Raw genomic sequence first — 57671 nt, forward strand, 5'->3', positions numbered from 1 at the left:
AATCTGATTGGAGTGGACGACTGTGATTAGCGCCCTGAATTGCGACACCGATACGGCCGTAGAACTGCACCGAATCCTCACCGCATCCATTATCCGTAGCTTTTCACTCACAGAATCTGCAGCGGCCGTGTTGGCGGATCAGATAACCATTGAGATGCGCCGTGAGGCTGGCGGCGGGCCAATCTATATACCGGCCCCACTGAGAGAAGTTCGAAATGCCCAGATCCGGGCGGACTTTAGAGGCAACAACCACGACGAACTGGCGGCAGAACACGGCATCTCTCGACGACAGGTTGAGCGGATCATTTCGAATAACTGCGACACTTCGCATCTAAAAATGTCGGAAAGCATCCGGCAAAATCTGGCACCAGACATCCAGATTAGGTAGGACACAATGACGACGCCAACAGCTTCAGAAATGCTCGCAAAATATCTGGCAGCAGAAGCTGCTGTGCTTCAAGGCCGTGAGATTCAGTTTGAAGGCCGAAGGGTTTCAAAGTCCGATTTGCCCGACATCATCAAGGGCCGCAAAGAATGGGAGCAGCGCGTTATCGCTGAGCGCCGGCGCGCATCCGGTGCGCCCACTATTGGTGGCCTTGGTTTCTCGGTAGCGAGGCTGGATCGATGAGTAAAAACACACCTACCGCTGCAAACAGAGTAGTTAGCCGGATTACTCCTTTGGCCGACCGAATAGCGAGCCAGCTAGCCCCCGTCGCTGACAGAATCATTCACCGCATAAGCCCGGTTCCAGATGGTCTCGTTATGTGGCTGAACCCCGAGGCAGGTCTAAGGCGACAAAAGGCCCGTCAAATACACAACCTTCAGTCGTCCTACGAAGCAGCCAAACCAGACCGCACCCGCAAGTTTCGCCGCGATACCGGTGGCCCAAACGTGCAGACACAACAGGGCGCCGTGGCCATCCGAAACCAAGCCCGGCACCTGGAACAAAACCACGACATTGCCCGAGGCATACTGCGCACCCTGACCACCAACATTGTTGGCCCCAAAGGCATCGGCATTGAGCCTCAGCCTCGCACCAAAGATGGCAAAATCCACAAAGACTACGCAGCAGCCCTGCTAGAAGCATGGCGAGACTGGCAAACCAAGCCAGACGTTACCGGCCAGTACCACTGGGCCCGCATCCAGCGCATGCTTGTAAAGACCTGGTTGCGCGACGGTGAATCCTTCGCTCAACTGCTGACCGGCCCGGTACCGTTACTGGATCACGGCACCCGAATTCCGTTTTCTCTGGAAATCTTCGAGCCCGACATGGTGCCGTTTTCCCTGAACGATACCCGCCTGGGCGTTCGCCAGGGCATCGAGCTGAACGCCTGGGGGAAGCCTCGTGCGTACTGGGTGCACAAACAGCATCCGACAGACGGCATCGTCATGATGTCCAGCAACAACGTAAAGCGGATTGCAGCTGAGAAGATCCTGCACATCACATCAACCGATCGTATCGGGCAGATTCGTGGCGTGTCCGAATTCGCCAGCGTCATCACCCGGCTGGAAGACATCAAGGATTACGAAGAATCCGAGCGGGTCGCGGCCAAGATTTCGGCCATGCTCACTGCTTACGTTAAGCGCGGCAATCCGGAGATGCTGGATCCGGATACCTTACCCAGAGACTCAGAGGGCAACATCTCTCCACGAGAAATCAGCATGCAGCCCGGCACGATCGTTGACACCTTGGAAGTGGGTGAAGAGATTGGATTGATTGATTCCAAGCGCCCGAACCCGAATCTGATCACCTTCCGCCAAGGCCAACTGAAAGCGCTGGCTGCTGGTGTAGGTGCGTCATACAGCACCATTGCGCGCGACTATAACGGAACATTCAGCGCACAGCGTCAAGAGCTCATCGAGCAATGGGGCAACTACGCAACCCTGACCGACGAGTTCGTAGGCAATATCGTTCAGCCCGTGTGGGAAGCTTTCGTTCGTGCGGCAGACTTATCCGGTGTCGTACCCATGCCCAAAGGCCTGAAAGAAGGCACAGCCGACGACGCACTATTCATTGGCCAGTCCATGCCTTGGATCGATCCACTGAAAGAAGCCAATGCCTGGAGCGTTCTGGTTCGCGCTGGCTTTGCCTCTGAAAGTGAAGTCATGCGTAAGCGAGGTGTTAACCCGATCGATGTACTCGACCAGGTTCAGAAGTTTCGAGAAGAAAGCGTTGAGAGAGGCTTGGTGTTCGACTCAAACGCAGCCTGGAAGCTGGCGGTGGATAAGGAGCTGAATGAAAACGATGACGAACCCAACTCCTAGCCAAAAACTGATGACCTAAAATTCGCGACATTTCATATCTAAAAATGTCGCGACACCTCTGAGAAGCTGACAGCATCCAAAAACCAAGGGATGCTGTCATGCCTTCCAAGCACAACCCCTTTTCGATCAAGGCCCTCGCTAACGCTTCTGTCGAGATTTTTATCTATGGCGACATTGGCGATAGCTGGGACGATGAAAGCACCGAGGCCGCCACGTTTGTTAAAGAGTTGGCTGCCCTAAAAACTGACGCAATCACCCTGCGCATTAACTCCCCCGGCGGGTCCGTTACTGACGGCTTGGCCATTTACAACGCGCTCAAGCGTCATCCTGCCACTGTCACCACCGAGATCGACGGCCTAGCCGCCAGTATTTCCAGTCTAATCGCCATGGCCGGAGATACCGTGAACATGGCCAGCAACGCCCTGTTTATGGTTCACGCCCCTTGGGGCGGTGCTTACGGGAACTCTACCGATCTGCGAGACATGGCTGATGTCATGGACAAGTTCGCCAGTGCTATGGCCGCAGGCTATGCAGACGGCACCGGCAAAGACGCGACCGAGTTTATGGCCATGATGGCTGACGGCAAAGACCACTGGTTTACCGCCGCCGAAGCAGAAGCTGCGGGCTACGTGAACCAGGTAACCGAAGCCCTGCCAATCGCAGCCAGCATCGAAAAGACGTTCGACCTCACCCGCTTCCCAAAATTCGCAAAGCAAACCCCAACAGCGGTAACCGCCGCACTCGAAACTGAGGAACCAGCTATGCCTGATCCCGTAAAGAAGCCGGCGGTTGACCCGCAGGCCAAGGCCCCCACTGAGGCCGAAATCCGCGCCAAGCTGCAGGAGGAAGAAGTTACCCGCCGCGAAGGCATCAACGCCAAGTTTGCCATGTTCAAAGGGCGTGAAGATCTGGCCGAATTGAAAGCAGCTTGCCTCGATGACTTCAAAGTCACAGTTGACCAGGCTGGCGAAAAGATTCTAGCCAAGCTAGCGGAAGGTTCTGAACCAGTACAGGGCCGCATCACCGTGGTTGAAGACGAGCGCGACGTTAAGCGTGCTGCTGCTGTTGAGGCCATCATGGCTCGCGCCGGTGTTGTTGGCGTCAAAGCAGACCGTAACAACCCGTACCGTGGTCACAAGCTTCTGGATATCGCCAAGGACTCCTTGGAAGCCTCAGGCTCAAACACTCGTGGCCTTGACCAGATGAAAATCGTGGCCAACGCATTCACTCAGGGCACTAGCGACTTCCCGGTAATCCTGGAAGAGGCAATGCACAAGACGCTGCAGGCCGCTTACGCCTCTGCATCTGACACCTGGTCTCGCTTCTGCGCCACCGGTTCCGTGAGCGACTTCCGTGCGCACAGCCGTTACCGCCTGGGAAGCTTGGGCAACCTTGACCGCCTGAATGAGCACGGCGAATACAAGCAAAAAGCCATTCCCGATGCCGAGAAAGCCAGCATCCAGGCTGACACAGTGGGCAACATCATTTCACTAACCCGTAAGGCGATTGTGAATGATGACCTTGGCGCCTTTATTGGCCTGTCCAACATGCTTGGCCGCGCGGCTGCACGCACTATCGAAGCTGCGGTATACGCTCTGCTGGCTGAGAACAGTGGCAAAGGCCCGACCATGGATGACGGCAAGAGCCTGTTCCATGCAGACCACAAGAACATCGGCGCCGCCGGCGCTCTTTCTGTCGCAACGCTTGAAGCCATGCGTGTATTGATGGCTGGCCAAAAAGACATTGGTGGCAATGACTTCCTCGACCTTCGTCCTGCAAACCTGCTAGTGCCGATGGGCCTTGGCGGTAATGCCCGCGTTATCAATAGCGCTGAGTACGACCCCGACACCAGCGGCAAGATGCAGCGCCCGAACATGGTTCGCGGCCTGTTCTCCGATGTGATCGATACCCCACGCCTGAGCGGTACCGGCTTCTACACCTTTGCTTCTCCCGCGGAAGCACCGGTTATCGAAGTTGCATTCCTCGACGGCAACCAAGAGCCCTACCTCGAAATGCAAGAAGGTTTCGACGTAGATGGCACCAAGTACAAAGTGCGCCATGACTTCGGTGTGGCCGCGCTGGACTACCGCGGTGCTGCTTACAACGCTGGCGCATAAGGAGAACTGACATGGCTACAAATTTCGTTCAGCCGGGTCAAGTTCTGACCCTTACCGCCCCCGCTGGCGGTGTCACTTCCGGTTCAGGCCATCTGATCGGAGCAATGTTCGTGGTTGCCCTGCATAGCGCTGCTGTTGGCGAGTCCTTTGAGGGCCAGCTGACCGGCGTGTGGAGCCTGCCGAAAACGTCAGCACAGGCGTGGACAGAAGGCGTCGCGATTTACTGGGACGGTAGTAAGGCAACCACTGCCGATGCTTCTGGCTCAAACGCACTGATCGGCCATGCTGCAGCCGCTGCGGCCAACCCTTCAGCCACAGGCCTGGTTCGCCTCAGCGCGTAATCAGTGGCCTTTTCCAGCGCCTTGTTTCGGCAGGGCGCTGCATAAAGGTTATTGAGGGCGAAGCAATGCTGAACTGGACACAGTATCCAAATTTCAGGCCAGAAGAATTCCGGTGCAAGCACACGGGCAAGCTGAATATGGATGCTCGCTATATGGAACGCCTGCAGGCCCTGCGAACTGACTACGGCAAGCCAATGGTGATATCCAGCGGTTATCGCCATGAGACACACCCGATTGAGGCCGCGAAAGAAGACGGCCCAGGGGCACACACTACAGGCCGCGCCAGTGATGTAGCGATCATGGGTGGAGACGCTTTGAAGTTAATGGCCCTGGCGGTTAAGCGCGGCTTTACCGGAGTAGGCGTTAGCCAGAAAGGAAGCAAGCGCTTCCTTCACCTGGACGACCTCCCTCACGAAAATAGACGCCCACGCCCCTGGTTGTGGAGCTACTAAAAACTCGCAGTACCGTAAGGATGACCTCACGAATGCACAGCGATGATATGACTGAAGATCGACGCGGCTGGCACATAGATAAGGGCGTGGGGGTGGCACACATCATCACCACAGGGATGCTTATCGTAACCGCGCTTTGGTACCTCGCCGGTCAAGATCGCCGAATCGCTGTTCTCGAACTTGGTGTTAACCATCTACAGCAGAGCAGAGTTAACGACCAAGTCCGCTCTGAAAAGAAATTCGATGAATTGAAAACAGATCTTCGCCTGATAAATGGGAAGCTGGACAGGCTGATAGAGGGTCGCCGCGATGATTGACCTAGCCCGAGAGACTGCAGAAATCTGCATTGATATGTTTGGTGAGCCGATTACCTTCGCTGGCCAGCCAGCCTGCGGAATTGTAGCAACAGAGTTGGTGGAACTTGGCGGATACGATGCGGTTGTTGAGTCGCGCCTCACGGTATCCGTGCTGGTGGAAGAGGTACCTGCAATCGAGAAGGGCCAGCCCGTTATCGCAAGGGGCAACGTCCACAAGGTCGATCAGCTGATGGCCGGAAACGACAACCCGGATTTGATGGTGAAGGTGGTGTTGAGATGAGCCTGACTATCGATAAGAGTCAGTTTCAGCAGGCCAGAAAGTTTATTCAGGCCACAGTCCGCGCTGCAGAGAAAGCACAGTTCAGAGCTGTTAACCGGGTGGCCAGTAAGTTTCGAACATCTGCGAGTAAAACCATCAGGGATCAAGTACGGCTCCCGGCTGCCTATGTAAATGACAATCTAAAAGTCTCTCAGAAAGCCACCCAAAACAACCCCGTGGCCATTATCTCTGGCCGGAAGCGCCCCACTCGGCTCGCCCGCTACGGAGCCAAGCAGCTTGCTCGATCAGCGAAAGCCGCAACGGGTGACCAGCTCCGGGGCATCTCCACAGGCAAGAAGCAGGCAGGGGTTTCCGTAGCGGTTAGCCGTAAAGGCAGCCGAAAGAAAATGAGAAAAGCTTTTCTGCTGCCACTTCGAAATGCCGGAGTAATGGGTGTTTTCGTGCGCACGGGTTCCGGCCAAAAGGATATTGAGCATTTGTATGGCCCATCTGTTGATCAGGTGTTTCGTGGCCTGCGCGAAAAATTAAAGCCTGACATCAGCAAGGAGTTGGTTAAGGAATATCGGGCTCAGCTTAATTACGCAATCCAGAAAGAGGCCAAATAATGCCAGCCCGTGGAACCGAACTGGTTGACCAAATAAGGACAGCACTGGAAAAAGTCACCGCTGCCAACGGCTACCACACAGATGCAGGCCTACGAGTAACACGCGGTCGACCGGAAAACCTGCAAGTCGAAAAGGCTCAGCTCCCGGTTATCACTGTGAGTACATCATCCAGCACTCCCGGCGCAGCAAAGCCGAGCACTGTTATTAAAAGCAGAGAGGTGCTGGTTACCGGGCTGGTCGATGCCGATGAAAGGGATTACGAGCCAGAGCTGGATCAGCTGGATGAAGACATAACGATGGCTTTAGCACAGATGCTGGGCATTGATGCACTACCAAACACAACAAACGTTTCAATTTCCGGCGGAGATTATATCCACCCGGAATCTGGATCAAACACCGCTGGTGTCACGCACACCATAACAATCAGCTACCCGCTGACCAAAACTGAGGGGTAATACCATGTCCTTACAATCAACCACGCGCGGTTACAAAGGCCGCGGTCGTTTCATCCTCAAGCCGATTGGCGGGGGCCGTCCATTTGAGCTGGGCAACGTAACCAGCTTTACCGAGTCCATCGATGTCGATCGCCAGTCACGCCAAGACTTCACCACCGCCGCCGGCGGGGAGCTCGACGTAGACGAAAACGTTTCATCGTTCACCTTCGAAGCTACCTGTAACGATATTACCCCGCGCAACATCGCCGCAGGCTTCCTGGCAAACATCGAAAAGATTGGCGCCCAGTCTGTAACAGATGAGCTTATCGAATCGTGGTCTGGCACTCGCGTGGGTTGCCGGTACCTGCCAGACCCAGATCAGGCACTAACTGTAAGCGTTGCGGCTGACACGGTTTGGACTGCAACCACAGCCGTTGCGGCTGGCGCTGTTTTGGTCGACACCACAGATGCTTACCTCGCCACTACTGGCGGTGATACTGGCGCAACCGAACCCTCCTGGCCCACAGCCAACGGCACCGTTACCGACGGCACTGTGGTTTGGCAGCATATCGGCCTTGCCGCCTTGTCTGCCGGTGACGACTACGACCGCACCGCCCACGGCATCCGCATTAAAGATGCGCCGGTAAACATTGCCTATCCGGATGATGAATCCATGGTACCCCTGAAGGTTACCTACGAGCGTAATCCTCAGTATCTGATCCAGGCACTTGCAGCGTCTCAGCAGCTGTTCGAGATGCGATGGGAGGGCCTGAACTCCGTTGATGGTGGCAACCCACTGGGGTCCACCTACTTCCGTGTGAAGCTCTCGCCCACGTCTGGCTTCCAGCGCCATGGCGGTGACGACTTCGCAGAACTTACGATTTCCGGAACCGTGCTGGCGGATGAAACCCGCACCGGTGCTGGCCTGAGTAAGTTTAACGAAATGGCGATGATCTAAGCGGGGAGGCAATGAAAACACATGGCCGGAGGAAATGACGAACGCGTCAACCTGCTGATTTCTGCAGCCGTTGATGGGCTCAAGAACGTTGAAGGGCTAATCAGCGACCTGCAAAAGCTGGAAAAATCCGGTCGTGTGGAGTTGCCAGACAACTCTGCCGGCTTACGCGAAGGGCTAGGCAAAACCTCTGAGGAAATGCAGGGGCTTGCCGCCCGCTTAACCGAGCTGCGCGATCAACAAAGCTTGGTAACCCAGTTCGCTGCTTTGAAACGTGAAACCAAAGAGCTGGCCGAGCAGCAGAAAGCCACCAAAACCCGAGCGACAGAGCTTGGCAAAGCTCTCTCCCAAACTGAGAAACCCACTCGCGCGCAGGCTCAGGAATTCGAGCGGGCCAAGAAAGCTGCCGAAGGTGTCGACCAAGCGTGGATATCGAATAACCAGCAACTAAACGATCTGCGCGGGTCATTGGATGGCGCGGGCATAAGTACGAAAGATCTTGCCGGCGAACAAGTCCGCATCAACAAGGAAATTTCCGGTGTAAATAAGCAAGCGTCCGCAATGGCGGATGAGCTGCAGAAAGTTAAAGGATCTGCCAGCGAGGTTGGAAAAGGCACAGGAAAGGCCGCTGACAGCGTTGAAGATCTTGGTGATGAGGCGGATAAATCCGCCGGTTTATTAAGCAAGCTCGGCGGTCGGTTAAAAACGGTTGGCAAGGGTGCACCCGGCCTGCTGGCCGCCACCTCTGCCGGACTGAGCAAAGTTAAAAACGGGCTATTCGGCACAGACAAAGCTGCCCAGGGATTAGGCGTGAGCCTGAAAAGTGTTGCCCGGAATCTGGTGGCAATGGCTGCGGCATACCTTTCGGTTAAAGGCTTAACTGGATTCTTCACAGGGGCAGTAAAAAGCGCCGCCAGTTTTGAAGAGCAGATGGCCAAGGTCCAGGCCGTCACCCAAGCCAGCGCTCAGGATATGGAGCGCCTGGAAGAAGCCGCTGCCGAAATGGGCCGGGTTACCAGCTTCACTGCCGTTCAAGCAGGTGAGGCCCTAGAAACCCTGAGCCGCGCTGGCCTGAACGCTACCGAAGCTCTGAAGGCTCTGCCGGAAGTTCTAGCTCTAGCGCGCGGTAACAGCATAGACCTAGGGCAAGCAGCCGGACTAATCACCCAATCAATTCAAGGCATGGGCGGAAGCTTCGAGGAATCCGCCAAGTACGCTGACGTACTGACCCGCGCAGCCCAGCGAGCGAACACCGACGTAACCGGTCTAGGCCGGGCACTGAGCTATGCTGCCCCCACCGCCCGCGCCCTAGGGCTTGATGTAGAAAAAACAGCCGCCCTGGTGGGCAAGCTGGCCGACGCTGGCATTGACGCCAGCCGAGCGGGCACGGCTTTGAACAGCATATTCTCGCAGTTTCAGAACCCAGCATCGAAGTTCCGCAAAGAGCTGGACGCCATAGGCATCACTACTGACGACTTTGGCAAAGCACTAAAGCAGTTAGAGGAAAGTGGGGGCAAGGGCCAGAAAGCAATAACCGCCATTGGCCAGGAAGCCGGCCCTGCCCTGCGCGCACTGCTGGCACAGGGCACCGGTAGCCTACGAGAGCTGGAGGCCGAACTGCGAAACAGTGCAGGTGCTGCCCAAGAAGCCGCTGACACCATGGACGACACACTGCCTGGCGCCATGGAGCGACTGAGCAGCGCATGGGACACCCTAAAGCGAACCATTGGGGAGAATGTGCTGGAGCCGGCCAAAGAGGCCATAGACGATCTGGCAGAATCGATAGGCAAGCTGATATCTGACGGCAAGATAAAGCAGATCGGAGTGGCCTTCAGCGAAGCGTTCAAGGATATGGTCGCCGCCACCCGCGACTTTCTGGAAAATTTCAACGTCGACGAGGCTCTGGAAAGAACCAGCAGTGCACTATCTGGCCTGGGCACAATAGCCAGGAATACCGGCAATGCTCTGACTATCGTAATCCAGTCCGTGAACGCGGTGTGGCAGGGCGTCAACTTCATTGTCGGCGGCATCATGGCCACCATGACCAAGGGCGTAGCCGTGCTGGGTTTGGCCGTGAACTTGGTGGTGCAGGGACTAAATAAAATAGGCGTCATTTCCGACGAGACTGCCCGCAAGTTTGATACCCACGCCGGCGCTATAAACGCCATGGCCGACGCAATGGCAAACCATAGCGTGGACAGCCTGAAACGTGCCGGCCAGGCCATCGTGGACACCGGCCAGGCAATGGGCGCCCTGACCACCGCCACCAACAAATCGACCGAGGCTGCAAAAAAGAACGCCGTCGCTGTAAAGCAAATGACGGCAGAACAAAATTTCTGGGCATGGGCTGCGAAGAACACGGCCATCGAAACCGAAAATGTCACCGATAAAGTAGAAGATCAGACTGATCGGTTGGCGGAGCTGCGAGAGAACTACCGCCGGTTACGCGATTCAGGCACTGCAACCGCCCAAGAGCTGGGCAGTGCCCTACGCGAACTGAGCGAAGAGCAGCGCAAGGCAGCGGACACCGCCCTGACGCTGAGCCAGGCTCATGAGCGCCTGGGAACTACCAGCCAGACCGAGCTAATAAAGTCCGCCAACCTAGCCAAAGAAGCCTTTGAAACAATCCGAAAGAGCGGAACAGCCAGCGCTTTTGACGTAGCGAGTGCCTATAAGGCTTATGCAGAGGCCGCTATAAAATCCGGCGATGACGCGACGATTGCAGCGGCCCAAGTAGCAGGAGCTATGGCTGGTGTGACTGGCCAAACTGAGAGTGCTACCAAAGCGGTAAAAGAGCTTGGCGCAGAAGCAGCCACTACTAAACAGAAAATGGATGAGCTAAAGGCCAGCGGAGTAGAAGCTGGGGATGCGCTGGAGGGTGCAGGAAAGCGTGGCGCAACTATGGGCGATATATTCGGCGCCGTCATAAGCTCAGCCCGCACAGCAGTAGCCGATCTTTCAGTGGCCGCCCGTCAACTGTTCAACCAGAAAACTGGCTTGGCAGATATGGACTTTGAGGCCAAGAGCGCCGCCGAATCATTGCGCGAAGTTGAAGCCGAACTTGGTGCCGTAAACAATCGACTGATTCTGACTGCATCGGGCGACTGGTTGAACCGCTGGATCCGCGAAACCAAAGTGGCTGGCCTGGAAGTGCAAAAAGCATTCTACGCCCAGGCAGTGGCCATGGAGGACTTGCAAAGCAAGGTAGAGTCCGGCACCTACTCGATGGAGGAACTAAACAATATAAGCGAGAGCGCCGCCAACAAGTTCAACTTGCTGGACGGCCAGCGGCTCGCTGGCCTTGCCGGCGCTATAGACAACGCACGCAATAAGCTGGACAGCCTGAACGCCAGCGCTGAATCCACCCTTAATTCGCTACAGCAAAGGCTGGCGGACATAAGCGGCGATACAGAGGAAGCCCAGCGCCTGCAGTATGAGGCCGAAAGGAAGCGGCTAGTTGAGCAGCAAAAACAGGCAGAGCAAGGGGGAGCCAACAGCGCGGCTGCTGACTACGGAAAAGCTTTGGAGCAACTCGATAAAATCTACGCTATCGAGCAAAAAAACCGCACCGAAGCCGAAAATGCCCGTGAGAGAGAAGCAGCAGATCGGCAGGCTCGCCAAGAGCAAGCCGAGCGCGAGCGGCAACAGGCCGAACGCCAGCGCAACACCACCACAAACCAGCAGCAGAGCCTACCCAGCCGGTCTAGCCAAACCATTATTCTGCAGACTCCCACCGGCGGCCAGACTGAAATCCAAACCGAAGACCCAGATGGCCTGTTGAGCATTCTCGAACAAGCCGGACTCAGGAGCGCCCGATGAGCCTGGATATCAGCATTACCGACGGCACCACCATTATCACCCTGCCGCCCGATCTGGACTGGCGGGATGAATTCGGCTGGACGCCCGTTGAACACAGCACTGACTACAGCATGACTGGGGCCCTGGTAGTGCAGGAAGGCGAGCGCCAAGACGGCAGGCCCATCACTTTATTCGGTGGCCGTAGTGTGTGGATTCCACGGGCAACCATCGAAGCACTGTATGCCATGGCCAGCGTGCCGGATCAGCGAATGACGTTGGCGCTCTGGGGTCGATCTTTCACAGTAATGTTCCGCCGACCAGCCATCGAGGCCGAGCCCATCCGTCGCATGGCGAACCCCGGTGCAGAGCACAGATACGCCGTCACCATCAATTTAATGGAGATTAACCCGTGACCATAACCAGCAACCAGGTAGTCCTGGCAGAATCCGAAGTGATGGCCGACACCGACGACGGCGGCGGACGCATGAGTGGCCGCCTGGTCGTGAGCGGCGAAATCAACAACACCTTTCCCGACATTTCCCGGGTAGACCGGGTTTATGGGCGCGTGAACCTGCGAAAGCTTTACCTATACGTGAACGCCGCGAACCAGGACACCCTGCTGGGGGCGCACACGATCCTGAGCCAGCGCCCGAAGGACCCGAACGTCCACGCCCTGCTATTCACCACCGGCAGCCACACCGACCGGCGCACCGAAGCCCAGGACCGTATCGAAAGCTATGTGGTGGCGAGCAACGAGGCTCCATTCTGGCTATGGGGGCGGCAGCTGAAAGGCCAGCGCGCCATTCAGGCTTTGGCGTTTCCGCGCAACCAGCGGGACCCGGAGCCGGGCCAAATCTTTGTACTGAACAGCGGCGGCGTGAGCGAATACGTGCGCGTGACCGGCGTGGAAACCGAGGTCCAGAATTTCGTAAAAGATCGCGGGACCAGTTACCACAGCTACCAGCTGAAAACCTACATTCTGGAACTGGCGCAACCCTTGGCCAACGAGATCACCGGCGGCGACCCCGACCCCACGGGCAACACGAACAAAGACACCAAAGTCTTGGCCACCCAGGTCGCGGACGCGGCCAAATACCTGGGCGCCTCACCCCTGGCAGAGCCTGCCGGCGTAGGTGACCGAATCATCCGAGTACAAAGCGCCTATGCCCCACTGGTGCCCAGCGCGCAGTCCGAGAACGCCATCACCGACCAGCAAGCCGGCGCGCAAGCGGCCATCATCAGCGCAACCAGTAGCAACACCATCACCATCAGCGACGTTAGAAACGTGAGCACTACAGCCCAAGGCGCTGGCGTTTACTACACCGGCTGCGCCATCGTGCCCGGCACCCTGCAGATTACCGGGCAGAACGGCACCTATACCGACCAGGGCGGCCTGCTAAAACACCAGGGCGGCAGCAACTACCTGGACGAAGAATTAAGCGAAGTCGATTATATAAATGGCGAAATTCGCGCGGTCTATTCAGGCGGGAGCACCACCCGTTCAACAAATATCACCTTCCAGCCCGGCGCCGCCGTGAACCAGCAAACCAAGCAGGCCAGCCTGGAAGTGAACCAGCAGACCCGTTCACTGACCTGGGTTTACCAAACCGAACCCAAGGCCGCCCCGGGCACCCTAACCGTGGAGTTCCGCGCACAAGGCAGCTGGTATTTGCTGCGAGACGCCGGAGGTGGTGCACTGGCTGGAGACGGAACAGGGACCATTGACTACGCCACCGGCACCACCTCTTTTACGCTGGCGGCCCTGCCCGACGCAGGCACCGAAATCATTGTTGCCTGGGGCGAAAAACAGGGCACCGTGATCGAGGCGGGCGCCGCCATTCCAGACACCCCAACCATTTCTTTTGAAGTCGGCGAAACCGTATAAGGGCAGAACCATGGGCAACGTAGCACCAATGTATAATTTTCACCGCTCCGAATTGAAACGCAACCTGGCCCCCGGCAGCGTGGTCGTGAAATGGAACACCGGCGGGCAACAGTACACCCTGACCGACGACAGCGCCGGCGGATTAACTGGCGCTGGCAGCGGGACCGTCAGCTATGCGAAGGGCCTGATCTACATAAACCCGACCCCCGCACCCGCGCCCGTGGATGGTGACTACGCCATCGAGTTTCAGGACTGGCAGGGCACCACTAAAGTGAACGACACCCTGACCCTAAACGGCGGCGGACAAACAGCCTATGAGCCGGTTACCGCCATGCGGGAGGGATCGGTTGAAATAGAAATGACCGTCCAGCGCATAACCCAGCAGTGGGAGCCATGGCACGAGAAGGGCCAGGCCCAGCGAAACCAGTACACCACCGAAACCATCACCCTGACCGACGACGGAAACGGCAACCTGTACCGAAGCAAGGGCGGCGCGCTCCTGGGAACCGTGAACTACACCACCGGCGCCATCAGCTTCGACGCGCGGCAGAGCTACAGTTTCAAGCGGTACAACGAGAAAAAGCGCACCAGTCTGGCGTCGGGCGTGGCCAGCTATTTCTGGGAAAACGACACCGGCACCGCCACCGAAACCTATTCTGGCACCACCGCAACGATCCACTGGACCGACCCGGCCGACCCCGTGCAGGTGCGAACCGTTACGCGCCCTATTGCCGGGCTGGCCATAGACCTGACCCCGAACACCGTGCGGGCCATCGTGCCGAACAGTGTTATTTTTGAAATAGGCGGCGCCCAATACCGCGACCGTGACGGCGCCATCATAAAAGACTGGTCACCCATCACCGACAGCGGCACCGCCGTGGGCTCCATAGACTACGCCACCGGCCTGGCGACGCTGGAAAACTACCCGGCGAACATACCAACCACCACGCCCGTGACGCTAATCGCCTGCCTGACGACGCTGAACCAGGCCCCGGCCAACCAGACCATATTCAGGACCGCCGGCGCACCGCTGCGAGAGGGCAGCCTGATCGTGAACGCCACCGACATAGAGGGCAACCAGCTGACACTGAACGCCGACACCAGCGGCAACCTGACCGGCGCCAGCATCGTGGGTGGATTTGTCGACACCCAAACCGGCACGGTTTCCATTCAGTGGGCGACCGATAGCAAGCACGGTTCCGGCGCGTACGGCACCCCCGTGGTGCCCAGCACCGTGCGGTATAGCGCCGTAAGCTATTCGTTTTTACCCCTGGACGCTGCCCTGGTGGGTCTGGACGCGACGCGCCTGCCGAGCGACGGCCGAGTGCCCCAGTTCAACCTGGGCGACGTGGTAGTGGTGAGCAACACCCAGCAGCAGGAGATCATCACCACCACCCCCGGCAAGGTGATAAATTTCGCCCGAGTGAACCAGGCCGAAGTCTGGATAGAGGGCGCCAACGGCAACCGCCTGGCCCCGGAGCAGTACACCCTGGACACCGACGCCGGAACGCTAACCTTTGCCGACCCGCTGAACCTGGTGGACGCCGAGGCCAACGCCGTGACCGAACCCCTGCAGGTATTCAACCGCGTGGAGGACATGGGCCTGGCGACCGACGTACAAATCGGCGGACAGATAAGCCTGAATATTCCGCTGTCCCAGGACTACACCGCCGGCGACACCATTGCCAGCGCCGCCCTGCTTTACGGCGACATTCGCGCGCGCGCCCACAACACGTTCCACCAGAAAAGCTTTAACGGCTCCACCTGGTCTGACAGCGTAATCGGCGACGAAACCACGGCGAAATATAACCTGGTATCGCACCCGATAGAGATCACCAACCAGGGCGCAATAAAGGAACGTTGGGCCATCCGGTTCACCAGCAGCACCAGCTTTGAAGTCATCGGCGAAACCGTGGGTATCGTCACCACCGGCAACACCACCACCGACTTGGCGCCGACGAACCAGGCGACTGGCGCGCCCTATTTCACCGTTCGAAAAGAAGGTTGGGGTAGCGGCTGGGTAAGCGGCAACACCTTGCGTTTCAATACCGACGGCGGGCAGGCACCCTTTTGGGTGGCGCGTACCATCGTGGCAGGCCGCGCAGTAGTGGAAAACGACCAGTTCGCCACGCAGAACAGGGGGGATGCAGACTGATGACGCAGACGAGCAAGGTTGCTGGAATCGTCCAGATCAACGGCGCCCCCGCCCAGCGCAAAGTGCGCGCCTTCGGTTATGGCGAAACACTGCACCAGATAGGCGGCGCGGACGTAACTCTGAGTAAAAGCCTGGGCCACGCCACCAGCGACGGCATCACCGGCGAATACAGCATCGACCTTTTGGGCGCGTATGAGCGCGAAGTTTTTGTGGTCGCCTTCGACGATTACGGCGCAGCGTTCACGCCCGAGTTGGTTCTGAGCGTGGGCGATCGCATCCACCCCACCACCCCGAACGGTCACGTTTTTGAATGCACCGGAGCAGGCACCCTGCCCGCCGAGGAACCGGCGTGGGTAGTGGACACCGAAACCAGCCAGACCTATGGCACAGCGGCCATGATTGCGCGGCCATTCTACCGGCCAATGGTGCATGGGCCGGTTACGCCGGAGGTGGTAGGCATAGATAAAACCGAATTATTAGCCGTCCTGAATGCGGCAAGTGGCCTAGACAGCAGCGCCTATACACCCGGCACATGGGCAACCCTTAGCGATGCGGTTCAGGCTGGACAGGCGGTGTATGACGACCCCGCAGCGACCCAGGGGGACGTTGATTTAGCTGTACTGGCTATAAATGACGCGATTACGGGGCTGGCCAGCCCACCACCCGCAATAGGTGAAGAACTCGGAGGCGGATTCTATGCGGGGGATATAGAGGATGGCGGCAAGTGGTACAGGTTGGTTGTCGCAGACATCGAAGCAGACGTTGGCGGTCTGAAGTGGATGGAGCCCCGAGGTAATTGGCCTCAAGCCACAAGTGACACTGACGGTTTAGGTAACACGCTGTCTATGGCGGGTGACATTAGATTCGAGGCTGGCAACTATTGCTTGGATTATCGGGGCGGCGGATTTGATGACTGGTACATGCCCGCACGCGATGAGTTGCGGATTGTTTACGAAAGCCTTGGGCACGATAGATCACCACCCGCAAGGTTTGAGGGCAGCGGAGATCAGGCGTTTACATCGGGCCATTATTATTGGAGTTCGACACAGTTTTCGCCTGACGAAGCGAGGACTCGAAGGTTCAGTTTTATATCCGAGAGCCGATCCTATAAGCACTTTACCAACCAGAGAGTGCGCCCAATCCGCCGAGTCGAGTTCACACCGGAGCCATGACCTACGCCCCCGCCCCTGATCCGCTGGCGGTTGTCCTTGATCTAGGGGCAACCTACAGCCCGATCACCGACCCGCTGGCCGTCGATTTCGACCTGGCCGAAGCGGGTAGGTTTGTGTATCGCAAGCCACCGCTGGCCGTGAGCTACTGCTATCAGAGTGCCCAGGCCAACCACCAGCACCACGGCCGCAGGTTAATGGGGCACAGCGAAGGGCGACCGGCGGACGGCCTGGGGCGGCGATTTGGCAGCGATCAGGCCCACGCCCTAGACCTGAGTGGGCATGGCAAGCCGTGGGGCACCGTGGCAGCCAAGAACGGCAAGGGGCGACTGTTCAGTGGCATCACCGCCACACCTCTGGACCTGAGTGCCGAGCGCGCCCGCTGGGGGCAGTATGCGGCCAAGGACGACGCCAGCGATTACGGGGCGCAGGCGTGGAGCGTAAAGGCCCCGAAGGATACCCGCGAAGTTCAGGGTTTCAACGTGCCCCAGGTGCACGACCTGACCGACCCGCACAAGGCCAGCGACAGCATTCTGAACTGGCAGCCGCCACCCCCGGAAGAAGTGGAGCTGCAGCAGACCGAAATCCTGAACCTGCAGCGCGCGCACTACACGCCGCCTGGGGCGCTGGTAGTGGATTTTGAACTTGTGCCCGAGGCCATTCTGGTGGCGCCGACTATCCCGACCCGAAGCGTGGACAGCCAGTTGGACACCCCGGCTTGGTCACTGAAAGCCGCCCTTGATGGCCGCACCACGCACCCCTGGGACAGAAAACCGCGCCTGAATACCGAGGTGGAATTCCCCAGCGCCGCAGAGCCAAACCCACCACTGATTGACCCGCCGGACGAGCCAGAGATAAAAAGGACATACGTCATTATGAACGCGAGCAGCTTGATCGAAGTGACCACCGCCACCCCGCTGGAATTTAAAGACCTGACAATCAGCCAGGATGCAGACTCGTTTGCTTGGACAATGAGCTGCACAATACTGGGCGCAGCCAGCATGGACCAGATCCGCCCTACGGCGGCAGGCCCGGCAGAAGTAACAGCAACAATAAACGGGCACCAGTGGCGCTTCATCATCGACCGCTACAGCCAAAACAACCGATTCGCAAAAGACACCTATCAAGTTAGCGGCGTATCTCGTACACAGTTGCTGGCGGCACCCTATGCCCCAAAACGCACCGGCCGCATCGAAACCCAGACCACAGCTGTCCAAGCCATGACCGAGCAGCTGCAGTACACCGGGTTTACCATCAGCCGTCAGCAAGGCCTCACAGATTATGTGATCCCAGCAGGCGCATGGGGATGGGACAATAAAACGGCGATGGAAGTGATCTCCGAACTGGCTGCCGCTCAAGGGGCGATCGTGGTACCAGATCAGGACCAGGACATACTGCACATCAAGCACCGTTACAAACTCTCAGCACCCTGGGACTACCCCGCCCTGCCCATTGAATCTGTGGATGCCATCATCGCTGACGCTATGACGCTTGGCTACGCCAGTCAGTGGGACCCGCAACCCGAATACAACTCTGTGTTTGTGAGTGGGGTCACCCATGGCGTGGCTGCTGATGTAATTCGCACCGGCACCGCAGGTGACAAACCCGCCCCGGATATCTTTGATGATCTCAACGTCGAGTCATCCCAGTGCCGTGAGCGGGGCCTGACTGCCATTGCAGGGAGCGGAGACCAGGAAATCGTAACCATTGATACTGTACTGCCCACCAGCGGATCACCAGGATTGATCGAGCCGGCCATGCTGGTGGAAGTGCGTGACACCCGCGAAAGCGCAAACACTTGGCGCGGCAACGTCCTGGGCGTTAGCATCAACGTAACCAACCCCGGCACCGGCAGGGTTACTCAAACCGTCAAGATTGAGAGGCATCATTACTGATGGCAACCGTTAACCCTTGGGTACGATTTCAAAACCTGATGCCAAGAGCTGGCCGGTACACAGTGACTATCACTTCGGTAAACACAGACGGCACCAGCATGGCCGCTCGTAGGGATGGAAAGTCTGTGCGGCTGAACGGCGGGCTTGTAGCTGTGGGTAAAAAAGCTTGGGTTGAGGGTGAGCAGATCATCGGCGAGGCTCCGGATCTGCCCACGGTTACGCAGTACGTATAGAGCTAACGGTAATAACCATTCCAATTTACAACGCAGCCATTTTCAAAATATACATAGCTCGATGAGCCGCCAGTATAGTGATAGGCCCACTGAGTGCGTCTTCCAGTACTGATGCTCGAAGGCGACCCCCATGAGCGACGTACATCGGCAGGCTTCATGCCACGAGTGATCTTATTCTGGATTGTCAGCCGCCTCAGTTCGGTCGAGTTAATGTAGGGACATGACTCCTCGCTTGACGAATTCTGACGAGCTGGCGGCTTGTAAAACTCCACATCCGTTCCTGTATCGAAACGACCGCCTATAGCTGGCGCCGGTTTATGATCTAGCTCTTTTGCATCATCACCACACGGCTGGTCAGAAAAAACGGTCTGGCCGTTGGCCGTGCACTGATAAACCGCACCATAGCTTAAAGCCGGCATAGCGAGCGCAATTATAAATAGCATCCGTGTGAGCATAGCGTCCTCCTTTATCGACACCATAGCGTAAGCTACAAGCCGCATCTGTCAAAGACAGTAAAATAGCGTGATTGATGGCGTCTAAATACTGCCTAAAACGGTGGGTGAAAGATGAACGTACGGCAAAAAAGGCAATCCAAAACGGCAATGTAACCTTTTGATCTGTAAGGGTCGAGACTCCCGGTTTTCCATCTCTGATAAAAGGCAGGTTTTAATTGTATTTCAGTAGCTTGCTGGCGGTGTCACCCATACATGGGGTGCAAGGGGTCGTAGGTTCAAATCCTACCGTCCCGACCAAAATTCCCTAAAAAATCCAACTACTTAACGGTAGTTGGATTTTTTTATGTCTGCTTCCCCGGCCAGACTCATTTCTTGCCCCACCTTTCCAGCACCCCACCAGCGCGTCTAGCTAGCCTCATGGCATCGACACATCACACAAACGGGTTACTCCCGCCATCCGCTCTGGGAATTTTGACACGGGACTGCTAGATTCAACTGGCTACACTCTGAACCTGCCGGCTCAAAGGAAATGATTGGGGGCGATCAGTAGATGCAAAATGTATTAGTTATCGAAGACCATGAAGTAACCAGGGAATGGCTAGTCGGTTTGGCTCAAGACGTCTTCCCCACTTCCAGCATTCATCAATCCGGTACTCTGGAGCAAGCTTACAGCTGGCTTTCAGATAATTCGGCGCACCTGGCGATTGTTGATCTCAGCCTACCAGACGGTAGCGGAACGGATCTGTTGCGGCATTTCAAACTCCACTCACCTGACACCTATCTTGTAGTAGCAACCATCTTCGATGATGACAAACACCTGTTCGAAGCCCTGCGAGCCGGAGCAAACGGCTACCTTCTCAAAGACCAGTCCAGCAAAGCCATCATCGATAGCCTGTCTGGCATAGCCGCCGGTTCACCGCCTTTGTCGCCAGCCGTATCCCGGAGACTGCTAAGACAGTTTCAGCAGCCCGAAGATAACGACGGAGCCGTTGCCCTTTCCGAGCGCGAGAAAGAAGTTCTGTTTTTACTGGCAAAAGGGTTTGGGCGCAGTGACATCGCGGAGTTTCTGGGGGTTTCAGTGAATACGGTGGCCAGCCACATCAAGGCTATTTACCGCAAACTCAATGTCTCTGGAAGAGCGGAGGCAACACTCGAAGCCGTAAGAATGGGGCTTATCCCGGGTATTTAACACCAAAGTTGCTAACTGTTATGTTTGACCGTATCCAAGCCCCTATTCCTCTGATGCTGTCTGGCGCGGTAGCGTCTCTGATACTCGTAGCCTTTGCTACCTATATAGCTTGCCAAACACCTTGGCTGGGCCTGGATTTAAGTTACGATGAAAGCCAACAATTACCGCTGATTGAGGTTATTCACAACCCAGCCAATAACCTGCATTTACAAGTCGGCGACCACCTCACATCCATGAGCGTTGAGAATTCCAGCGATGCCTTCAGCCTCAAAGGTTTCCGATTGCATGTGGAACCACCAAGCCACGCAAACTATGCAGACCACAATGCCCTGCTGGAACGTGAAGAGGAGGTTGCATCCCTATTAAAGCACGAGAAGGTTTGGGTAACGACCGAGGCTGGCAATACCACTGAACTAACCGTTTTGCCTGAGCGTCCTATAGCAACACTGGGCTATGAGTTTTGGCTCTTTAACCTGTTCGGTTTGATTGCCTGGAATGTCAGCTTGGCGGTTTGGGCTATTCGCCCCCGCGAAACTGCGGCACGATTGCTGTGCGCATCCGGCGCAGGCTTTTTCTTCGCTACCTTATTTAATAGCATCTATCTATCCAGAGAGATCGCCCTTCCTCAAGATCTGTTTCTGGTATTAACAAGGGCAAACCATCTAGGGCTTGCCATCATGCTGTTCAGTCTCCTTGCCTTGATGGCTTATTACCCCAGACGGATCTCGCGGCCTTCTCCAGCAATTTATTTGATACCGCTCTTTATATTCTACCAAGCAAACGAAACCTTTCAGTGGATTGAATGGCCCCTTCACACCTATTACCTGCCCGTTTTGATGCTGTATCTGGCCGGGATAGTTGTTGCGGTCTATCAATGGCGAATGTCAGCGCAGGTTCCACTGGATAGAGCGGCCTTGAAGTGGATGCTGGTCTCCATTTTCATCATCATGGGGCTGGGATTGGCAATCTACTTCCTGCCTCTTGTTCTATTCGGAGAAGCGGCCTTTCCGCAATGGGCAATGGTCGGAACGGCCAGCCTCCTCTACATCGGTTTCGCTTTTGGTATAGTCAGGTACCGGTTGTTTGATGTAGACCGCTGGTGGCTTGCCATCTGGGCTTGGTTTCTTGCCGGGCTGGCCATCGTTGTTGTTGATTTTGCTCTGATCAGTGCCATCAACATTCACCCAAGCGCCGCCCTGGCAATTGCCGTGATAGCAGTTGGCTGGATTTACTTCCCTTTAAGGCAAATAGCCTGGGAAAAGCTTCACCCGGATGCCCCAGACCCAGACGATCTACTCACCTCACAAGTTGAGCGGATTGTTCAAGCTATGCCACCGCAGCGTACAGATCATTCCTGGATGCGGCTTTTGATAGATGCTTACAAGCCCGCAAACACCAACATCAGCAGCAAAAAAACTGAATCTGTCAGCCTGTATGACAACGGAGCAGTAATGGTCGTGCCCCTACTCCTTACGGTGGGCGCTGTTCACCTCACACTTCCAAACCACGGGCGCCGGCTATTTTCGCTCAAAGACAGGAAACACACAGAAGGGCTGCTGGTTATTGCAAAACGCATTCTTGCAGCACATGAAGGCGAACGAATTGCCGTTCAGCAAGAGCGCGAGCGCATTGTGAGGGATCTGCACGACAACGTTGGCGGTCACCTGCTAACCCTTCTGCGACGCGCCCCATCAAAAGAGTTTGAACAGCCAGCACACAAAGCGCTGAAAGCACTTCGGGAATCCATGCGAATACTGGATGGCAACCCGCTTCAGGATTTAACGGTATGCCTGCAAGATATGAAAGCGGAAGTAGAAGAGAAGCTGATCGACACCAACATAGCACTATCCTGGCGACAGTCCCTGAACGATGACTCTCTGGAAATAACCATGCGCCAGGCAATCAATATTAATCACATCCTATCGGAAGCGGTTAACAACGCTGTAGAGCACGCAGACTCGAAACACATCCAAATCCGGTTCGAAATCGACGATAAAAGCTTAGCACTCACGATTGTTAATGATGGTGCCACACGAATAAACCCTGAAACAAAGCTTATGCGGGGAAGAGGTCTCAACAACATGTCAGTGCGCGCCTCTGAACTTGGTGGGCATTTTGAGTTCAGTATTGAAAACGGGTTCGCCACCATGCTGTCCGCCGTTCCTCTTAATTCCCGGTAAAATTTCTTAAGCACCCCTCAGCATATTCTTAATCGATCTAACCAGATGATCTTATATTCTTTCTGGATTTGTTCTGGATTTGATAGATTACACGCCATCACATCATTTGGTTTAGGGGATTGTCATGCCAAGTAAACTCAAGGGCCTGCTCACCGGCCTTGCGCTGAGCGCTTCACTTTTTGCACAACCGGCGCTGTCTGCCGACCGTGAGCTGCTTAACACCTCCTATGACATTGCCCGGGAACTGTTTGCTGCATACAACGTGCACTTCAGCAAATACTGGGAAGAGAAAACCGGTGAAACCCTTGAAGTCAGCCAGTCCCATGCCGGTTCCTCCAAGCAGGCACAGGCCATCATCCAGGGCTTGAAAGCAGACGTAGCAACTTTCAATCAGGTTACCGACATCGATATCCTGCACGCCCGCGGCGGCCTGATTCCAGAGAACTGGGCCGAGCGTCTGCCGAATAACAGTTCGCCCTACTATTCCACCATGGCGTTCCTGGTGCGTAAGGGCAACCCGAAAAACATTCAAAACTGGGACGATCTGATTAAAGAAGATGTTGCCCTGGTTATGCCCAACCCCAAAACCTCAGGCAACGGCCGTTACACCTACCTGGCTGCCCTTGGTTATGCCCAAGACCGCTTTGGCGACGATCAGACGAAAATTGATAGCTTTCTGCAGGATTTCCTTTCTCATGTGAAGGTGTTCGACAGCGGCGGTCGTGGTGCAACCACCACTTTTATCGAGCGTGAGATTGGTGATGTACTTCTGACATTTGAGTCCGAAGTACTGAATCTGGCTGACCGTTACGAGAATGGTGAGTACGAAGTTGTAACGCCAAAGGTAAGCTTTTTGGCTGAGTTTCCGGTTACCTGGATCGACGAATACGTAAAGCAGAATAAAACCGAGGATCTTGCAAAAGCGTATCTGGAGCACCTGTACAGTGAGGACGCCCAGCGACTGCTGGCCGGATTCAACTACCGGGTTCACAACGAGACGGTAAAGCAGGAAACGTCGGACCGCTTTCCAGAAGTAAAACTTCTGCCCATCGACGCCATCGCTGGCAGCTGGGAAAACGCCACTAAAGAGCACTTTGCCAGTGGTGGCAAACTCGACCAACTGCAACGCCGGCGGTAATTGATGTCCACGGCTAACCAGGCCGGCGCTGCAGCAGTCTCTCAGCGCTGGCCACGGATCGGAAACCGCAGCAAGCGGGTACTACCGGGGTTCGGTTTGAGCCTCGGTATTTCGCTTTTATTTATCAGCCTTATCTTGATGCTGCCACTCACCGGACTGGTGATGGAAGTGTCTGCCATGAGCTTCGACCAGTTCTGGTTCGTGATCACTGATCCACGGGTCGTTGCGTCATACAAAGTCACTGCATTTTCAGCACTGGCCGCCTCACTGTTCAACGGCATCTTCGGGTTGCTTCTTGCCTGGGTTCTGGTGCGTTATGAATTCCCGGGAAAGCGACTGATTGATGCGGTCGTTGATTTACCGTTTGCTCTGCCTACTGCGGTAGCCGGCATCGTTCTCGCCACACTGTTTGCAGAGAATGGCTGGTACGGACAGTGGCTAAGTAAGCTGGGAATTGAAGTTGCCTTTACGCCTGTAGGTATCATTGTAGCCATGGCGTTCACTAGCCTGCCGTTTGTGGTGCGCACAGTACAGCCGGTTCTTGAAGAACTCGCCCCTGAAGACGAAGAGGCAGCGGTTAGCCTGGGCGCCAGCGATGGCTTGGTATTTCGTCGGGTAATCTTCCCTGCCCTATGGCCAGCACTGCTGACTGGTGTGGCCTTGTCTTTTACCCGCAGCCTCGGTGAATTCGGTGCCGTTATCTTTATTGCAGGCAACATGCCTTACGTGAGCGAAGTCACCAGCCTGATGATTTTTGTCCGCTTGCAGGAATACGATTATGCAGCGGCCAGCGCCATTGCTTCAGTGATATTGCTGGTATCTCTAGTGATGCTGTTTGCTATCACCCTTTGGCAGGCTCGCTATCTCAAACGCATAGAGGGACGCTAATTCCATGAATGCCTCCCAATCTTCCCGGCACCGCCGTGTTGGCGATAGCCCGGTAATAAAATGGCTGTTGATCGGCATTGCTGTGGCTGTGGCACTGGCTTTGTTGATCGTGCCGTTACTTGTGATTTTTGTTGAGGCTCTGGGCGCTGGCTGGGGAACCCTGGCAGACAACCTGACGGATCAGTACACGCTACATGCCATTGGCCTGACGCTGTTTGTGGCTGCGCTTACCGTGCCTCTCAACCTGGTTTTTGGTACTGCACTGGCTTGGCTGGTCACACGCTTTCGTTTTCCCGGCCGCAAGTTACTGATCACTCTGATTGATATTCCGTTTGCTGTATCTCCGGTTGTTGCGGGCTTGTTGTACCTTCTGCTCTACGGTCGTAACGGCTGGGTTGGCAGCTGGCTTGCGGATTACGACATGCAGCTGATGTTTTCGTGGCCCGGCATTGTGATGGTTACTGTGTTTGTCACCTGCCCCTTCGTTGCCCGCGAGTTGATACCGCTCATGCAACAACAAGGCAGCGAGGAAGAAGAAGCCGGTGTTGTGCTGGGGGCTTCCGGCTGGAGAATATTCCGCACAATCACGCTCCCCAACATCAAATGGGCACTGATTTACGGCGTGGTACTCACTAACGCACGGGCAGTGGGCGAGTTTGGCGCTGTATCGGTGGTGTCTGGCAATATCCGCGGGCAAACCAACACGCTCCCCCTGCACGTCGAGCTGTTGTACCAGGATTACAATATTGTTGGCGCTTTTGCGAGCGCCTCGCTACTGGCCGGCATTGCGGTATTTACGCTGGCTGTTAAAGGTTTCGTGGAATGGCGACAGACGCGCACTCTGAATCGTCTGCAAACAGAGGAGACAGCGTAATGACTATCATGGTTGATGGCATCAACAAGCGTTTTGGACAATTTCAGGCGCTGAACAACGTCTCTCTGGATATTCCTGAAGGCAAACTGACCGCACTTCTAGGCCCTTCTGGCTCTGGGAAAACAACTCTGCTGCGCATTATTGCCGGCCTTGAGTCTGCCGATAGTGGTAGAGTCAGCTTCTCGGGAAAGGATGTAACTAAGCTGCACGTACGTGACCGCAATATTGGTTTTGTGTTCCAGCATTACGCCCTTTTCCGCCACATGACCGTGGCACAGAACATAGCGTTTGGTCTGGATTCACTGCCGCGGAAACAGCGCCCATCCAAAGCAGAGATTCAAAAGCGCGTTGGCGAGCTGCTGGAAATGATTCAGTTGCCGCATTTGGCTAATCGCTTCCCCGCTCAGCTCTCTGGCGGTCAAAAACAGCGTGTAGCCCTAGCCCGCTCCATTGCAACACAACCCAAAATTCTGCTTTTGGACGAGCCTTTTGGTGCACTGGATGCCAAGGTGCGTAAAGACCTGCGGCGCTGGCTGCGCAATTTGCACGATGAATTCCATTTCACCAGCATTTTCGTGACTCACGATCAGGAAGAAGCTCTGGAGCTATCGGATCAGGTAGTGGTCATGAGCCAAGGCAATGTGGAACAGGTGAACGAGCCAACTGAGCTTTACGCCCGACCAGACAGCCGCTTCGTGTTCGACTTCCTCGGGCAGGTGAATGTGCTGTCTGGTGACATCAAGCATGGCACCTTAAGCCAGGGCAGCGCCTGGGTAACAGTTCCGGACATCCAGCATCAAGGCACTGCTCAGCTCTACCTGCGGCCCCATGAAGTACGCCTGGCCACAGCGCCTGCCGCACATGCCAATCTTCCACTGCGCATCGAAGCCGTTAGCCTGATTGGATCCGAAGTGCGCGTTGAGCTGCGCCCAGAGGGCTGGGCGAGTGAAGGCTCAGATAACATCTGGGAAGTTGGCATCAGCCATGCGGAGTTTAACCAGCAACGCCCAACTCGTGGCGATCTGCGTTATGCCATACCAGAGGTTGGGCACCTGTTTACCGGCAAAGACACTCAGCCGGCACCAGTGAACTGGGATGAGGCTAAGCTGCCACCCAGAATTCGCCTGATCAACTGAGCACTTTGGGCGCTCCGGACTAAACCTTCGGGGCGCTTGCTGTTTTAGCCTGTGACATCAATCCTGCCTCGGCCTCTTCGTCCACGATAGCCAGACTCTGGCAAGGCCGAACGCGAGGCAAAAAAAAGCCGAAGTGATGGACGTAGCTTCGGCTTTTTTTTACGAACACACTCTATTTTACTGGGGCGTTGAGCACGTCCAGGACGTCTTCCAATTCGGTAATCATTTGACGGATAAGCTGCTTGTACTGGGTTGTGTCGTCTTTCACTTCGTGGCTACTCAGCTTCTGCTTGGCGCCCCCGATGGTGTAACCCTGTTCATACAGCAAGCTGCGTATCTGCCTTATGGTTATTACATCAGCACGCTGGTAGTAGCGGCGATTACCGCGGCGCTTGACCGGCGACAACTGCGGAAACTCTTGCTCCCAATAGCGCAGCACGTGTGCCTTAACCGCACACAGCTCGGCTACTTCACCGATCGTAAAGTAGCGCTTCCCGGGAATCGTGGGGAGTTCGTTGTTATGACTGGGTTCCAACATACGCTTCTACTTTTTGTTTCAGTTTCTGTCCCGGGCGGAACGTAACAACACGCCGTGCGCTTATCGGAATCTCTTCACCGGTCTTGGGGTTTCGGCCCGGTCGCTGCTTCTTGTCTCGCAGATCAAAGTTACCGAAACCCGACAACTTTACCTGTTCGTTATGGCTGAGTGCGCCTCTGATCTCATCGAAGAAAGCTTCCACCATTTCCTTGGCTTCGCGTTTGTTCAGACCCAATTCTTCGTACAAGCGCTCGGCCATTTCCGCTTTCGTCAAAGCCGCCATGTCTCAACTCCTCAGTGTTGCCCCCAACTCTTCCTTCAGTGCGTCGATAACACCGTTAAAGAGCGAATGCACTTCATCTTCATTCAACGTGCGTTCAGGATGTTGCCAGAATAAACTGAGAGCCAGGCTACGATTACCCTCACCCAGACTTTCCCCTTCATAAACATCAAACGCACGCAACGCTGTTAATCGCTCGCCGGCATGCTTGCGGGCTACACGCTCTACGTCAGCAAACGAGACATCACCACCAATAATGATCGCTAAATCTCGTCGAACTTCCGGGAATTTCGAAATTTCTTTGAAATTAGGCACATATCCAGTAATGATCGAATTCAAGGATAGCTCAAACATTAGAATGGTGCCATTAAGTTCAAGATTTTTCTGAACTTGTGGGTGCAGCGTACCCAACCAGCCTACATGCTCGCCATCCCTCAGGAGTTCAGCCGTCTGCCCCGGGTGCAAAGCGGGGTGTCGACTGCCAACAAACCCGATTTCAATGCCCAGCAAACTGAAAAGTCCTTCCAACTCTCCTTTTACATCAAAAAAATCAGTAGTTCTGCGACCGTTCACCCAGTTTTCAGGATATTGCGGGCCGACAACCACGCCTGCCAGCATGGGCTGCTGGTCAATGCGCTGGCCATCCTGCAGGAAACGCAACCCTGTCTCAAACAGGCGTATACGGGGTTGTTGACGATTCTGGTTATGGGCGACGGTTTTCAGCAAGCCACTCCAGAGGGTGGTTCGCATAACAGAGAGATCTGACGATATAGGATTAGCCAAGGCGATACCTTCATGCTCGGGATCCACCTGCGCCTGCACTTTTGGATCCACAAAGCTGTAGGTAATCGCTTCCTGATATCCGTGAGAAACAAAGTAACTCTGTATGGCCGACACTGGCCGAGTTGCTTCGTCATTTACGCGCAACCCAAGTGAACCTGTAGGCTCGGTGACCGGAAGATTGTTGTAGCCATAGATACGACCGACCTCTTCGATCAAGTCTTCTTCAATAGATATATCAGGGCGAAAGCTTGGCACTAGAATCCGCCAACCATCTTTCAAAAGTTTCTCAACACGCAAGCCAAGGCGAGTTAGGATTTCCTCAACCGTTGTGCGGTCGATCTCCAGACCCAGCACATCTGCCAAACGCTTGGAACGCAGATCTATTGAGTGCGCCTTTGGCAGGTGCTTGGCGCTGGACACCTCGACTATTTCCCCGGGCTCACCGCCTACGATTTCCATCAAGAGCTGCGTTGCTCGCTCCATCGTGTCGCGGGCAAGCTCGTAATCAACTCCACGCTCAAATCGATGGGAGGCATCTGTGTGCAGGCCATAGTGGCGAGCCTTGCCGGCAAGTGTAATCGGGTCGAAGTAGGCAGCCTCGAGCACCAAATCACGGGTCTTTGCACTCACACCCGAATGCTCACCACCCATAACGCCTGCGATGGCAATTGGCTTTTCGTGATCGGCAATCACCAGCGTTTGTTCAGTCAGCTCAACTTCCTGTCCGTCCAGCAGCACCAGCTTCTCGGCGGGACGCGCCATACGAACAACAATACCCTTACTGATCTCGTCGCGATCGAACGCGTGCATTGGCTGACCCTGCTCCAGCATTACGAAGTTGGTCACATCGACAGCCGCATCGATCGAGCGAACGCCGGAGCGGCGGAGCTTCTCTTGCATCCACAAGGGCGTTTCGGCTTGAAGGTTCACGTTTCGGAGAATGCGTCCCAAGTAACGCGGGCAACCTTCCGGTGCATCTACCCGGATATCGGGAACTTCTGAATGCACAGCTTCAACCGGTTCAATCTGCGGCGCTTCTGGAACCAGGCTGTTCAGCACGCCGACTTCGCGAGCAATGCCCTTGATCGAGAGGCAATCGCTACGGTTAGGCGTCAGATCCACATCGATAGCCACGTCGTTCAACTTAAGATAATCACTCAAGGATGCGCCGACCGGTGCATCGGAAGGCAGCTCCATCAAGCCTTCATGGCTTTCAGACAATCCCAGTTCAGATTCCGAGCACAGCATACCTTCAGAAGGCTGGCCGCGAAGTTTGGCTTTGCGAATCTTGAAATCACCGGGCAGTACAGCACCAACCACTGCAAAAGGTACTTTCAAGCCCTGGCGCACATTGGGGGCCCCGCACACCACCTGAACAACCTGAGTGCCGTCGTTCACTTGGCACACTCGCAGCTTGTCTGCGTCCGGGTGAGGCTCAACGGATTGAACCTCTCCAACGACGACACCATCAAACTTGCCAGCAACAGGTTCGAAGCCATCAACTTCCAACCCTGCCATGGTTATCTGATCCATCAACTGCTGAGAGTTGATTTCCGGGTTAACCCACTCGCGCAGCCACTGCTCACTGAATTTCATGGTAAATGCCTTGTTCTGATGCGGTTTCGACGTTTGATTTGGATGCCGTAAAACGTGTTATTAACGGAATTGGCGTAAAAAGCGTAAATCGTTCTCGAAGAACATACGCAGATCGTTCACGCCATAGCGGAGCATCGCCAGGCGCTCAACGCCCATGCCAAATGCAAAGCCGCGATATTCCTCGGCATCAATACCGCAGTATTCAAACACTTTCGGGTGAACCATTCCGCACCCCATAATTTCCAACCACTTGATGCTGCCATCGGCTTCCCGGCCCCACTCGATATCCACCTCAGCAGAGGGTTCGGTAAACGGGAAATAAGATGGCCGGAAACGAACCTGAAGGTCACGCTCAAAAAACACCCGCAGAAACTCTTCTACTGTGCTCTTCAGATCGGCAAAACTGACATTTTTCTCAACCAGCAACCCCTCAACCTGATGAAACATAGGGGTATGGGTCATGTCTGAATCGCATCGGTACACACGCCCGGGGCAAATCATGCGAAACGGCGGTTTGCCAGCCTCCATGGTACGGATCTGCACAGGAGAAGTATGGGTGCGCAACAAGGTGCCGGGATTGAAATAGAAGGTGTCGTGCATAGCACGGGCCGGGTGATGGCCGGGAATATTGAGCGCTTCGAAATTGTGGTAGTCGTCTTCGATCTCCGGCCCTTGTTCTACGGTATAACCGGCCCGGGAGAAGAACTCTTCTATACGCTGCAGTGTGCGGGTAACCGGGTGCAATCCACCCAGATCCTGACCTCGGCCGGGCAAGCTTACATCAATGGATTCGCCAGCAAGCTTTTGCTCTATGGCAACTCGCTCCAAGTTGCTCCGCTTGGCGTTAATCGCCTGTTCAACCTGTCCTTTTGCCTCATTAATTTTCTGGCCGGCGGCGGGGCGCTCTTCGGCAGACAGTTTCCCCAAAGTTTTGGCCTGCTGGGTAATTGCGCCTTTTTTACCAAGGTATTCAACACGAATTTGATCAAGCGCCTGCAAGCTGTCGGCTTTTTCGACTGCCGTTAAACCGTCCTGAACCAGTTGCTCCAGGTTTTCCATTGACCCTGCTCCAAACCAGAAATGAGGAATTCAAAAAACGAACTCTTGAAACAAAAATAGGGGAAGAGCGTGCCCTTCCCCTATTAAACGGTGCCTGTTGCGCAGATAAATCAGCACTTGGCACCGGCTCGATTCGTAATCGATGAAAGAGCTAAGCGATCAAAGGGATGCTTTTGCCGTTTCAACAACAGCAGCAAACGCCTGCTGCTCGTTCATGGCCAGGTCGGCCAGAACCTTACGGTCGATCTCAACATTTGCCTTTTTCAGGCCAGCAATCAAACGGCTGTAAGACAGGCCGTTAGCCCGAGCACCAGCGTTGATACGAGCAATCCACAGTGCGCGGAAAGCGCGCTTGCGGTTACGACGGTCGCGATACGCATACTGACCGGCTTTGATAACCGCTTGCTTGGCAACGCGGAATACACGACTACGAGCGCCGTAGTAACCCTTGGCCTGCTTTAAAATCTTCTTGTGACGACGACGTGCAACCACGCCACGTTTAACACGAGCCATACCTTAATCCTTCTACCTTAAAACCGTTGAGAGTGTTTGCTGCGTTACTTACGGAGCATACGCTTTACGGATGCCACATCAGATTTGGCAACCAATGAAGTACCACGCAGCTGACGCTTACGCTTAGGGCTCTTCTTGGTCAGGATGTGACTGGTGAAGGCTGACTTGTGCTTGAAGCCGGTAGCAGTTTTCTTGAACCGCTTAGCCGCTCCACTTTTCGTTTTCATTTTAGGCATTTTTTAAAACTCCGCATTCTGTTTTTTAATACATCAATATGAACCTGAACGACAAAACCCCTACCGTCAGGCAGGGGATTCATCACTGAATCAGATTCACTTCTTTTTGCGGGGAGCCACAATCATGGTCATCTGCCGGCCTTCCATTTTGGGCCGCATTTCTACCTGTGCCAGCGCTTCGATATCTGCCTCGATGCGCTCCATGAGTTTCATACCAATTTCCTGGTGTGCCATCTCACGGCCACGGAACCGGATAGTGATCTTGCCGCGGTCCCCGCCTTCAAGGAAACGTACCAGGTTGCGTAGTTTTACCTGATAATCCCCTTCTTCAGTTCCTGGTCGGAACTTAAGCTCTTTGACTTGCGTCTGTTTTTGCTTCTTCTTGGCAGCAGCCTTCGCCTTTTTCTCGTCGAAGACCTTTTTGCCATAGTCCATTATTTTACAGACGATCGGATCGGAATCTGTAACCTGTACCAAATCCAGGGTCGCCTCCTCTGCCATCTTGAGGGCCTCTGCGATCGGAACTACACCCACCTGCGTGCCCTCGGCATCTATCAGGCGGACTTCAGTTGCATCAATATTCTCATTGATCGGCGCCTTTGGAGTACGCCCACCCCGATTCGTTCGCTGTTTAATAGTTAAATCTCCGTCTTGATTCTGCCCTTGCGCTCAACATCTTCTTTCAGAAGTTGTTCGAACGCTTCGAGCGATAGGGTTCCCAAATCTTCACCTTTGCGGGTTCTCACCGCAACTGCGTTGTTTTCGACTTCTTTATCGCCGACAACAGCAAGAAAGGGAACTTTGTTAATTGTATGCTCGCGGATTTTAAAGCCGATCTTCTCGTTTCTCAAGTCAGCATTAACCCTAAAGCCCAAAGAATCCAACTTTTTCGCCAGATCCTGACAATAATCACGCTGATTATCGGTAATATTTAGAATGGCGACCTGAGTTGGAGCAAGCCATGTAGGGAACGCGCCCTCATACTCTTCGATCAGGATACCAATAAACCGCTCAAAAGAGCCAAGTACAGCTCGGTGCAGCATAACCGGGGTTTTACGCTCGGAGTTATCTGCAACGTACTGGGCACCAAGGCGGCCAGGCATAGAGAAATCTACCTGAATAGTGCCACACTGCCAAACCCGTCCGATACAGTCCTTGAGAGAAAACTCAATTTTCGGGCCATAGAACGCGCCTTCGCCCGGCAACAACTCCCAGTCCACACCTTCGCGATTAAGTGCTTCTTCCAGAGCAGCCTCAGCTTTATCCCAAACTTCATCCGAGCCCACACGTTTTTCGGGGCGGGTAGAAAGCTTGTACAGAATTTCCTCAAACCCGAAGTCTTCATACACTTCATGAAGAAGCTCAATAAACTTGGACACTTCTGGCTGAACCGCATCTTCCTCGCAGAAAATGTGAGCATCATCCTGAGTAAAGCCACGCACCCGCATCAAGCCGTGCAGTGCTCCGGAGGCTTCATTACGGTGGCAGGAGCCAAACTCAGCGAGCCGCAGCGGAAGATCCTTATAGCTCTTCAAACCCTGGTTAAATACCTGAATATGGCAAGGGCAGTTCATTGGCTTGATGGCGAAATCGTGCTTCTCAGATTCCGTGGTAAACATATCATCACGGAACTTGTCCCAATGCCCGGACTTCTCCCACAAGCTACGGGAGACCACCTGCGGCGTTTTGATCTCTTTATAGCCGTGACGGTGCAGCATTGAGCGCATGTATTGCTCTATTTCCTGATACACCGTCCAGCCGTCCGGGTGCCAGAACACCATACCTGGCGACTCTTCCTGCATATGGAAAAGATCCAGTTTCTTACCGAGTTTTCGGTGGTCACGTTTTTCTGCTTCTTCCAGGCGGTGCAGGTAGGCTTTGAGGTCCTTTTTGTTGCCCCAGGCAGTGCCATAAACCCGCTGCAACTGCTCATTATTGGTATCCCCACGCCAGAACGCACCGGAAACCTTAGTCAATTTAAACGCTTTAAGCTTGCCGGTGCTGGGCACGTGAGGGCCGCGACACAGATCGATAAAATCGCCTTGGCGATAGAAAGACAGATCTTCATCACCCGGAATATCTTCAATAATCCGAACTTTGTACTCCTCGCCCATCTCATCGAACAGCTTTACCGCTTCACTGCGGGAAAGCACAGAGCGGGATACCGGCATATCCTGTTTCGCAAGCTCTTCCATGCGCTTCTCGATTCTGGCCAGATCCTCATTGGTAAAAGGCCGATCGAATTTGAAGTCGTAGTAGAAGCCGTTGTCTATAACCGGCCCGATAGTCACCTGAGCCGAAGGAAACAGCTCTTTAACCGCCATAGCAAGCAAGTGAGCGGTAGAGTGACGGATTACATCAACACCCTCTTCATCACGCTCAGTGATAATGGCGAGCTCGGCATCCTGTTCGATCCGATAGCTGGTATCCACAAGCTGGCCGTCTACTTTGCCGGCAAGTGCGGCTTTGGCCAGGCCAGCACCAATGTCGGCGGCAACATCGTGTACGGTAACGGGTTCTGCGAAACTACGGTGACTGCCATCCGGCAGGGTTATGACGGGCATGAAAAGCTCCTGTTAAGTACTCAGCGGTGATCTATACCAGAGATCACATGGTGACGGCGTTCCGCGATACAAACCGCGAGCCGTTTCGGGGCGCAGTTTAACAGAAAAAACCCCGACAGGTTAATATCGGGGTTTACTTGGCGCTGAGCCGGTCGGATTTACCGCAGAACTGCCGGCTTACTGGGACGGCACAAAAGGAGGCCGCTCCCCCTCACCGGCCCTGCGTCTAAGCTGCAAAAACGCCAGAAAGCCAAGTAAGAGAAGCGCCGGAATAAACATCAACTCTTTGGGTGGGCGCGGGTTAGGCACCTGCACCACATCTATGGTCCAGCCAAAGCTCAGCCCGGCTTTCTCTGCATCGCTGCCAAAGTTGACGAACTCGACGTTCATTACGTCACCCGCTGCTGATACCTCCAGCCCAGCTGCCGCCAACCGCTTCTCCGGTGTTTCGGCCGCGGGCAGTGGCAATTGCAGATACTTGGATACGTCATCACCTGAAAGCGACATGCCCGCTGCCTGCAATACAATAGGCTGCCCAGGTGCAACCTCATCAACGTGCTGCATCAACTCTGAACCGGGCCGGTCGTTGGTGGGCGGGTATATCTCATCCCACCAGAAGCCCGGACGGAACAGAGTGAAGGTAATCAGCAGAAGACCAATGGTTTCCCACCAGCGGGTTTTCGTGAACCAGAAACCTTGGGTGGCCGCTGAAAACACCAGCATAGCTGTCACGGCACTAAACACTGTCACCAACAAATCGAACCAACCAGTTAGCCCGATCAGCAACAGCTGGGTGTTGAAGATGAACATGAACGGCAAAATTGCGGTTCGTATGTCGTAGGTGAAGCCTTGTATACCCGTTCGTATCGGATCCGCCCCCGAAATAGCGGCTGCAGCGTATGCCGCGAGCCCAACAGGGGGCGTATCATCCGCCAATATACCGAAGTAGAACACGAACAGGTGCACTGCAATCAAAGGCACCAGCAGGCCGTTTTCTGCACCCAAGGTGACAATGACAGGCGCCATCAAGGTAGACACAACAATATAGTTGGCCGTGGTAGGCAACCCCATACCAAGTATCAGACTGATAACAGCCGTAAAACTTAGCATCAGCAGCAAGTTGCCACCGGAGATGAACTCAACGAACTGAGTCATAACCAAGCCAATGCCGGTCAGCGTAACAGTGCCTACAACAATGCCCGCGGTGGCAGTGGCCACACCAATGCCCACCATGTTGCGGGCACCAGTAACCAGCGAATGAGCCAGATCTACCCCACCCTGCTTCAGGCCGCCCAGATAATCACCGCTGTTTTTGAAGAACGCTTTTAGCGGTCGCTGAGTCATGATGATAAACACCATGAACACTGTGGCCCAAAACGCCGACAATTGCGGCGAAAAACGCTCTACCGTCAGACACCAAACTAAAACCACTACCGGTAGCAGGAAATAAAGACCGGTTTTTACGGTCGCCCCAACGGGAGGCAACTTATCCATGAGCGAGTCCGGATCATCCTCTTCCAAATCCGGAAAACGCGAACCATAACCTACAAGCGCTATATAGATCGCGATCAGCAGCGGGGTAAGCACCCACATGGCTGCGCTGCCGAATACATCTTTCATCCAGCCCACACCGTAATACACCGCCAGGGTCAGCACGCTGAGCCCCAGCAGGATCATTACCCAAACAAGCATGCGCTGGGCCAGGGTTGGCTTATTCAGACGCTCAACACCCTTCATGTTCATCTTGCAGGCTTCAAGGTGCACGATATAGATAAGCGCTACGTAGGAAATCATCGCCGGCAGAATGGCGTGTTTGATCACCTCAAGGTAGGAAATACCGACGTACTCAACCATCAGGAACGCAGCTGCGCCCATAATGGGCGGCGTCAGCTGCCCATTGGTTGAGGCCGCCACTTCTACGGCGCCCGCCTTGGTAGCGGGGAAGCCCACCTTTTTCATTAGCGGGATGGTGAAGGTTCCCGTGGTGACCACGTTGGCAATAGAGGAGCCGGAGATAACACCACTCAAACCACTGGCGACCACTGCTGCCTTGGCTGGCCCTCCACGCATGTGACCAAGCATAGCGTAAGCCACCTTGATAAAGTAATTTCCTGCTCCTGCACGCTCAAGCAGCGCCCCAAACAGAACAAACAGGAATACAAAGCTGGTTGATACGCCCAAAGCGACACCGAATACACCTTCGGTGCCCAACCACTGGTGCGATGCGAGCTTGTTCAGGCTCGCCCCTTTGTGGGAGATCACATCCGGCATATAGGGGCCGGCAAGTGAATAGATAATGAAAACACCCGCAACAATCGTAAGGGGAAGGCCCAGCGCACGGCGGGTGGCCTCCAGCAATAAAACCAAGCCGGCCAGTGCGACCACAAGATCCTGGGTATTAGGTGACCCCGGACGACTCGCCAGCTGGTCATAAAAAACATAGAGATATGAAGCTGTACCCGCCGCAGCGAGGGCCAATATCCAGTCATACACAGGCACTTTATTGGTGTGCTTACCCCGAATCATGGGAAATGCTGCAAACGCCAGGAAAGAGGCGAATGCCAAATGAATCGAACGCGACTCTGTAGAGTTGAGCACGCCAAATTCGAAAATATAGGGTAGTGGTGATGCTATCCAAAGCTGGAAAAGAGACCAGAGCAAAGGAACACCAAAAAGAATGATCGCAGCAGATCCGGTTGCAGCCCTTCCACCGGATTCGGTTTGAAGAAACTCCTCTACCTTCTGCTTATCGATGCCATCCCCGGCTCTCGGGTCGCTATTGGTCATAGCAGAATCCTGTCAGAGGGAAACGATAGTGAAATTAAAGCTGCGGGCAGGGATTGCCCGCAGCCAACTCAAGTGCTTGGGATCGAATTAATCGATCAGGCCAGCTTCCTTGTAGTACTTAGCCGCACCGGGGTGCAACGGCGCACTCAAGGCATCAGCTACCATTTCACTCTTGTTCAGGTTCGCGAATGCAGGGTGCAAACGCTTGAAGCTGTCAAAGTTCTCGAATACTGCTTTAACCACTTCATATACCACGTCGTCCGGCACATCCGTTGACGATACGAAAGTTGCGGCAACACCAAAGGTGGTTACGTCGTTATCAGAGCCACGGTACATGCCTCCCGGGATAACGGCTTTCCGGTAATACGGGTTGTCATCGATCAGCTTTTTAGCAGAGTCGTTGTACACATTCACCAGTACACTGTCGCAAGACGTAGTTGCTTCTTTGATAGCACCAGATGGGTGGCCCACGGTGTAGAAGAATGCATCGATATTGCCATCGCACAGGGCCTGGGACTGCTCAGCCGCTTTTAGCTCAGCTGCGAGGGAGAACTTGTCCATAGTCCAACCCATTTCATTCATCAGCACTTCGGCTGTGGCGCGCTGGCCTGAGCCCGGGTTACCCACAGAAACCCGCTTTCCGGCAAGATCTTCAAAGTTCTTGATGCCCGAGCCTTTGCTCGCGACTACGGTGAACGGTTCCGGGTGCAGTGAGAAAACAGCACGAAGCTTCTTGTTTGGACCGTCGTCTTTGAACTGGCTGGTTCCGTTAAAGGCGTGGTACTGCCAGTCAGACTGGGCGACTGCAAGGTCCAATTCACCCTGGCGGATTGCATTCAGGTTGTATACAGAACCGCCGGTGCTCTCAACGGAGCAGCGAATGCCATGCTCTTTACGATCCATATTGACCAGGCGGCAAATAGCACCACCCGCCGGATAATAAACACCGGTAACGCCACCGGTTCCGATAGTAACAAAGCGTTGCTCCTGTGCGGAAACCGCTGTGGATGCAGCACCCAAGGTAACAGCCGCAGCAATAGCCAATGCAGAGGCTTTAAGTTTCAGTGTCATATGAATCATTCCTTATTATCATCGTTGTAATCAACTGCCCGCCTGAGCACGGGGGCAAGTGTCACGCTCACCATAGAACATAGACCACTTTGCGTCATAAATAAAGCTTGAGGTAGCTCGCTAACCAGTTGAGTAGGCAACAAAAAAGCCCGCATTCAGCGGGCTTTTTTGTCGTAGCCAGCCCTATTTGGCAGCACGAGCCTTGGCGATCATCTGATCTGGCCGCAGCAGGAATCGCGCAAGCGCAGGGAGCAGCCAGATCGCGCCGATCATATTCCACAAGAACATGAAGAACAGCAAGAAGCCCATATCCGCCTGAAACTTGATCGGCGAGAAGATCCAGGTCACTACGCCAAGCCCCAGCGTGACGCCGGTAAACATAACGGCCTTACCGGTTGAGCGCAGAGTTTCGAAGTAGGCTTCCTGAAGTGGCTTGCCGTCCAACAAATACTTCTCGAGTTTGCTGTAAATATAGATGCCGTAGTCGACACCGATACCCACACCAAGTGCAATAACAGGAAGGGTTGCGACTTTGATACCAATTCCCGACACAGCCATGATCGCTTCACAAAGAATCGATGTCAGCCCAAGCGGGACAACAATACACAACACAGCTCGGACAGAGCGGAAGGTCGCAAAACACAACAAGCTCACCACACTGTATACCAGGATAAGCATCATATCCTTGGCGTTGGCAATAACCTCGTTGGTCGCCGCCTCAACACCGGCATTGCCGGCGGCAAGCAAGAACGTGTGCTCATCGTTGCTGTTATTGTTCGCAAACTCTTCAACCCGCTCAACCACTGTTTCCAGAGTTTCAGCTTTGTGATCTTCAAGGAACACCAGCACGGGCGTCAGGCTGCAGGTGGTGTTGATAAGACCGGATGGCGCCTCACGGATGGACGCGTTGATGATGGTCTGGTTACGGGAAATCTCATACCATTTCCAGTTGCCTTCATTCAAAGCCTTGGTGACGATCTTCGACACATCGGCAAGCGACGCTGAGGACTGAACGCCCGGAGTGTTTTGAAGCTCCCATTGCAGTGAGTCCATGGCCCGAAGAACATTGTATTGAGTGCACTGCTCTTCTGGAGTTTTCACCATCACAACCAAGACATCGGCACTCGTAGAGTAGTTGTCGATGATATAGGCGTTATCCAGGTTGTAACGCGAGTCGGCACGAAGCTCAGGTGCACCTTGGTCCAGATCCCCTACTTTTAGATCCTGCTTATAGTAGAGGCCAAGACCCAAGCCAACCACAGCAATAAGCAATGAAATTGGTGCAACGCCAGGGTGCGCAAAGTAGGACATCATACGCCACTTGCGGTCCTGTTTTTCGCCGTGGTTCTGCACGTGGCGCACGCCACCTTTGGAAATACCAAGGTAAGACATGATCAGAACGTGGAGTACCAGGTTGGTGATGATAACAAACGCCACACCCAGTCCAGCCGCTATGGCCAGATCACGGATCACATCAATCTCGATGAAGAACAGCGTGAGGAAGCCGAACGCATCAGAAACCAGCGCCAACATGCCCGGAATATACAGCGCCCGGAATGCCAGGCGAGCGGCGGTTACAGCGTCAAAGCCCTTAGCTGCCTCCACCGCCATGGCATTGACGATTTGCACGCCGTGACTAATGCCAATGGCAAAGACAAGGAACGGCACAAGCACCGAGTATGGGTCCAGCCCGTATCCCAAAAGCCTGAGGGCACCAAGCTGCAGGAACACCGCAACAATCGAAGTGAACACAGGCACCAGCGTGCCGGTGATGCAGCGGGAGTACCAGAACAGCAACAGGGTTGTCAGCAGAATAGTTATGCCAGCGAACCAGGCAATCGACCCAATACCCTCAATCAGGTCGCCCACTTTCTTGGCAAAGCCGACGATGTGAATGTCTATGTTCGGATTTTGCGCTTCGTACTTGATCCGTATTTTCTCTTCCAGGTCCCGAGAAAACGCTGCGTAATCCAGTGGCTCTCCCGTTTCAGGATTCTTTTCATACAGAGGTGCATAAACAATCGTGGACCGGAAGTTATCTGACACCAACCGCCCTACTTCGTTGGAACGAAGTATGTTCTGGCGCAAATTCTCCAGACTTGCCGGCGAACCATCGTAGTCATCCGGAATAACGTTGCCGCCCTGGAAACCTTGCTCCGTTACCTCTACCCAGCGAACGTTTGATGTCCACAGAGTTTTCAGGCCTGAGCGGTCCACACCGTTAAGATAAAAAACCTCATCGGTGATCTGCTTCAGAGTCTCCATGTACTCTGCAGAAAAGATATCACCGGTTTTGGTTTCCACAGCAATGCGTACAAAGTTGCCCAGGTTTTCCAGGTCATTCCGGTGATCCAGCATATTGATGATATACGGGTGCTCAAGCGGGATCATTCGCTCGAAACTCGCATCCGGCTGGATTTTTACAGCGTTATATCCCAAAAACACCGTCAACAGCAGGAAACCGATAAGGATCACGGCCCGATTGTTGAAAATCAGGCGCTCCAGAAACGGTTCCGCCTTAGGCGTTGTCAGGTAGTGTTCACCCCTGTCATGGTTCGGGTTGGACATTCAAAAGCCCCTCTATTATTTTTTCGGTTGTTGCCACATCAGGGCGTTATTGAAGGTTCTTTCCGCGCGCGTCGGTGATTTTCACGCCGCTTTCACCCACGACAAGAAGATTGGTTCCAGATGCCGGAACAACACTCATAATGCCTGCCCGATCATTCCGGAAGTGCTCCCGAAATGACTCTGCGCCATTGGTACTCATCAGCACCGCGCCACCATTTCCAACCAGGGTTATCCGGCCGTCATCAGCCACTGAACCATCGTTAAGCGTAGCGCCTGCGCTGTTAGGTACCATCCGCCAAGTCTTTCCCAAATCGGCTGAAAAAAGCATGTTGCCACGCAGGCCAAAGGCCAGGAGTTCATTAACCTGCCCTGTCCCTATCACTCCGAACAGAGAGCCCTCATAAGGACTTTCGCGCCGCTCCCAGGTGTCTCCACCATCCACAGAAACGTGAATTTGCCCTGCCTCTCCTACAATAACAAGCGCTCCGCCAGTAATACGAGCAATGCTGTTGAGGTGGAAGTTCTGGGCGTTCTGAATCTGCGATGCCCAGTCACTCCAGGTACGACCGCCATCTTCCGTGCGCAGGATCATGCCATAGGCGCCTACGACAAAGCCGTGTTGATCATCTTCAAACCAGACACCAAGCAACGGGTTTACCGGGCCGATATCCAGGTCGGACTGCATGTTTTCTATGACAAACACCAGATCATCCATTGCCCACTCGAGATCTGCCTTTTCGGATTCAGGCGCCTCTTCGATGCGCTCTTCCATGGCGGCAACTTGATCTTCCTTACTCTCAATAGCCAGCTTGGAAGCATCGGTTCCGGTTAGCTGAAGGCTCCAGTTCTCTCCGGCATCGTCGGTATGCAGCACCACACCGCTATGACCAACGGCCCAGCCATGTGTTTCAGTTCCGAAATCTACGGCGGTCAAGGTAACAGACACAGGCACACTGCCCTGCACCCAGGTTTGCCCGTCATCATCCGAGTATATGATGTGTCCCCGCTCCCCCACTGCAACGATGCGATCGCCCGCGCGCACAGCGTCATTGAGGAGCTTCGTGGGTGCCAGGTCCGTTTGACGGGCCGGAGTTTCAATGAGATCCGCAACCGCAAATGCGGCCGGCGAGGACCAAACCATGGAAAGCCCGAGGCAGGCTGCCCCCAGCGTTTTGCACATCAACCTTTTAGCCATTCAAATTGCCTATTGTGTTGTTTTAACTTTATGTCTCTGGCCGGTAGCTCCGGCAATTAACGGCAAATATGCCGGCACCTGAGGCTACCGGCATATCATCACGCGACCTTAAGCAGCGAGGCAAGGGCTATAATCTCGCCACTCACAAAGAATATATGCCTTAGCGAACACTCCGTCGGCGCAGAGAGGCCGGAGAATAGTAACGCTTGTTCGGAATATCGTTCGTAAGAACTCGGGTATTTGGCTCTTCGGTGTCAAGGCCAATCACGTGATAACGACGGGCCTGTAAATCATGATAGACGTCCAGAACGGTCCACACACCCGGAAGTTCATAATAATTTTTCGCGAGACCCATGGTTACGCGCCACAATTCGCCACGACCGTCGTACTGATCCAACAGGACCGTGTTCCAGCTGTCTTCGTCAACGTAGAAGCGGCGCTTGCCGTAAATATGACGAGCCCCTTTTTTCAGGTTCGCTTCAACCACGTGCACGCGGTGCAACTCCCAGCGTGTCACATCCGGATTTACGTGGGACATACCGAGAATTTCAGAATAACGGAGCCCCTTTTCACCGATGCGGTAGTTGTTATAAGGAATATATATTTCCTTCAAACCTTCGTAAGACCAGTCGTAACGATCCAATGCACCGTTAAAGATATCCGTGTCATCCGCTGTGCGGAGGTTGTCGGCCGTTGCAATAGGTGAGTCGTAACCCAGGTTCGGGGCTCTTCTTACACGGCGCTGCCCAGCGTTATAACCCCACCCATTTCGTGGGCTTATAATCTGGTTAAGGGTTTCATGGATAAGAATGGCGCTACCCGCCAAGCGCGGAGGAGACTGAGTGAACGAAAGGTAGTAGAAAATGATGTTGTCGAGCTCACTCTCGTCTCCCTCAGGGTTATAAAAGTTGAAAAATGCTTCCTGCTGAGTAGTAACAAGCGAATAGTCGCCGTTCGTTTGGACGGCAACTTCACTGGAGCGACGTGTTCCTGAAATTCCGCGCCAACGGGTCAGGTGATTCCAGACAACCTGCCAAGCTTTTTGCTCGTCATTGCCACTCAGTATCGGGAAAGGGTAGCCACCATAGGCGCCTTTAAGGCCTTCACCCTTGCCAACAACTTCTGCTTCAACTGCATTTTTACGTGTATTTTCCGCAACCCAGTCAGGCACGGCGTGAGTGCGACGGGATTTATAGACGGGAATGCGAAAGCTGGTCGGATAGGTTTCAAATAATGCCAGAGCACCGTCTGTCAGGTGCTCCGCATACTGGTCTTTGTTTGACGCATTAATGGTGAACAATACTTCATCGTTCGGGAATGGATCAATATGGTGCTGACCCGAGCCTTTGTATCCTGCTGGCGGCTTTGTAATACCTCCGGTCCAAGCCGGGATAGTGCCGGATTCGTTGCCGGCCTTGATAGAGCCAAACGGCGTAAGGTCTTTGCCAAGGCGGGAAGCTTCACTGGAAGAAACTGCAGCCCAAGAGGGTGATGATGCTAATGAGAGGGCGAGCAAGCCCCCGAGTATCGCACTCTTTTTATGATTCATAGTTTGCCCTGAATTCAACTGGAAGCCCGTATAAAGGCTTTTTTATTATTACCTGATGGAAAGACAGGCTTTCCATCAGACTAGCCGATTCATCAAGGTTGTCTATCGATCGAAAGTGCGATTTTGTATCTGGCTGTAATCAAGCGTGCTCAATCACAGCCCCCTTTGACCAAACCTCAGGCTTCAAGGCTTTTGTGCACAACCTCATAGAGATCTGCCGACAGCTCTGCCTTGTCCCGAATCTGTTCAAGAGCGGTACGCATCAGTGCGCTGTAGGCAGGTGCAAACTTCTTCCAGCGGGTCAACGGTGCAACCAGCCGAGCAGCAATCTGCGGGTTGCTGTCGTCCAGTCGACACACCTGCTCAGCAAGGAATGAATAACCTGACCCATCGGGGTTGTGGAAGGCTGCCAGATTCTGGCCTGCAAACACCCCGATAACTGAGCGAATTTTGTTGGGATTTTTCCAATCAAAGGCGGGGTGCTTCAGAAGCGCCTGGATCTGCGGCAACTGGCCAGCCCGATCGGAGGACGCCTGCACCGAAAACCACTGCTCAACAACTTGGGGATCGCTCTGGAACTGCTCGTAGAAATCTGCCAGAGCCTGGCTTCTTTCTGCTGCGTAATCCGAGTTGACCAGAGCACGCAGCGCACCCATGCGATCGGTCATATTATCAGCCTCGCTAAGCTGCTGAAGAGCCAGGTCGCGCCCGGTATCGTCATTGATCATCAGCAACCAGGCGAGCGCCGTATTTTTCAGGCTTCGGCGAGCGACAGATTCCGGTGTCACCTCGTATTCACCGCCACCCAGGTTCCGGTTATAGCAGGCAACCAACTCATCTCGCAACGAGGTAGCCAAGTGGCTCAACACTTGTTCCCGTGTACGGTGAATAGCTGCTACATCCGGGCTATCCGCCAGTTCAATAAGATAGGCCTCAGAAGGCAGATGAAGCATCTTCGCCACCAAGGCCTGATCCAGCGCTCTGTCTGCCAGCAATGCGCGGTAGGCATCCACCAGGCGAGGGTCAACGTCCCCAGCCCCGGAGGAAGCCACCAGTGATTGGATCACATCAACCGCAAGCCGCTGGCCTGCATCCCATCGGTTGAAACCATCCGGGTCATGGCTCATCAAAAACACAAGCTGCTCGCGGCTCCATGGGTAGACCAATCGCACCGGTGCGGAAAAATGGCGCAGCAACGACGGTACGGGTTTCTGAGACAACCCGTGGAATTCGAACGTGTGGCTTGCGTCGGTTAGCTCAAGAACCCGTTCAGTTGGCGCACTCGCCGCATCTTCTGTACTTCCCAGCCTTAAAGGCAAAGCCTCCCCCTCAGCGCCCAGAAGGCCCAAGGCGAAAGGAATATGCTGTGGTTTCTTATTCGTCTGCCCTGACGTGTCAGGAATTGCTTGTTGTATCTTGAGACTGTATACACCGCGCTCGGAATCATAGTCATCTGCCACCGTCAGCACTGGCGTACCAGCCTGGTCGTACCACAAGCGGAACTGGGCGAGATCGCGACCGGATGCGTCTTCCATCGCCTTCACGAAATCATCGGTGGTGACCGCCTCGCCGTCGTGGCGTTCGAAATACAGATCACTGCCTTTACGGAACAAGTCCGGCCCCAGCAAGGTATGAATCATGCGCACCACTTCCGCACCCTTTTCATAAATGGTCAGAGTATAGAAGTTACTGATCTCCATGTACGAAGCGGGCCGCACTGGATGTGCCATTGGCCCGGCATCTTCAGCAAACTGAGCCGTGCGTAGAAGCGTTACGTCTTCAATTCGCTTGACCGTTGGTGAACCCATATCGGCCGAGAAGGTGGAATCCCGGAATACCGTGAACCCTTCTTTAAGGCTCAACTGAAACCAGTCCCGGCAGGTTACCCGGTTGCCAGACCAGTTGTGGAAGTACTCATGGGCAACAATGGATTCAATGCGCTGGAACGCAAGGTCGGTTGCTGTTTCCTGACTGGCCAATACGCAGGACGAGTTGAAAATATTCAGGCCCTTGTTCTCCATGGCTCCCATATTGAAATCGTCTACGGCAACAATCATGAAGATATCCAAATCGTACTCGCGGCCATAAACCTCTTCATCCCAGCGCATGGAGCGCTTGAGTGAGTCCATGGCATGCTGGCACTTGGCGGCATTGCGAGGCTCAACAAATATGCGCAAATCAATATCCCGGCCGGAACAGGTTGTAAAAGTATCCTGCTTTTCCACCAGGTCGCCTGCCACCAAGGCAAAGAGGTAACTCGGCTTGGGGAACGGATCTTCCCAGGTTACGAAATGGCGCCCGTCTTCAAGGTCACCCCTGTCCACGTCGTTACCGTTGGACAACAGCACCGGGCAACTGGCTTTGTCTGCTTCAATACGGGTGCGGTATCGCGCCATCACATCGGGGCGATCCGGAAAATAGGTAATGCAACGGAAACCCTCGGCTTCACATTGAGTGCAAAACATTCCCGAAGATTTGTACAGCCCTTCAAGCCGGGTGTTGTTCTGTGGCTCAATCCAGGTCACGACCGTTAACTCGAACCGGGCTGGCACCTTTGCAATAACAAGCTGCACACCGGTTTCATTATAGTCACTGCCTGCCGCCAGCTCTTGGCCATCCAACTCGACCCGCTCCAACTTAAGGCTATCGCCATCCAGCTCCAGGGGCGCGAATTCCTCGGTGGACTCCGGATTTCGGTGCACGGTTAAAGTGCTGTGCACCCGTGCACCACTTTCAAAGAGCTCGAAGCGAAGGTCGACGGTGTCTACCAGGTATGCCGGTACCTTGTATTCGCTCAGGCGGATGGTTGTTGGCTGATTGGTGCGCATTGATAGTCTCCAGATTGCTCAGCCTGCGAAGGACCCGGGGCGGGCCAGTCAGGCGTTATCAGATCGGACGGACAACGGGAATCTTAAGAGCCCATTACCCGGAAACGGACTTCATAACCGGTAAACTTGCGGATATTGATAACCCCGGTGTCGAGGATCAGGTATTGGCCTTTGATGCCCTCAAGAACCCCCTCCACTTCCGGTGTTTTATCCAGGTTATGAGTTTTGATTTTTTCTGGCCAGGTCTGCACGGGGTAGCTCAATTCAAGCCCCCGTTCATCCACTTCGCGAATGGCATCCTGCCCGTGTACTTCACGCAGCGCGGCGAGATCCTCTGCAATCAGCGCGAGTATCCGCTGGCGCTCCTGCACAAGATTCAACTCCGCAACATCGCCCCTGAGCATGGCGCGCCAGTTTGTGCGATCTGCAACGTGTTTCTTGCAGGCCACCTCAACAAGGCCGGAAAGATACCGGGTAGCCACTCTCAACATGGGAATAGCATCCACTGCACCCTGGTCGATCCAGCGCGTTGGCACTTGGGAACCGCGAGTAATGCCTACTTTGAGGCCCGATGAGTTAGCCAGATACACCACATGTTCAATCATGCAATGGGTTTCACCCCACTCAGGCTCACGGCAGGTGCCCAGGTGGTAATGGCATTTTTCAGGGCTCATGATGCAACTGTCACAGGAAGCCAGCTTCCGGAAGCAGGGGTAACAATGCCCTTGGTTGAAACTCTTTTTCGTTGTCCGGTCACAGTTAACGCAGCGAATCACACCCTCGAAATCAAAGCGTAAGGGCTGGCCTATGAGCTCATTCATTTCCACTCGAGCGTCACCTACAGCCAGTACATAGGACACAGGGTCGCCAGCTTCTGCGGGCATTTTTCTGAGCCGCCCGGTTACATCCGCAAAATCGTTCAAGATTTGACCTCAACAAACTGATTGGGATCGACATTGTTATCGCCCGGCTGATTACGACGCACGGAGGGGTCGCATGCAGTGCCAGCCTTGATTCCACGATCAAGGTAACCGACGCGCTCCTGCTCAGGGATGTTATGCAGGTTCTCGTAATAAATGACTGCCTCCAGGCTAATCTCGCGCTGCTGGGGCGTTAGCTTGCGACCATCCGGCCACTTTCCGAGTTCTATGGACTGTTTCAGACTCTGATAAACATTGGGATCGAGTCGCTCGATAAGCTCTTCGTAAGTCATCCGGTTCTCCTGAAAAAACCTTCATAAAAAAGTAGAGTAATCGTTTGACAGATGCAAACGATAATGATTATCATTGCCCCGCCAAATGACGACGGTCGTATCATTTGGTCTCTCTCATCAGGAGCAATAAGCTTCTTTTATACCCCACCTCTGGTGGGGTTTTTTTATGCTTTCTGTTTATTGCCAGCCGGCAAAATAGCCGCTATCGCCAAGCCAGCAACAAAGCCGCCGAGATGCGCCTCATTGGCCATACTTCCCAACCCCAACATCTCGGGTAAGGGTGTAAACCCGATCACCATCCAGACTACTGCAAAGGTTACCAGCGCGGGCGGGAACTGGAATCTTGGAAGTGTTCGCTGGCTCAGCCAGCAATAACCGAGGATGCCGTAAACCACTCCGGAAAGGCCACCAAAAAGCGGCCCCGACACAACGTATTGCAGCACGTTGGAGAAAAGACTAGTAACGATAAAAAGCACAATAAACCGGCCACGCCCATCAAACCATTCGACCTGGCTACCCAGAAACCACAGCATCACGGAATTGAAAACAATGTGAGTCCAGCTGAAGTGCAGAAAGTCAGGGGTGAATAACCGCCAGATTTGGCCGCTGGCAAGCGTTGCCGAAAGCGCATCCAGACTCCCTGCCATGGGATTCCAGTCGTAAGCTCGGGGATCGATGATCAACAAGCTGAACGTGAACTGATTGCTGCCCAGGCTTGTAAACCAGGCCATCAACACACCCAGTACAATGATGCCAAGAACCAGCGGCGCATGCCGAGGGGACGGCTGCCATCGCCCTGCCACGAATACAGGCGAATGATTCTGGTGCTCAACAGCCTGGCGGATACCCGGGTCGGCAAGGAATCGATCCAGAGCCTCCAAAACTGGCTCGGCATGCTCTGAATGCTCCAGCCACAGTACCTGGAAACCACCCTCTTCACTGATTCTGTGGGGCACTCCCTGGCTCTTTAGCCACTGGCTAAACCCGCCAAGATCTACACTCGCATCTAACTGCTTTACTCGGTACACAATCTACCTTGCCTCGCGGGTTATTCAGACTGACAACTCGGACCGCCGTGTTAGCGAGCGACGCTGTCCTCACTGGTGGGATAATCAGGGGAATCCTTGTGATCCCGAGCGACATTGACCCAAACAAACTTGTCGGGGGAAAGCTCTCGCTCGCCGTCCATCCGGTACGCCACTAGCCTGCCGTATTTCACAGCACTGAAATCAATGCAGGCGACGTTGGACTTAAGCGGCGCAGGCTCACTGTCCATCCAGTAATGACCAACGAATACCGGCGGCGCATCCAGCGGGTAAGTAATCAGCTGCTTACGCTCGTCGTCGCTAAGAGGCCGCCCCGCCACTTCTGGTGGTAAGGGGTCAGGCTGGAAGACTACATCGGCATAGGTGCGGGGATTATCGGCCCAGAACTTGGTGCGGAAGAACTCTCGAACGTAGCCATCCCGCCCGGTTATTTTTACACCCTGAGGAAGGCGTAAATCTGTGCCCCGCAACAAGGTGTCCATAACCTGCCCTGCAAAGGAATCGATTGCCGCAGAAGCGTGCAGGAAATCTTCATCAATGCAGGCGCCGCCTTGAACCTGCTTGAACTTCTGAATGAGCTCGTCATCCCAGCAGGCGTGAACCGCACGAAAATCGTCTTCCTCGATAAACAAGGGAATAGTGTAAAACCACTCAAGGAAGTCATTCCACTCGTGAGGGTGGGCTTCGAACTGCTCCAGGGTTTCCCGGATCAGGCGATCATGTCGCGGGTTGTGTTCCCGCAGCCATGTTTTACCACTGCCTGCACGCGCCCGTGTACAGTAGCCTAGGGCGTTGTACTCATGGTTTCCCATCACAATACGCGCGGAACCCCGCTCGACCATGTTCCTGACCAGGTGCAGCGCTTCACGAATTCTCGGACCGCGATCAATAATATCGCCAATGAACACAGCTTGCCGCCGCCGGTGCTGGTATACGCCATTCACCTTGCTGTATCCCATCTGCTCGAGCAACATCGCAAGCGTATTCGCACAGCCGTGAATATCGCCGATAATGTCGTAACCACGACTTGCAGTATGCTTAATTCCGGCCATGATCAACTCGCTGCTATTTCACTTGCCCAGCCAAGCTTGTCGCGGCAGGTGGCATAGAAATTATGGTCTGTAGGGTGAATCAGCCGAATTTTAAAAGGCTTTTTGGCGATGCGGATGATATCCCCCGGCGCGCAGGCAATATTCATCTGACCATCAAAACTGATTTGCGGGTAGGTTTCATTGGTTTCCCCGACAACCAATTTAATCTCGCTCTTTCCATCTACAACAATCGGGCGACTGCTGAGGGTATGAGGGAACATGGGCACCAGCACAATGGCATCCAGTTTCGGATGCATAATCGGCCCACCGGCTGAGAGCGAATAAGCCGTAGACCCTGTGGGAGTCGACACAATCAGACCGTCCGACCGCTGGCTGTATACAAAATGCCCATCGATATACAAATCAAAGCCGATCATACGGGTGGATTTACCCGGATGTAGCACGACATCATTCAGAGCCGTGCCAAAGCCCAAAGGCTGGCCATTACGCTCTACATTGCCGTCTAGAAGAAACCGGGTCTCCTCAATATACTCACCTCCAAGCACCTTGCCGAGACGCTCTTCCAGGTCAACGGGCGAAATGTCCGTCAAAAAACCCAGCCGACCGCGGTTCACACCAAGCAGGGGAATCTTGGATTTAGCCAGTTCCCGGGCTGCGCCCAACAAGCTTCCATCGCCGCCTACGACAATAACCAGGTCGCAGATTTCGCCAAGGAGCTTTTTGCTGGCAACCTGCAAACCGTGGCCAGGCAACATGCTGGCGGTGTCTTCCTCAAGGATAACGTGGTAATGGTTGGCGACCAGATATTGTTTAAGCTGGCGCAGTGATTCAACCACCTTAACGCTACCCATCCGGCCGATGACGCCTATGTTTCTGAACTGGTCCATGAATTATCCTGTGGTGTCGCCTGTTTCAATCTGGCCTACAGTCTAACGAAAGTCACCCCGATACTGAAAATTGTTCTGCGCGCCCTTCAGCAGGCCGTTTAGTTTCAGAGTTGGTGGTTCTCGCAACGGTCGTCGACTCCAGGCTGAAACTCCCCGGGTTGGCTGACTCTCAACAAGGGTTCACCACAGGAAGTATCACCGTCGAGCGCCTGCTGACAAACCGGGTTCTCGTAGTGGGCGAGCCACTGAAGATAGGCCGGCTCGTTCATGCCACAACGCTCCGCTGCATAAGCGGTCGGGTTACCAAAGTAGTTTTCAATTTGCCGGTAGGGCACAGTCAGGTGACCAACACCCGAGTGGTAAGCAACCAGAAAAACAGATTCAGATTTCAGGTACCCCATAATACTGTTTTCGGGTGGTTCACGGTTCCGAAGCTCATGCACTTCCTGCTCCAGAGCGACAAGTTTTTCATCCCGGTGCTCCAGCTCACGCTGTTTACGGTCGAGCTGCTCCCTCAGCAAGACCAACTCCGCTGTTGCGTTGGCATCCCCCCGACTGGCTTCAGGGTTAGCGGTAGCCATTTGCTCCTGCATGCTGAGATATTGCTGATTACGCTCCGCCAACCGCTGCTTCAACTGCTCATTGCCTAAGCGCTGGCGCTCATACTTTTGCTCCAGATCAGCCATTTCATTGCTCAGGGTCTTGATCTCGAGCCGGTGTTCCCGGTGCACTTCAGACAGCATGTCCCGGTGCACGCTTTGCAGGGTTTTAATGCGAAGGCGCTGTTCACGTATCAGTTGCGCAAGACGTGCCCGATCGGCGCCGATGCGGGATTCGTCATCCATTTCCGCGGCCTGTTCCCCGCCCTGTAACACAGGGATATTCTCCTCTTCGGGCTCAACAAGGCGAAATTTAAGGGCGTTGGCTTTAACCGCCTTTCGGATTAGCTGGAAATGGTTGTTGCCCGGTGTCATATCCGGGTCCCATAACTCAGAAGCGTACTGGGGATCGGGGCAAAGACTGCGACAGACAAGGCGAATCGCTCCGCCTCCCATATTCGGACCTTTTGCACCCTTGCGAGCCAGCTCTTCAATGGGCACATTCCAGCTGCTGTCAGCTCTGCCTTCTTCGTCAAACCAGATGCGAAAAAATACCAGCGAGCGCACAAGAAGGTCGCCGCCAAGCTCCACAAGAACGGCTTTAACATCGGTTTCAGCAAGGTCCGATAGCCCTACGTAGCCGTCCAGAAAAGCGCCAAACTCGCTGGCCCGCATCTGCCGAGCCACCTCGTTGCCCTCTATGAAGAAAACCGCCGAATAATCATCCGTTGCCTGGCGGGCAGATACCATTACAGACTCCCCAAAATCAAAAAAACTCTCTGACAGACTGCAAGTCTAGTCAGAGAGTTTCCGATGCATAGGTAAAAACTGCAACGTTTTGTGATCAGATCTGAGAGGCCAGTCGGCTACCTTGATCAATCGCACGCTTGGCATCCAGTTCTGTCGCAACATCTGATCCGCCGATCAGGTGTACTGGCAGTCCTGCCGCTTCAAGCCCGCTTTGCAGCTCACGCAACGGCTCCTGACCAGCACACATAATGATGGTATCTACTGGCAGCAGGCGATCTTCGCCCTGCTCTGCGCCTTTAGGGGTAACAGTGATGTGCAAGCCTTCGTCGTCAATCTTGCGATAAGTGACACCAGGAACCATCTGCACATTGCGGTTTTTGAGAGATGTTCTGTGAATCCACCCCGTGGTCTTACCCAGGTTTTTACCCACTTTGGAGGTCTTACGCTGGAGCAGGAAGACTTCACGGGCAGGCTCAGGAACTTCCGCCTTCACACCCTTGATGCCCCCTCGATGCTCGGCGGTAAGATCCACGCCCCACTCGCGCATGAACAGTTCAGTGTCCAACGCTGCAGAAGTACCCTTGTGGATAATGAACTCAGATACGTCGAAGCCGATACCACCCGCACCGATAACAGCAACCTTCTGCCCTACCGGCTTACGCTCAAGCAGTGCATCCAGATAGCCAATCACTTTCGGGTGATCAACACCTTCGATATCCGGTGTGCGCGGTTCTACACCCGTTGCCAGCACAACCTCATCAAAGCCGCCTGCTTTCAGGTCATCCACGCTCACACGTGTTTCCAAGCGAACATCTACGCCGTGCTTATCCAGCATTACGCGAAAATAGCGCAGGGTTTCGTAAAATTCTTCTTTACCTGGAATCAGCTTGGCTACGTTGAACTGGCCACCAATTTCTTTGCCCGCATCAAACAGGGTCACTTTATGACCGCGCTCTGCGGCCACCGACGCAAACGCCATTCCAGCAGGGCCGGCACCTACGACAGCAATCGACTTAGGCGACGCCGTTTTTACATAGGTCAGCTCAGTTTCATGGCAGGCGCGCGGGTTTACCAAGCACGACGTCAGCTTGCCGCTGAAGGTGTGATCCAGGCAGGCCTGGTTACAACCTATGCAGGTGTTGATTTCATCGGAGCGATCTTCAGCCGCTTTCAAAACCAGATCGGCATCCGCCAGGAAGGGGCGTGCCATAGACACCATATCGGCATCGCCTTCTGCCAGGATTTTTTCGGCGACGTCCGGCATGTTGATGCGGTTTGTGGTCACCAGAGGAATGCTGACTTCGCCCTTGAGTCGCGCAGTCACCTTGGTGAAAGCGCCCCGCGGAACCGAGGTAGCAATGGTAGGGACTCGGGCCTCATGCCAGCCAATGCCGGTATTGATAATCGTCGCACCGGCCTTTTCGATTTCCTTGGCCAGCTGCACCACTTCTTCCCAGGTGCTGCCGTCTTCAATCAGGTCGAGCATGGAAAGGCGATAAACCAAGATGAAGTTTTCTCCAACCCGCTCACGTGTACGGCGCACAATTTCGATGGGCAGGCGGATGCGGTTTTCATAGCTGCCACCCCACTGGTCCGTGCGGTGGTTGGTGTGAGCCACAATAAACTGGTTAATGAAATAACCTTCGGAGCCCATGATTTCCACGCCGTCATAACCCGCTTTTTGCGCGAGCTGTGCACACACAGCGTAATCCTCAATCTGCTTCTCGATACCGGCTTCATCCAGCTCTTTTGGCTTGAACGGATTGATAGGTGCCTGAATGGCAGAGGGAGCAACCAACGCAGGGGAGTATGCGTAACGGCCAGCATGAAGAATCTGCATGCAGATTTTGCCGTCGGCTTCGTGCACGGCGCTGGTGATCACCTTGTGCTTTTCTACTTCTTCGTCGTTGGTCAATTTGGCGGCGCCCTGAAAAACGGCGCCTTCCGGGTTAGGCGCTATGCCGCCGGTTACGATCAAGCCAACGCCCCCACGGGCACGCTCAGCGTAAAACTCGCCAAGGCGCTGGAAACCGTTTTTGGCTTCTTCCAGACCAGTATGCATGGATCCCATCAGCGTGCGGTTGCGCAGCTTGGTGAACCCCAGGTCCAGCGGCTCAAGCAAGTTGGGATACTTGGCAAGGCCTGGTGTGGTATTGGTGGTCATCATCGGTCTCCTCAGAATGGTCACTGGCAGAGTCGTGGCCGCTCTGCTCTTTTTTAATGCTGTCTAAAGTACCCATGCGGGTTGCGTTCAACAATATCCGTGAATAACATTCTATTATCCCCAGATAACAGCCGATGGCGAATCCACATGAACTCACCTCCCCCTCAACCACCCCTGGACCGCAACCCCCTCGGCGATATCAGCGTTCTTTATGTTTCGGTACTGCTCCGGGCTGCCGACGCTGAAGGTGTAAATGTGCAGGAGCTAAGTCGCCACTTTCAGCTCAATGAACAAACGCTTTCCTCTCCTGAGACTCGTATCAGCCTTCCGCGTTTTATGAGACTGGGGCATGCCGCCATTCAGGCTTGCAACAACACCACACTGGGGCTGCGCATCGGCGCCTTGACGAGACCTGTAGATGCGGGCCTGGCGGGGCTTGCAGGTGAATGCGCCAGCACTGTCGGCAAAGCTGCACAAACACTGATTCGCTACTCCCTTCTGACCAGCCGTAATAGCCGTGGCATACCAAAAGTGGAGGCAGATAAACGCCTGATCCAGTTTTACTCTATCCGGCCTTACAACGCGTTTAACTACTTTGTTGTGGACTCGGTGCTGAGTGCCTGGACACAGTTTCTACGCACGGTGAGCGGGCAATGGGATGTGCTGGAAAAAGTCTCCATAGAATACCCATCCACTGGTATGGATGAACTGTTTGAAGCCTGGTTTCGCTGCCCGGTACAGTTTGGGGCCGCCACAAACAGCATAACGGTGCGGCAAGACATATGGAGACAAGACACTCTACAGGCACAATCAGCAATACATGAAAAGCTTACGCTGCTGTGCGAAGTGGAAATGCGGGAGATTCAGAGAGGATGGACGACAGGCGATAGAGTAAAGAGCCTGTTAACGCCGTTATTTCGAGGAGAAACACCGAGCCTTGAGACCATTGCCTCGAAGTTGGGAGTTACACCATGGACACTGCAGCGGCAGCTTGCTTCTGAAAACACAGGGTTCAGAGAGTTGATGGATGAAACCAGAAAGCAGTTGGCGAGAGACTATATTAGGGAAACAGATACATCGTTATCAGAAATTGCCTGGCTGTTGGGTTTTTCCAACCCAGCGGCTTTGCACAAAGCCTACCGCCGCTGGTTTGAAATAAGCCCGGGGGAGCACCGGAAACAGTTCCGTGCCTCCCCTTAGCATTACTTGTTCAGATGCTCAGCGTGGAAGCGCAGGTGCTCCCCAATGAAGCTGGAAATGAAGTAATAGCTGTGGTCATAGCCTTCGTGGCGATTCAGTGTCAGCGGATAGCCACTCACCTTTGCCGCCGCCTCCAGCGCTTCCGGCTTGAGCTGTTCAACCAGGAAGTTATCGGCTTCACCCTGGTCTACCAGAGCAGGCACGAACTGCGTGGCCTTTTTCATCAGCAAGCTGGAGTCATACTCAGCCCAGCTGTCGGTATCTTCACCCAGGTATGCGGTGAATGCCTTCTTACCCCAAGGGCAATCCATTGGATTACTGATTGGGCTAAAGGCCGATACGGACTGATAGCGCTCGGGATTGCGCATTGCCAACACCAAGGCACCGTGACCACCCATGGAATGGCCAAAAATTGACCGTTTGTCACTCACCGGAAAAACGGATTCGATCAGGTTTGGCAGTTCATTCAGCACATAATCGTACATACGGTAATGCCGGTTCCATGGCGCCTGAGTGGCATTTACATAGAACCCTGCCCCTTTCCCCAAGTCGTAGGCTTCATCATCAGCTACATCGTCACCGCGGGGGCTGGTGTCAGGCGCGATGATAGCGACGCCCAATTCAGCAGCCATTTGGTGAGCAGCCGCTTTCTGCATGAAATTTTCATCGGTGCAGGTTAATCCAGACAACCAGTACAGGGCTGGCACCTTGTTACCGTTGGCTGCCTGCGGTGGTAAATAAATAGCGAAACGCATATCGCAATTCAGCGTTTCTGAATGGTGACTGTACTGCTTGTGCCAGCCACCGAAACTTTTGTTTCGACTAAGATTTTCAATATTCATTACAATCTCCCTGATAAATGGTCGCCTGTGCCAGGCCCAGGCGACCCTCCTCGTTATTTGTCAAAGTGAATAACGGTACGAATACTCTTGCCTTCGTGCATCAAATCGAAGGCCTCATTGATCTTCTCCAGACCCATGGTGTGAGTAATAAAGTCGCTAAGCTTGAACTCACCGTTCATGTACTGCTCAACAATACCCGGCAATTCTGAACGCCCTTTCACGCCACCAAAGGCAGACCCTCTCCAAACCCGGCCGGTGACCAGCTGGAATGGGCGGGTTGAGATTTCCTGGCCGGCACCGGCAACACCGATGACCACTGATTCGCCCCAACCTTTGTGACAGCACTCAAGAGCCGAGCGCATCACATCCACATTACCAATACACTCGAAGGAATAGTCGACACCGCCATCAGTCAGCTCAACAATGACTTCCTGAATCGGCTTGTCATAATCCTTCGGGTTAATGCAGTCGGTCGCGCCGAGCTGACGGGCCAGCTCAAACTTGCTCTCGTTAATATCGATAGCAATGATGCGACTGGCTTTCGCCATGGTGGCGCCGATAACAGCCGACAGACCAATGCCGCCCATACCGAAGATAGCCACGGTGGCACCCTCTTCTACTTTAGCGGTATTCATCACCGCACCCATGCCAGTGGTCACACCGCAACCGAGCAAGCAGACTTCTTCAAGCGGTGCTTCTTTGTTGACCTTTGCCAGCGCAATCTCAGGCAGTACAGTGTATTCAGAAAAGGTTGAGCAACCCATGTAGTGGTAGATTGGCTCGCCGTTCAGGGAGAAACGGGTGGTGCCATCTGGCATCAGGCCCTTACCCTGAGTTTCACGGATCTTCTGGCACAAGTTGGTTTTGCCAGAAGTACAGAATTTGCACTCACCGCACTCAGGGGTGTAAAGCGGGATTACGTGATCCCCCACCTGAACGCTGGTTACGCCTTCACCGATAGACTCGACAATACCGCCACCTTCGTGACCCAGAATGGTCGGGAAGATGCCTTCGGGGTCTTCACCCGAGAGAGTAAACGCATCGGTATGGCAGACACCGCTGGCAATAACACGGATTCGCACTTCACCTGCCTGCGGCGGCATAACATCCACTTCTTCGATAGACAGTGGCTGTTTCGGGCCCCAGGCGATAGCGGCTTTGGATTTGATTGTTTTAGTCATGTGGCTCTCCGATCTATGTTCCAGCTCTGGCAGAGGTTTCTGCCACCATGAAGAACATACTATAGTCTATCGTCCTGGTTGATAATCCCATATTATATAAACTCACCTTTACCAGTGAGTAACAATCAGGACGGCCAAATTCCAAAAACACCAGCTCTTTCCAGAGGAGCTCACACGACAGCACGGGAAGCAGACCATGCATATTTGGGAAGGGGTAAGTGAGTTTGTGGCAGTGGCGGAGGAAGAGAGCTTTACTGCAGCAGCGAAGTCGCTGGGCATTTCAACCGCTCAAGTTAGCCGGCAAGTCAGTGCCCTGGAAGCCCGCCTATCAACCAAGCTGTTTTACCGCACCACCCGCAGGGTTTCGGTGACCGAAGCCGGGCAGATCTACTATCAGCAATGCCGGCAA

General features: G+C 54.4%; 51 protein-coding genes (2 of these 51 cut by a window edge). 27 read left to right on the forward strand and 24 right to left on the reverse strand.

Features of this window, described 5'->3' with window-relative positions; genetic code table 11:
* The 19 genes from AADB16_RS14835 to AADB16_RS14925 form a co-directional block, all read left to right on the forward strand.
* Nucleotides 1-26: the end of a phage terminase large subunit family protein gene (locus tag AADB16_RS14835; protein WP_410804388.1), read on the forward strand. The gene continues 2065 nt to the left of window position 1, outside the view; the window shows 26 of its 2091 coding nt (coding positions 2066-2091); its start codon lies off the left edge, out of view; its stop codon occupies nucleotides 24-26.
* Entirely contained in the window at nucleotides 8-388 is a 381-nt protein-coding gene (locus tag AADB16_RS14840; protein ID WP_410804390.1) for a Mor transcription activator family protein, read from the forward strand. Before AADB16_RS14835 ends, AADB16_RS14840 begins: the two co-directional genes overlap by 19 nt.
* 6 nt (nucleotides 389-394) lie before the next feature.
* Entirely contained in the window at nucleotides 395-628 is a 234-nt protein-coding gene (locus AADB16_RS14845) for a primosomal replication protein PriB/PriC domain protein (protein WP_410804392.1), read from the forward strand.
* Nucleotides 625-2265 (forward strand): phage portal protein, encoded by a 1641-nt coding sequence (locus AADB16_RS14850; protein ID WP_410804394.1) that lies wholly within the window; start codon nucleotides 625-627, stop codon nucleotides 2263-2265. Before AADB16_RS14845 ends, AADB16_RS14850 begins: the two co-directional genes overlap by 4 nt.
* 98 nt (nucleotides 2266-2363) lie before the next feature.
* Nucleotides 2364-4382, forward strand: a complete 2019-nt coding sequence (locus AADB16_RS14855; protein WP_410804396.1) for a ClpP-like prohead protease/major capsid protein fusion protein — start codon at nucleotides 2364-2366, stop codon at nucleotides 4380-4382.
* An 11-nt stretch (nucleotides 4383-4393) separates the two neighbouring features.
* Entirely contained in the window at nucleotides 4394-4723 is a 330-nt protein-coding gene (locus AADB16_RS14860) for a DUF2190 family protein (protein WP_410804398.1), read from the forward strand.
* A 65-nt stretch (nucleotides 4724-4788) separates the two neighbouring features.
* On the forward strand, nucleotides 4789-5175 hold the full coding sequence (locus AADB16_RS14865; RefSeq protein WP_410804400.1) for a D-Ala-D-Ala carboxypeptidase family metallohydrolase: 387 nt from the start codon (nucleotides 4789-4791) through the stop codon (nucleotides 5173-5175).
* A 32-nt stretch (nucleotides 5176-5207) separates the two neighbouring features.
* Nucleotides 5208-5492 carry a hypothetical protein gene (locus tag AADB16_RS14870; protein WP_410804402.1) on the forward strand — a complete coding sequence of 95 codons (285 nt, stop codon included), beginning with the start codon at nucleotides 5208-5210 and terminating at the stop codon, nucleotides 5490-5492.
* Nucleotides 5485-5772, forward strand: a complete 288-nt coding sequence (locus tag AADB16_RS14875) for a hypothetical protein (protein WP_410804404.1) — start codon at nucleotides 5485-5487, stop codon at nucleotides 5770-5772. The genes AADB16_RS14870 and AADB16_RS14875 overlap by 8 nt, the downstream gene beginning before the upstream one ends.
* A complete protein-coding gene (locus AADB16_RS14880; RefSeq protein WP_410804406.1) occupies nucleotides 5769-6377 on the forward strand; it encodes a phage tail protein in 609 nt (202 codons plus the stop codon). Before AADB16_RS14875 ends, AADB16_RS14880 begins: the two co-directional genes overlap by 4 nt.
* Complete coding sequence (locus AADB16_RS14885) at nucleotides 6377-6832, forward strand: hypothetical protein (RefSeq protein ID WP_410804408.1); 456 nt, start codon at nucleotides 6377-6379, stop codon at nucleotides 6830-6832. The genes AADB16_RS14880 and AADB16_RS14885 overlap by 1 nt, the downstream gene beginning before the upstream one ends.
* Nucleotides 6833-6836: 4 nt before the next feature.
* A complete protein-coding gene (locus AADB16_RS14890) occupies nucleotides 6837-7769 on the forward strand; it encodes a hypothetical protein (RefSeq protein WP_410804409.1) in 933 nt (310 codons plus the stop codon).
* 21 nt (nucleotides 7770-7790) lie between these two features.
* Entirely contained in the window at nucleotides 7791-11585 is a 3795-nt protein-coding gene (locus tag AADB16_RS14895; RefSeq protein ID WP_410804411.1) for a phage tail tape measure protein, read from the forward strand.
* Nucleotides 11582-11977, forward strand: a complete 396-nt coding sequence (locus AADB16_RS14900) for a hypothetical protein (protein WP_410804412.1) — start codon at nucleotides 11582-11584, stop codon at nucleotides 11975-11977. Before AADB16_RS14895 ends, AADB16_RS14900 begins: the two co-directional genes overlap by 4 nt.
* Entirely contained in the window at nucleotides 11974-13449 is a 1476-nt protein-coding gene (locus tag AADB16_RS14905) for a hypothetical protein (RefSeq protein ID WP_410804414.1), read from the forward strand. Before AADB16_RS14900 ends, AADB16_RS14905 begins: the two co-directional genes overlap by 4 nt.
* A 10-nt stretch (nucleotides 13450-13459) precedes the next feature.
* Nucleotides 13460-15604: a hypothetical protein gene (locus AADB16_RS14910; RefSeq protein ID WP_410804415.1), complete on the forward strand. Its 2145-nt coding sequence runs from the start codon at nucleotides 13460-13462 to the stop codon at nucleotides 15602-15604.
* Nucleotides 15604-16776, forward strand: coding sequence for a hypothetical protein (locus AADB16_RS14915; protein ID WP_410804417.1), 1173 nt, complete (start codon nucleotides 15604-15606; stop codon nucleotides 16774-16776). The genes AADB16_RS14910 and AADB16_RS14915 overlap by 1 nt, the downstream gene beginning before the upstream one ends.
* Nucleotides 16773-18668 carry a hypothetical protein gene (locus AADB16_RS14920; RefSeq protein ID WP_410804418.1) on the forward strand — a complete coding sequence of 632 codons (1896 nt, stop codon included), beginning with the start codon at nucleotides 16773-16775 and terminating at the stop codon, nucleotides 18666-18668. The genes AADB16_RS14915 and AADB16_RS14920 overlap by 4 nt, the downstream gene beginning before the upstream one ends.
* Nucleotides 18668-18901 carry a hypothetical protein gene (locus AADB16_RS14925; RefSeq protein ID WP_410804420.1) on the forward strand — a complete coding sequence of 78 codons (234 nt, stop codon included), beginning with the start codon at nucleotides 18668-18670 and terminating at the stop codon, nucleotides 18899-18901. The genes AADB16_RS14920 and AADB16_RS14925 overlap by 1 nt, the downstream gene beginning before the upstream one ends.
* 2 nt (nucleotides 18902-18903) lie before the next feature.
* Here the strand turns inward: AADB16_RS14925 and AADB16_RS14930 are convergent, their stop codons facing one another.
* Entirely contained in the window at nucleotides 18904-19356 is a 453-nt protein-coding gene (locus tag AADB16_RS14930) for a DUF4124 domain-containing protein (protein ID WP_410804422.1), read from the reverse strand.
* Nucleotides 19357-19906: 550 nt separating this feature from the next.
* Between AADB16_RS14930 and AADB16_RS14935 the strand changes: the two genes are divergently transcribed.
* The 6 genes from AADB16_RS14935 to AADB16_RS14960 all read left to right on the forward strand — a co-directional run bounded on the left by AADB16_RS14935 (nucleotide 19907) and on the right by AADB16_RS14960 (nucleotide 26761).
* Nucleotides 19907-20545 carry a response regulator gene (locus AADB16_RS14935; protein ID WP_410804423.1) on the forward strand — a complete coding sequence of 213 codons (639 nt, stop codon included), beginning with the start codon at nucleotides 19907-19909 and terminating at the stop codon, nucleotides 20543-20545.
* 20 nt (nucleotides 20546-20565) lie between these two features.
* Nucleotides 20566-22725 (forward strand): ATP-binding protein, encoded by a 2160-nt coding sequence (locus AADB16_RS14940; protein ID WP_410804425.1) that lies wholly within the window; start codon nucleotides 20566-20568, stop codon nucleotides 22723-22725.
* Nucleotides 22726-22849: 124 nt separating this feature from the next.
* Nucleotides 22850-23863: a thiosulfate ABC transporter substrate-binding protein CysP gene (gene cysP, locus AADB16_RS14945; protein ID WP_410804427.1), complete on the forward strand. Its 1014-nt coding sequence runs from the start codon at nucleotides 22850-22852 to the stop codon at nucleotides 23861-23863.
* Nucleotides 23864-23920: 57 nt separating this feature from the next.
* A complete protein-coding gene (gene cysT / locus AADB16_RS14950) occupies nucleotides 23921-24751 on the forward strand; it encodes a sulfate/thiosulfate ABC transporter permease CysT (protein WP_410804583.1) in 831 nt (276 codons plus the stop codon).
* A gap of 4 nt (nucleotides 24752-24755) precedes the next feature.
* A complete protein-coding gene (gene cysW, locus AADB16_RS14955; RefSeq protein WP_410804428.1) occupies nucleotides 24756-25625 on the forward strand; it encodes a sulfate ABC transporter permease subunit CysW in 870 nt (289 codons plus the stop codon).
* Complete coding sequence (locus AADB16_RS14960; RefSeq protein ID WP_410804430.1) at nucleotides 25625-26761, forward strand: sulfate/molybdate ABC transporter ATP-binding protein; 1137 nt, start codon at nucleotides 25625-25627, stop codon at nucleotides 26759-26761. Before cysW ends, AADB16_RS14960 begins: the two co-directional genes overlap by 1 nt.
* 172 nt (nucleotides 26762-26933) lie before the next feature.
* Here the strand turns inward: AADB16_RS14960 and AADB16_RS14965 are convergent, their stop codons facing one another.
* From AADB16_RS14965 to AADB16_RS15065, 21 genes are all read right to left on the reverse strand, one after another.
* Entirely contained in the window at nucleotides 26934-27299 is a 366-nt protein-coding gene (locus AADB16_RS14965) for a MerR family transcriptional regulator (RefSeq protein ID WP_200203768.1), read from the reverse strand.
* Nucleotides 27280-27582: an integration host factor subunit alpha gene (ihfA, locus tag AADB16_RS14970; RefSeq protein ID WP_071264800.1), complete on the reverse strand. Its 303-nt coding sequence runs from the start codon at nucleotides 27580-27582 to the stop codon at nucleotides 27280-27282. The genes AADB16_RS14965 and ihfA overlap by 20 nt, the downstream gene beginning before the upstream one ends.
* Before the next feature lie 3 nt (nucleotides 27583-27585).
* Nucleotides 27586-29958, reverse strand: a complete 2373-nt coding sequence (gene pheT, locus AADB16_RS14975; protein ID WP_309045308.1) for a phenylalanine--tRNA ligase subunit beta — start codon at nucleotides 29956-29958, stop codon at nucleotides 27586-27588.
* Between the two features lie 60 nt (nucleotides 29959-30018).
* The gene (gene pheS, locus AADB16_RS14980) at nucleotides 30019-31017 is read right to left on the reverse strand and encodes a phenylalanine--tRNA ligase subunit alpha (RefSeq protein ID WP_410804433.1); all 999 of its coding nucleotides are present in this window, start codon (nucleotides 31015-31017) and stop codon (nucleotides 30019-30021) included.
* A gap of 159 nt (nucleotides 31018-31176) precedes the next feature.
* A complete protein-coding gene (rplT, locus tag AADB16_RS14985; protein WP_200203762.1) occupies nucleotides 31177-31530 on the reverse strand; it encodes a 50S ribosomal protein L20 in 354 nt (117 codons plus the stop codon).
* Between the two features lie 44 nt (nucleotides 31531-31574).
* Complete coding sequence (gene rpmI / locus AADB16_RS14990; protein WP_100639828.1) at nucleotides 31575-31766, reverse strand: 50S ribosomal protein L35; 192 nt, start codon at nucleotides 31764-31766, stop codon at nucleotides 31575-31577.
* Between the two features lie 96 nt (nucleotides 31767-31862).
* On the reverse strand, nucleotides 31863-32402 hold the full coding sequence (gene infC, locus AADB16_RS14995) for a translation initiation factor IF-3 (RefSeq protein ID WP_200204081.1): 540 nt from the start codon (nucleotides 32400-32402) through the stop codon (nucleotides 31863-31865).
* Between the two features lie 2 nt (nucleotides 32403-32404).
* Complete coding sequence (gene thrS, locus AADB16_RS15000) at nucleotides 32405-34330, reverse strand: threonine--tRNA ligase (RefSeq protein WP_410804436.1); 1926 nt, start codon at nucleotides 34328-34330, stop codon at nucleotides 32405-32407.
* Nucleotides 34331-34507: 177 nt separating this feature from the next.
* Nucleotides 34508-37117 (reverse strand): TRAP transporter permease, encoded by a 2610-nt coding sequence (locus AADB16_RS15005; RefSeq protein ID WP_309045305.1) that lies wholly within the window; start codon nucleotides 37115-37117, stop codon nucleotides 34508-34510.
* An 87-nt stretch (nucleotides 37118-37204) separates the two neighbouring features.
* The gene (locus tag AADB16_RS15010; RefSeq protein ID WP_309045304.1) at nucleotides 37205-38188 is read right to left on the reverse strand and encodes a TAXI family TRAP transporter solute-binding subunit; all 984 of its coding nucleotides are present in this window, start codon (nucleotides 38186-38188) and stop codon (nucleotides 37205-37207) included.
* Nucleotides 38189-38371: 183 nt separating this feature from the next.
* Nucleotides 38372-40756: an efflux RND transporter permease subunit gene (locus tag AADB16_RS15015; RefSeq protein ID WP_309045303.1), complete on the reverse strand. Its 2385-nt coding sequence runs from the start codon at nucleotides 40754-40756 to the stop codon at nucleotides 38372-38374.
* A gap of 46 nt (nucleotides 40757-40802) precedes the next feature.
* Complete coding sequence (locus AADB16_RS15020) at nucleotides 40803-41951, reverse strand: WD40/YVTN/BNR-like repeat-containing protein (RefSeq protein WP_410804439.1); 1149 nt, start codon at nucleotides 41949-41951, stop codon at nucleotides 40803-40805.
* 160 nt (nucleotides 41952-42111) lie between these two features.
* Complete coding sequence (locus tag AADB16_RS15025) at nucleotides 42112-43500, reverse strand: DUF1329 domain-containing protein (protein ID WP_410804441.1); 1389 nt, start codon at nucleotides 43498-43500, stop codon at nucleotides 42112-42114.
* Nucleotides 43501-43676: 176 nt separating this feature from the next.
* Nucleotides 43677-46328 carry an aminopeptidase N gene (gene pepN / locus AADB16_RS15030; protein WP_410804443.1) on the reverse strand — a complete coding sequence of 884 codons (2652 nt, stop codon included), beginning with the start codon at nucleotides 46326-46328 and terminating at the stop codon, nucleotides 43677-43679.
* An 83-nt stretch (nucleotides 46329-46411) separates the two neighbouring features.
* Nucleotides 46412-47212 (reverse strand): DUF2797 domain-containing protein, encoded by an 801-nt coding sequence (locus AADB16_RS15035; protein WP_410804585.1) that lies wholly within the window; start codon nucleotides 47210-47212, stop codon nucleotides 46412-46414.
* Nucleotides 47213-47247: 35 nt separating this feature from the next.
* Nucleotides 47248-47541 carry a YeaC family protein gene (locus tag AADB16_RS15040; protein ID WP_410804445.1) on the reverse strand — a complete coding sequence of 98 codons (294 nt, stop codon included), beginning with the start codon at nucleotides 47539-47541 and terminating at the stop codon, nucleotides 47248-47250.
* A 164-nt stretch (nucleotides 47542-47705) separates the two neighbouring features.
* On the reverse strand, nucleotides 47706-48569 hold the full coding sequence (locus AADB16_RS15045) for a rhomboid family intramembrane serine protease (protein ID WP_410804447.1): 864 nt from the start codon (nucleotides 48567-48569) through the stop codon (nucleotides 47706-47708).
* A gap of 50 nt (nucleotides 48570-48619) precedes the next feature.
* On the reverse strand, nucleotides 48620-49639 hold the full coding sequence (locus AADB16_RS15050; RefSeq protein WP_410804449.1) for a metallophosphoesterase: 1020 nt from the start codon (nucleotides 49637-49639) through the stop codon (nucleotides 48620-48622).
* A 2-nt stretch (nucleotides 49640-49641) separates the two neighbouring features.
* Entirely contained in the window at nucleotides 49642-50526 is an 885-nt protein-coding gene (locus tag AADB16_RS15055) for an NAD(+) kinase (protein WP_410804451.1), read from the reverse strand.
* A 104-nt stretch (nucleotides 50527-50630) separates the two neighbouring features.
* On the reverse strand, nucleotides 50631-51875 hold the full coding sequence (locus tag AADB16_RS15060) for a DNA repair protein (protein WP_309045295.1): 1245 nt from the start codon (nucleotides 51873-51875) through the stop codon (nucleotides 50631-50633).
* Nucleotides 51876-51969: 94 nt separating this feature from the next.
* Nucleotides 51970-54039: an FAD-dependent oxidoreductase gene (locus AADB16_RS15065; RefSeq protein ID WP_410804454.1), complete on the reverse strand. Its 2070-nt coding sequence runs from the start codon at nucleotides 54037-54039 to the stop codon at nucleotides 51970-51972.
* 147 nt (nucleotides 54040-54186) lie between these two features.
* Between AADB16_RS15065 and AADB16_RS15070 the strand changes: the two genes are divergently transcribed.
* Nucleotides 54187-55239, forward strand: coding sequence for an AraC family transcriptional regulator (locus AADB16_RS15070; RefSeq protein WP_410804456.1), 1053 nt, complete (start codon nucleotides 54187-54189; stop codon nucleotides 55237-55239).
* 2 nt (nucleotides 55240-55241) lie between these two features.
* Here AADB16_RS15070 and fghA read toward each other — a convergent pair whose 3' ends face one another.
* Nucleotides 55242-56081: an S-formylglutathione hydrolase gene (fghA, locus tag AADB16_RS15075; protein WP_309045292.1), complete on the reverse strand. Its 840-nt coding sequence runs from the start codon at nucleotides 56079-56081 to the stop codon at nucleotides 55242-55244.
* Nucleotides 56082-56134: 53 nt separating this feature from the next.
* The gene (locus AADB16_RS15080; protein ID WP_309045291.1) at nucleotides 56135-57262 is read right to left on the reverse strand and encodes an S-(hydroxymethyl)glutathione dehydrogenase/class III alcohol dehydrogenase; all 1128 of its coding nucleotides are present in this window, start codon (nucleotides 57260-57262) and stop codon (nucleotides 56135-56137) included.
* 196 nt (nucleotides 57263-57458) lie between these two features.
* On the opposite strand from AADB16_RS15080, the gene AADB16_RS15085 reads away from it, so the two are divergent.
* Nucleotides 57459-57671 carry the beginning of a LysR substrate-binding domain-containing protein gene (locus AADB16_RS15085; RefSeq protein WP_309045290.1) on the forward strand. The gene runs 663 nt beyond the window's last position, so the window shows 213 of its 876 coding nt (coding positions 1-213); the start codon lies at nucleotides 57459-57461; its stop codon lies off the right edge, out of view.

The organism is Marinobacter sp. KMM 10035, assembly GCF_046537445.1.
Taxonomy (GTDB): domain Bacteria; phylum Pseudomonadota; class Gammaproteobacteria; order Pseudomonadales; family Oleiphilaceae; genus Marinobacter; species Marinobacter sediminicola.

Coding starts and splice junctions, on each gene's coding strand:
- AADB16_RS14845 (WP_410804392.1), top strand. CDS start 395: ATGACGACGCCAACAGCTTCAGAAATGCTCGCAAAATATCTGGCAGCA.
- AADB16_RS14850 (WP_410804394.1), top strand. CDS start 625: ATGAGTAAAAACACACCTACCGCTGCAAACAGAGTAGTTAGCCGGATT.
- AADB16_RS14855 (WP_410804396.1), top strand. CDS start 2,364: ATGCCTTCCAAGCACAACCCCTTTTCGATCAAGGCCCTCGCTAACGCT.
- AADB16_RS14860 (WP_410804398.1), top strand. CDS start 4,394: ATGGCTACAAATTTCGTTCAGCCGGGTCAAGTTCTGACCCTTACCGCC.
- AADB16_RS14865 (WP_410804400.1), top strand. CDS start 4,789: ATGCTGAACTGGACACAGTATCCAAATTTCAGGCCAGAAGAATTCCGG.
- AADB16_RS14870 (WP_410804402.1), top strand. CDS start 5,208: ATGCACAGCGATGATATGACTGAAGATCGACGCGGCTGGCACATAGAT.
- AADB16_RS14875 (WP_410804404.1), top strand. CDS start 5,485: ATGATTGACCTAGCCCGAGAGACTGCAGAAATCTGCATTGATATGTTT.
- AADB16_RS14880 (WP_410804406.1), top strand. CDS start 5,769: ATGAGCCTGACTATCGATAAGAGTCAGTTTCAGCAGGCCAGAAAGTTT.
- AADB16_RS14885 (WP_410804408.1), top strand. CDS start 6,377: ATGCCAGCCCGTGGAACCGAACTGGTTGACCAAATAAGGACAGCACTG.
- AADB16_RS14890 (WP_410804409.1), top strand. CDS start 6,837: ATGTCCTTACAATCAACCACGCGCGGTTACAAAGGCCGCGGTCGTTTC.
- AADB16_RS14895 (WP_410804411.1), top strand. CDS start 7,791: ATGGCCGGAGGAAATGACGAACGCGTCAACCTGCTGATTTCTGCAGCC.
- AADB16_RS14900 (WP_410804412.1), top strand. CDS start 11,582: ATGAGCCTGGATATCAGCATTACCGACGGCACCACCATTATCACCCTG.
- AADB16_RS14910 (WP_410804415.1), top strand. CDS start 13,460: ATGGGCAACGTAGCACCAATGTATAATTTTCACCGCTCCGAATTGAAA.
- AADB16_RS14915 (WP_410804417.1), top strand. CDS start 15,604: ATGACGCAGACGAGCAAGGTTGCTGGAATCGTCCAGATCAACGGCGCC.
- AADB16_RS14920 (WP_410804418.1), top strand. CDS start 16,773: ATGACCTACGCCCCCGCCCCTGATCCGCTGGCGGTTGTCCTTGATCTA.
- AADB16_RS14925 (WP_410804420.1), top strand. CDS start 18,668: ATGGCAACCGTTAACCCTTGGGTACGATTTCAAAACCTGATGCCAAGA.
- AADB16_RS14930 (WP_410804422.1), bottom strand. CDS start 19,356: ATGCTCACACGGATGCTATTTATAATTGCGCTCGCTATGCCGGCTTTA.
- AADB16_RS14935 (WP_410804423.1), top strand. CDS start 19,907: ATGCAAAATGTATTAGTTATCGAAGACCATGAAGTAACCAGGGAATGG.
- AADB16_RS14940 (WP_410804425.1), top strand. CDS start 20,566: ATGTTTGACCGTATCCAAGCCCCTATTCCTCTGATGCTGTCTGGCGCG.
- cysP (WP_410804427.1), top strand. CDS start 22,850: ATGCCAAGTAAACTCAAGGGCCTGCTCACCGGCCTTGCGCTGAGCGCT.
- cysW (WP_410804428.1), top strand. CDS start 24,756: ATGAATGCCTCCCAATCTTCCCGGCACCGCCGTGTTGGCGATAGCCCG.
- AADB16_RS14960 (WP_410804430.1), top strand. CDS start 25,625: ATGACTATCATGGTTGATGGCATCAACAAGCGTTTTGGACAATTTCAG.
- AADB16_RS14965 (WP_200203768.1), bottom strand. CDS start 27,299: ATGTTGGAACCCAGTCATAACAACGAACTCCCCACGATTCCCGGGAAG.
- ihfA (WP_071264800.1), bottom strand. CDS start 27,582: ATGGCGGCTTTGACGAAAGCGGAAATGGCCGAGCGCTTGTACGAAGAA.
- pheT (WP_309045308.1), bottom strand. CDS start 29,958: ATGAAATTCAGTGAGCAGTGGCTGCGCGAGTGGGTTAACCCGGAAATC.
- pheS (WP_410804433.1), bottom strand. CDS start 31,017: ATGGAAAACCTGGAGCAACTGGTTCAGGACGGTTTAACGGCAGTCGAA.
- rplT (WP_200203762.1), bottom strand. CDS start 31,530: ATGGCTCGTGTTAAACGTGGCGTGGTTGCACGTCGTCGTCACAAGAAG.
- rpmI (WP_100639828.1), bottom strand. CDS start 31,766: ATGCCTAAAATGAAAACGAAAAGTGGAGCGGCTAAGCGGTTCAAGAAA.
- thrS (WP_410804436.1), bottom strand. CDS start 34,330: ATGCCCGTCATAACCCTGCCGGATGGCAGTCACCGTAGTTTCGCAGAA.
- AADB16_RS15005 (WP_309045305.1), bottom strand. CDS start 37,117: ATGACCAATAGCGACCCGAGAGCCGGGGATGGCATCGATAAGCAGAAG.
- AADB16_RS15010 (WP_309045304.1), bottom strand. CDS start 38,188: ATGACACTGAAACTTAAAGCCTCTGCATTGGCTATTGCTGCGGCTGTT.
- AADB16_RS15015 (WP_309045303.1), bottom strand. CDS start 40,756: ATGTCCAACCCGAACCATGACAGGGGTGAACACTACCTGACAACGCCT.
- AADB16_RS15020 (WP_410804439.1), bottom strand. CDS start 41,951: ATGGCTAAAAGGTTGATGTGCAAAACGCTGGGGGCAGCCTGCCTCGGG.
- AADB16_RS15025 (WP_410804441.1), bottom strand. CDS start 43,500: ATGAATCATAAAAAGAGTGCGATACTCGGGGGCTTGCTCGCCCTCTCA.
- pepN (WP_410804443.1), bottom strand. CDS start 46,328: ATGCGCACCAATCAGCCAACAACCATCCGCCTGAGCGAATACAAGGTA.
- AADB16_RS15035 (WP_410804585.1), bottom strand. CDS start 47,212: ATGCCCGCAGAAGCTGGCGACCCTGTGTCCTATGTACTGGCTGTAGGT.
- AADB16_RS15040 (WP_410804445.1), bottom strand. CDS start 47,541: ATGACTTACGAAGAGCTTATCGAGCGACTCGATCCCAATGTTTATCAG.
- AADB16_RS15050 (WP_410804449.1), bottom strand. CDS start 49,639: ATGGCCGGAATTAAGCATACTGCAAGTCGTGGTTACGACATTATCGGC.
- AADB16_RS15055 (WP_410804451.1), bottom strand. CDS start 50,526: ATGGACCAGTTCAGAAACATAGGCGTCATCGGCCGGATGGGTAGCGTT.
- AADB16_RS15060 (WP_309045295.1), bottom strand. CDS start 51,875: ATGGTATCTGCCCGCCAGGCAACGGATGATTATTCGGCGGTTTTCTTC.
- AADB16_RS15065 (WP_410804454.1), bottom strand. CDS start 54,039: ATGACCACCAATACCACACCAGGCCTTGCCAAGTATCCCAACTTGCTT.
- AADB16_RS15070 (WP_410804456.1), top strand. CDS start 54,187: ATGAACTCACCTCCCCCTCAACCACCCCTGGACCGCAACCCCCTCGGC.
- fghA (WP_309045292.1), bottom strand. CDS start 56,081: ATGAATATTGAAAATCTTAGTCGAAACAAAAGTTTCGGTGGCTGGCAC.
- AADB16_RS15080 (WP_309045291.1), bottom strand. CDS start 57,262: ATGACTAAAACAATCAAATCCAAAGCCGCTATCGCCTGGGGCCCGAAA.